The organism is Rhizobium tropici CIAT 899, assembly GCF_000330885.1.
GTDB lineage: Bacteria > Pseudomonadota > Alphaproteobacteria > Rhizobiales > Rhizobiaceae > Rhizobium > Rhizobium tropici.
Genome location: NC_020062.1, coordinates 1,718,183 through 1,775,575 on the forward strand (window position 1 = coordinate 1,718,183; position 57,393 = coordinate 1,775,575).

General features: G+C 59.8%; 51 protein-coding genes and 3 pseudogenes (1 of these 54 running past the window's edge). 26 read left to right on the forward strand and 28 right to left on the reverse strand.

All coding sequences use genetic code 11. The features are described from left to right. The 3 genes in view from RTCIAT899_RS29980 to RTCIAT899_RS29990 are tightly spaced (at most 42 nt apart) and all read right to left on the reverse strand, a layout consistent with a single transcriptional unit that may run on beyond the window. Positions 1–215, reverse strand: partial view of an FGGY-family carbohydrate kinase gene (locus tag RTCIAT899_RS29980; protein ID WP_015343597.1) — the 5' portion only. 1,273 nt of this gene lie to the left of the window's left edge; 215 of the gene's 1,488 nt are visible here — the first part of the coding sequence; its start codon is at positions 213–215; its stop codon lies beyond the left edge, outside the window. Between the two features lie 14 nt (positions 216–229). Continuing rightward, positions 230–1,393 (reverse strand): ABC transporter ATP-binding protein, encoded by a 1,164-nt coding sequence (locus RTCIAT899_RS29985; RefSeq protein ID WP_015343598.1) that lies wholly within the window; start codon positions 1,391–1,393, stop codon positions 230–232. A 42-nt stretch (positions 1,394–1,435) separates the two neighbouring features. Further along, positions 1,436–2,215 (reverse strand): SDR family NAD(P)-dependent oxidoreductase, encoded by a 780-nt coding sequence (locus RTCIAT899_RS29990; protein ID WP_015343599.1) that lies wholly within the window; start codon positions 2,213–2,215, stop codon positions 1,436–1,438. Between the two features lie 185 nt (positions 2,216–2,400). On the opposite strand from RTCIAT899_RS29990, the gene RTCIAT899_RS29995 reads away from it, so the two are divergent. The 3 genes from RTCIAT899_RS29995 to RTCIAT899_RS30005 all read left to right on the forward strand — a co-directional run bounded on the left by RTCIAT899_RS29995 (position 2,401) and on the right by RTCIAT899_RS30005 (position 4,487). Further along, a complete protein-coding gene (locus RTCIAT899_RS29995; protein WP_015343600.1) occupies positions 2,401–3,255 on the forward strand; it encodes a DeoR/GlpR family DNA-binding transcription regulator in 855 nt (284 codons plus the stop codon). 54 nt (positions 3,256–3,309) lie between these two features. After that, entirely contained in the window at positions 3,310–4,110 is an 801-nt protein-coding gene (locus tag RTCIAT899_RS30000; protein ID WP_015343601.1) for a BtpA/SgcQ family protein, read from the forward strand. A 110-nt stretch (positions 4,111–4,220) separates the two neighbouring features. Next, positions 4,221–4,487: a hypothetical protein gene (locus tag RTCIAT899_RS30005; RefSeq protein WP_041678260.1), complete on the forward strand. Its 267-nt coding sequence runs from the start codon at positions 4,221–4,223 to the stop codon at positions 4,485–4,487. A 9-nt stretch (positions 4,488–4,496) separates the two neighbouring features. On the opposite strand, the gene RTCIAT899_RS30010 is transcribed toward RTCIAT899_RS30005, so the two are convergent. Then, positions 4,497–5,345: an oxidoreductase gene (locus tag RTCIAT899_RS30010; RefSeq protein WP_015343602.1), complete on the reverse strand. Its 849-nt coding sequence runs from the start codon at positions 5,343–5,345 to the stop codon at positions 4,497–4,499. Positions 5,346–5,537: 192 nt separating this feature from the next. On the opposite strand from RTCIAT899_RS30010, the gene RTCIAT899_RS30015 reads away from it, so the two are divergent. Both RTCIAT899_RS30015 and RTCIAT899_RS30020 read left to right on the forward strand, forming a co-directional pair. Next, the gene (locus RTCIAT899_RS30015) at positions 5,538–6,476 is read left to right on the forward strand and encodes an AraC family transcriptional regulator (protein WP_015343603.1); all 939 of its coding nucleotides are present in this window, start codon (positions 5,538–5,540) and stop codon (positions 6,474–6,476) included. 215 nt (positions 6,477–6,691) lie between these two features. Next, positions 6,692–7,618 (forward strand): alpha/beta fold hydrolase, encoded by a 927-nt coding sequence (locus RTCIAT899_RS30020; protein WP_015343604.1) that lies wholly within the window; start codon positions 6,692–6,694, stop codon positions 7,616–7,618. A gap of 130 nt (positions 7,619–7,748) precedes the next feature. On the opposite strand, the gene RTCIAT899_RS30025 is transcribed toward RTCIAT899_RS30020, so the two are convergent. Beyond that, positions 7,749–8,903, reverse strand: coding sequence for an epoxide hydrolase family protein (locus RTCIAT899_RS30025; protein WP_015343605.1), 1,155 nt, complete (start codon positions 8,901–8,903; stop codon positions 7,749–7,751). 668 nt (positions 8,904–9,571) lie between these two features. Between RTCIAT899_RS30025 and RTCIAT899_RS30030 the strand changes: the two genes are divergently transcribed. From RTCIAT899_RS30030 to RTCIAT899_RS30050, 5 genes are all read left to right on the forward strand, one after another. Then, the gene (locus tag RTCIAT899_RS30030) at positions 9,572–9,781 is read left to right on the forward strand and encodes a cold-shock protein (RefSeq protein WP_015343606.1); all 210 of its coding nucleotides are present in this window, start codon (positions 9,572–9,574) and stop codon (positions 9,779–9,781) included. 110 nt (positions 9,782–9,891) lie between these two features. Further along, positions 9,892–10,173, forward strand: coding sequence for a hypothetical protein (locus RTCIAT899_RS30035; RefSeq protein WP_015343607.1), 282 nt, complete (start codon positions 9,892–9,894; stop codon positions 10,171–10,173). 28 nt (positions 10,174–10,201) lie between these two features. Next, the gene (gene rpsU, locus RTCIAT899_RS30040; RefSeq protein ID WP_015343608.1) at positions 10,202–10,444 is read left to right on the forward strand and encodes a 30S ribosomal protein S21; all 243 of its coding nucleotides are present in this window, start codon (positions 10,202–10,204) and stop codon (positions 10,442–10,444) included. Between the two features lie 43 nt (positions 10,445–10,487). Further along, positions 10,488–10,691 (forward strand): hypothetical protein, encoded by a 204-nt coding sequence (locus RTCIAT899_RS30045; RefSeq protein ID WP_015343609.1) that lies wholly within the window; start codon positions 10,488–10,490, stop codon positions 10,689–10,691. Between the two features lie 638 nt (positions 10,692–11,329). Beyond that, a complete protein-coding gene (locus tag RTCIAT899_RS30050) occupies positions 11,330–13,504 on the forward strand; it encodes a CHASE2 domain-containing protein (protein ID WP_246714345.1) in 2,175 nt (724 codons plus the stop codon). A 136-nt stretch (positions 13,505–13,640) separates the two neighbouring features. Here the strand turns inward: RTCIAT899_RS30050 and RTCIAT899_RS32755 are convergent, their stop codons facing one another. Beyond that, a complete protein-coding gene (locus RTCIAT899_RS32755) occupies positions 13,641–14,678 on the reverse strand; it encodes a FecR family protein (RefSeq protein ID WP_015343612.1) in 1,038 nt (345 codons plus the stop codon). 390 nt (positions 14,679–15,068) lie between these two features. On the opposite strand from RTCIAT899_RS32755, the gene RTCIAT899_RS30060 reads away from it, so the two are divergent. From RTCIAT899_RS30060 to ehuR, 5 genes are all read left to right on the forward strand, one after another. Continuing rightward, complete coding sequence (locus RTCIAT899_RS30060; RefSeq protein ID WP_041678262.1) at positions 15,069–16,748, forward strand: FAD-dependent oxidoreductase; 1,680 nt, start codon at positions 15,069–15,071, stop codon at positions 16,746–16,748. Between the two features lie 279 nt (positions 16,749–17,027). Continuing rightward, positions 17,028–17,522, forward strand: coding sequence for an Lrp/AsnC family transcriptional regulator (locus RTCIAT899_RS30065; protein ID WP_015343614.1), 495 nt, complete (start codon positions 17,028–17,030; stop codon positions 17,520–17,522). A 119-nt stretch (positions 17,523–17,641) separates the two neighbouring features. Beyond that, positions 17,642–19,138, forward strand: a complete 1,497-nt coding sequence (locus tag RTCIAT899_RS30070) for an NAD-dependent succinate-semialdehyde dehydrogenase (RefSeq protein WP_015343615.1) — start codon at positions 17,642–17,644, stop codon at positions 19,136–19,138. 31 nt (positions 19,139–19,169) lie between these two features. Continuing rightward, the gene (locus RTCIAT899_RS30075) at positions 19,170–20,549 is read left to right on the forward strand and encodes an aspartate aminotransferase family protein (protein WP_015343616.1); all 1,380 of its coding nucleotides are present in this window, start codon (positions 19,170–19,172) and stop codon (positions 20,547–20,549) included. A gap of 147 nt (positions 20,550–20,696) precedes the next feature. Next, positions 20,697–22,127: a MocR-like ectoine utilization transcription factor EhuR gene (gene ehuR / locus RTCIAT899_RS30080; protein ID WP_015343617.1), complete on the forward strand. Its 1,431-nt coding sequence runs from the start codon at positions 20,697–20,699 to the stop codon at positions 22,125–22,127. A 21-nt stretch (positions 22,128–22,148) separates the two neighbouring features. Here the strand turns inward: ehuR and ehuA are convergent, their stop codons facing one another. The 16 genes from ehuA to RTCIAT899_RS30160 form a co-directional block, all read right to left on the reverse strand. After that, positions 22,149–22,913, reverse strand: coding sequence for an ectoine/hydroxyectoine ABC transporter ATP-binding protein EhuA (ehuA, locus tag RTCIAT899_RS30085; protein WP_015343618.1), 765 nt, complete (start codon positions 22,911–22,913; stop codon positions 22,149–22,151). Next, complete coding sequence (ehuD, locus tag RTCIAT899_RS30090; protein WP_041678263.1) at positions 22,910–23,602, reverse strand: ectoine/hydroxyectoine ABC transporter permease subunit EhuD; 693 nt, start codon at positions 23,600–23,602, stop codon at positions 22,910–22,912. The genes ehuA and ehuD overlap by 4 nt, the downstream gene beginning before the upstream one ends. After that, positions 23,599–24,264, reverse strand: coding sequence for an ectoine/hydroxyectoine ABC transporter permease subunit EhuC (gene ehuC, locus RTCIAT899_RS30095; protein ID WP_015343620.1), 666 nt, complete (start codon positions 24,262–24,264; stop codon positions 23,599–23,601). The genes ehuD and ehuC overlap by 4 nt, the downstream gene beginning before the upstream one ends. Before the next feature lie 92 nt (positions 24,265–24,356). Continuing rightward, positions 24,357–25,214, reverse strand: coding sequence for an ectoine/hydroxyectoine ABC transporter substrate-binding protein EhuB (ehuB, locus tag RTCIAT899_RS30100; RefSeq protein ID WP_015343621.1), 858 nt, complete (start codon positions 25,212–25,214; stop codon positions 24,357–24,359). A gap of 104 nt (positions 25,215–25,318) precedes the next feature. Beyond that, a complete protein-coding gene (doeB, locus tag RTCIAT899_RS30105; RefSeq protein ID WP_015343622.1) occupies positions 25,319–26,338 on the reverse strand; it encodes a N(2)-acetyl-L-2,4-diaminobutanoate deacetylase DoeB in 1,020 nt (339 codons plus the stop codon). Between the two features lie 8 nt (positions 26,339–26,346). Continuing rightward, positions 26,347–27,525, reverse strand: a complete 1,179-nt coding sequence (gene doeA, locus RTCIAT899_RS30110; RefSeq protein WP_015343623.1) for an ectoine hydrolase DoeA — start codon at positions 27,523–27,525, stop codon at positions 26,347–26,349. Continuing rightward, entirely contained in the window at positions 27,522–28,538 is a 1,017-nt protein-coding gene (eutC, locus tag RTCIAT899_RS30115) for an ectoine utilization protein EutC (RefSeq protein WP_015343624.1), read from the reverse strand. Before eutC ends, doeA begins: the two co-directional genes overlap by 4 nt. Continuing rightward, the gene (gene eutB, locus RTCIAT899_RS30120) at positions 28,535–29,521 is read right to left on the reverse strand and encodes a hydroxyectoine utilization dehydratase EutB (protein WP_015343625.1); all 987 of its coding nucleotides are present in this window, start codon (positions 29,519–29,521) and stop codon (positions 28,535–28,537) included. Before eutB ends, eutC begins: the two co-directional genes overlap by 4 nt. 352 nt (positions 29,522–29,873) lie before the next feature. Further along, on the reverse strand, positions 29,874–30,515 hold the full coding sequence (locus RTCIAT899_RS30125) for a flavin reductase family protein (RefSeq protein ID WP_015343626.1): 642 nt from the start codon (positions 30,513–30,515) through the stop codon (positions 29,874–29,876). 19 nt (positions 30,516–30,534) lie between these two features. Beyond that, a complete protein-coding gene (locus RTCIAT899_RS30130) occupies positions 30,535–31,503 on the reverse strand; it encodes an ABC transporter ATP-binding protein (RefSeq protein ID WP_015343627.1) in 969 nt (322 codons plus the stop codon). Beyond that, positions 31,500–32,513 carry an ABC transporter ATP-binding protein gene (locus RTCIAT899_RS30135; RefSeq protein WP_015343628.1) on the reverse strand — a complete coding sequence of 338 codons (1,014 nt, stop codon included), beginning with the start codon at positions 32,511–32,513 and terminating at the stop codon, positions 31,500–31,502. The genes RTCIAT899_RS30130 and RTCIAT899_RS30135 overlap by 4 nt, the downstream gene beginning before the upstream one ends. Then, positions 32,510–34,015 (reverse strand): amidohydrolase family protein, encoded by a 1,506-nt coding sequence (locus RTCIAT899_RS30140; protein ID WP_015343629.1) that lies wholly within the window; start codon positions 34,013–34,015, stop codon positions 32,510–32,512. Before RTCIAT899_RS30140 ends, RTCIAT899_RS30135 begins: the two co-directional genes overlap by 4 nt. Next, positions 34,012–35,205: an amidohydrolase family protein gene (locus tag RTCIAT899_RS30145; RefSeq protein WP_015343630.1), complete on the reverse strand. Its 1,194-nt coding sequence runs from the start codon at positions 35,203–35,205 to the stop codon at positions 34,012–34,014. Before RTCIAT899_RS30145 ends, RTCIAT899_RS30140 begins: the two co-directional genes overlap by 4 nt. A 9-nt stretch (positions 35,206–35,214) precedes the next feature. Continuing rightward, entirely contained in the window at positions 35,215–36,171 is a 957-nt protein-coding gene (locus RTCIAT899_RS30150) for an ABC transporter permease (protein WP_015343631.1), read from the reverse strand. A gap of 12 nt (positions 36,172–36,183) precedes the next feature. After that, positions 36,184–37,149: an ABC transporter permease gene (locus RTCIAT899_RS30155; RefSeq protein ID WP_015343632.1), complete on the reverse strand. Its 966-nt coding sequence runs from the start codon at positions 37,147–37,149 to the stop codon at positions 36,184–36,186. Between the two features lie 142 nt (positions 37,150–37,291). Next, the gene (locus RTCIAT899_RS30160) at positions 37,292–38,845 is read right to left on the reverse strand and encodes an ABC transporter substrate-binding protein (protein ID WP_015343633.1); all 1,554 of its coding nucleotides are present in this window, start codon (positions 38,843–38,845) and stop codon (positions 37,292–37,294) included. 242 nt (positions 38,846–39,087) lie between these two features. Here RTCIAT899_RS30160 and RTCIAT899_RS30165 point away from each other — a divergent pair, with 242 nt between their 5' ends. Together RTCIAT899_RS30165 and RTCIAT899_RS30170 are read left to right on the forward strand one after the other, a co-directional pair. Beyond that, positions 39,088–39,777 carry a GntR family transcriptional regulator gene (locus RTCIAT899_RS30165; RefSeq protein ID WP_041678483.1) on the forward strand — a complete coding sequence of 230 codons (690 nt, stop codon included), beginning with the start codon at positions 39,088–39,090 and terminating at the stop codon, positions 39,775–39,777. A gap of 294 nt (positions 39,778–40,071) precedes the next feature. After that, positions 40,072–41,253 carry a helix-turn-helix transcriptional regulator gene (locus RTCIAT899_RS30170; protein WP_015343635.1) on the forward strand — a complete coding sequence of 394 codons (1,182 nt, stop codon included), beginning with the start codon at positions 40,072–40,074 and terminating at the stop codon, positions 41,251–41,253. Between the two features lie 376 nt (positions 41,254–41,629). On the opposite strand, the gene RTCIAT899_RS30175 is transcribed toward RTCIAT899_RS30170, so the two are convergent. Beyond that, positions 41,630–41,926 (reverse strand): PRC-barrel domain-containing protein, encoded by a 297-nt coding sequence (locus RTCIAT899_RS30175; protein WP_015343637.1) that lies wholly within the window; start codon positions 41,924–41,926, stop codon positions 41,630–41,632. 654 nt (positions 41,927–42,580) lie between these two features. On the opposite strand from RTCIAT899_RS30175, the gene RTCIAT899_RS30180 reads away from it, so the two are divergent. The 6 genes from RTCIAT899_RS30180 to RTCIAT899_RS30205 all read left to right on the forward strand — a co-directional run bounded on the left by RTCIAT899_RS30180 (position 42,581) and on the right by RTCIAT899_RS30205 (position 49,047). After that, positions 42,581–43,591 (forward strand): substrate-binding domain-containing protein, encoded by a 1,011-nt coding sequence (locus RTCIAT899_RS30180; protein WP_015343639.1) that lies wholly within the window; start codon positions 42,581–42,583, stop codon positions 43,589–43,591. A 46-nt stretch (positions 43,592–43,637) separates the two neighbouring features. Then, on the forward strand, positions 43,638–44,912 hold the full coding sequence (locus RTCIAT899_RS30185; RefSeq protein ID WP_015343640.1) for an ABC transporter substrate-binding protein: 1,275 nt from the start codon (positions 43,638–43,640) through the stop codon (positions 44,910–44,912). Between the two features lie 72 nt (positions 44,913–44,984). Further along, entirely contained in the window at positions 44,985–45,836 is an 852-nt protein-coding gene (locus RTCIAT899_RS30190) for a carbohydrate ABC transporter permease (RefSeq protein WP_015343641.1), read from the forward strand. Further along, on the forward strand, positions 45,833–46,693 hold the full coding sequence (locus RTCIAT899_RS30195) for a carbohydrate ABC transporter permease (RefSeq protein WP_015343642.1): 861 nt from the start codon (positions 45,833–45,835) through the stop codon (positions 46,691–46,693). Before RTCIAT899_RS30190 ends, RTCIAT899_RS30195 begins: the two co-directional genes overlap by 4 nt. A 13-nt stretch (positions 46,694–46,706) precedes the next feature. After that, entirely contained in the window at positions 46,707–47,765 is a 1,059-nt protein-coding gene (locus RTCIAT899_RS30200) for an ABC transporter ATP-binding protein (RefSeq protein WP_015343643.1), read from the forward strand. A gap of 31 nt (positions 47,766–47,796) precedes the next feature. Then, on the forward strand, positions 47,797–49,047 hold the full coding sequence (locus RTCIAT899_RS30205) for an MGH1-like glycoside hydrolase domain-containing protein (RefSeq protein ID WP_015343644.1): 1,251 nt from the start codon (positions 47,797–47,799) through the stop codon (positions 49,045–49,047). Between the two features lie 90 nt (positions 49,048–49,137). Here the strand turns inward: RTCIAT899_RS30205 and RTCIAT899_RS30210 are convergent, their stop codons facing one another. Continuing rightward, positions 49,138–50,037: an AraC family transcriptional regulator gene (locus RTCIAT899_RS30210; protein ID WP_041678484.1), complete on the reverse strand. Its 900-nt coding sequence runs from the start codon at positions 50,035–50,037 to the stop codon at positions 49,138–49,140. A gap of 174 nt (positions 50,038–50,211) precedes the next feature. On the opposite strand from RTCIAT899_RS30210, the pseudogene RTCIAT899_RS30215 reads away from it, so the two are divergent. Next, positions 50,212–51,164: pseudogene (locus RTCIAT899_RS30215) on the forward strand (aldo/keto reductase). Between the two features lie 119 nt (positions 51,165–51,283). On the opposite strand, the gene RTCIAT899_RS30220 reads toward RTCIAT899_RS30215, so the two are convergent. Continuing rightward, on the reverse strand, positions 51,284–52,507 hold the full coding sequence (locus RTCIAT899_RS30220) for a multidrug effflux MFS transporter (RefSeq protein ID WP_015343647.1): 1,224 nt from the start codon (positions 52,505–52,507) through the stop codon (positions 51,284–51,286). Positions 52,508–52,700: 193 nt separating this feature from the next. Here RTCIAT899_RS30220 and RTCIAT899_RS30225 point away from each other — a divergent pair, with 193 nt between their 5' ends. Then, positions 52,701–53,351, forward strand: a complete 651-nt coding sequence (locus tag RTCIAT899_RS30225) for a TetR/AcrR family transcriptional regulator (RefSeq protein WP_015343648.1) — start codon at positions 52,701–52,703, stop codon at positions 53,349–53,351. 10 nt (positions 53,352–53,361) lie between these two features. Here the strand turns inward: RTCIAT899_RS30225 and RTCIAT899_RS34335 are convergent. Beyond that, a pseudogene (locus tag RTCIAT899_RS34335) lies at positions 53,362–53,563 on the reverse strand (SbtR family transcriptional regulator); the annotation flags it as partial. Between RTCIAT899_RS34335 and RTCIAT899_RS34340 the strand changes: the two are divergent. Further along, positions 53,563–53,808, forward strand: a pseudogene (locus RTCIAT899_RS34340) (NADP oxidoreductase coenzyme); the annotation flags it as partial. The pseudogenes RTCIAT899_RS34335 and RTCIAT899_RS34340 overlap by 1 nt on opposite strands. 116 nt (positions 53,809–53,924) lie before the next feature. Here the strand turns inward: RTCIAT899_RS34340 and RTCIAT899_RS30235 are convergent. Then, on the reverse strand, positions 53,925–56,264 hold the full coding sequence (locus RTCIAT899_RS30235) for a methyl-accepting chemotaxis protein (RefSeq protein ID WP_015343650.1): 2,340 nt from the start codon (positions 56,262–56,264) through the stop codon (positions 53,925–53,927). Positions 56,265–57,135: 871 nt separating this feature from the next. After that, complete coding sequence (locus tag RTCIAT899_RS30240) at positions 57,136–57,357, reverse strand: hypothetical protein (protein ID WP_015343652.1); 222 nt, start codon at positions 57,355–57,357, stop codon at positions 57,136–57,138. Positions 57,358–57,393: the final 36 nt, after the last annotated feature.

Consider the following 57,393-nt stretch of genomic DNA (forward strand, 5'->3'; position numbering starts at 1 on the left):
GCGAGTTCGCATTCCTCAGGCAAGCGCGTGATCATCTCCCGCACCACGACCTGCGTGTTCGCCCACCATTGCCCGGGATCGGCCTCGGCAAAGCCGGGATGCGGCGAGGACAAGCGCGAGGGGCGCGAGGCCGAGGCCAGCGGTTCGCCGGCCTCCGACATCGCTACCGCGATCGTCGAGGTTGTACCGATATCGATGCCGATGAACACTGGCATGGCGGAAGAACCTTTCAGTCGCGGATCGCGTTTTCGGTCTCGGCGTCGAAGAAATGCAGTTCTGCGGGATTGACCGACAGGGATAGCGTCTCGCCGAGGCGAAGCGCATACGTCGCCGGAACAGAGGCACGCAATCGAGGTCCGGAAAGCGAAACCTCGTCGGCTTCCGCCGTCACCTCCTCCAGCTTGCCAGCCCCGCCGATATCGAGATGGACAAGTTTCGTAGCACCGAAATCCTCAATGAAGGCGATCGTTCCTTCAATGCGCCCGAAACAGGGGGCAACGGCGTCTGTGGCGCTCAACGCTTCGGCACGCACGCCGACAATGATCTCCTTGCCGACATGACGCAAAAGCGCCGGACGCGCGGCAACGACAGGCTCGGGCACCGGCAGGCTGAACCCGCCGGCGGCAGCAGCCAGACCGCCCTCGCTGCGCACCAGGGTGGCTTTCAGGAAGTTCATCGACGGCGTACCGATGAAACCGGCAACGAAGAGATTGGCGGGCGTGTCGTAAAGCGCACGCGGCGTGCCGAGCTGCTGCAAAGCACCGGCGCGCATCACGGCGACGCGATCACCCATGGTCATGGCCTCGATCTGATCATGCGTGACGTAGACGGTGGTAATGCCGCTCAACTTCTGCAGCCGGGCGATTTCGGCCCGCATCTGGCCTCGCAGCCGCGCGTCGAGATTGCTTAAAGGTTCATCCATCAAAAACGCCTTCGGCGCGCGCACCAATGCACGGCCCATCGCCACGCGCTGTCGCTGACCGCCGGAAAGCTGCCCCGGCTTGCGGCCGAGATAGGCATCGAGTTCGAGAAGCTTGGCCGTTTCCCTGACCTTGCGGTCGATCTCGGTCTTGTCGACGCCGCGCACGGACAGGCCGAAGCCGATATTCTCGGCGACCGTCATATGCGGATAAAGCGCGTAAGACTGGAAGACCATTGCAATGTCGCGGTCGCGGGGCGCAAGGCCGTTGGCGACGGTATCGCCAACCAACAGGCGGCCGCCAGTGATATCCTCAAGACCCGCAATCATTCGGAGAGCGGTCGACTTACCGCAGCCGCTCGGGCCAACTAGAACCAGAAACTCACCATCCTCGATGGTGAGATCGAGGTGCTGGATTGCCGCATATCCGTCCGGATAACGTTTTTCCACTCCCTCAAAGACGATGGATGCCATGATCTCTCCGATATGATGCGGCTTGGGCGGCCGGCTAGCCCGTCAGGTCATATAGACGCCGCCAGTGACGTTGACGCCCTGACCGGTCATGAAACGGGCGGAATCCGAGCAGAGGAAAACAACGACATCGGCGACGTCCTCGGGCGTCTCCAGCCGACCGAGCGGCGTCTGGGCGATGTAGTCTTCAACGACACGTTCAGGACTGACGCCGCGCAGTTTGGCTTCCCAATCGATCTCGCGCTCCTGCATGCCGGTCTTGACGAAACCCGGGCAGACGGCATTGACGCGGATGCCTTTCGAGGCCAATTCGCGGGCAAGCGCCTGTGTCCAGCCGAGAACGGCGAACTTGCTGGCGGAGTAATGGGCCAGAAGCGGCGCGCCGACCTTTGCGGCAAGCGAGGCCGTGTTGACAATCACCCCCTGGCCCTGCGCCACGAAGCGGCGCGCAGCGATCTGGTTCGTCAGAAAGATGCCGCGTGTATTGATGTCGAAGTTGAAGTCCCACTCCTCGTCGGTGATCTCCAGCGCATGCTGCATGGTGGAGACACCGGCATTGGCAATCAGTATATCGTAGCCGCCCATGATATCGGCTGCTTGCGCGAATGTCTTTTCTACGGAGGAACGTGAACGGACATCGATCTCCAGAGCGTGGCCCGAAATCGATTGTGCGGCTGTGTTCGCCGCGTCCAGATTGATGTCGCAAATGGTGATCTTGACGCCTTGTTTCGCCAGCGCCTGCGCGATTGCGCGGCCTATTCCACTGCCTCCGCCGGTGACGATCGCCTTTAATCCCTCGAGCTCCGCGAATTTAGGATGTCCCACGAACCATATCTCCGACCTAAACAACATCGCGATCATATAGCAACAAAAACTTACAAATCAATCGAAATTTATGTTTGAATTTGTTCACTTTCTGAGTTAATCACTAATTATGTAATGGGAGGCCGGGCTTCGGAGGTATGCGCATGCAAACACCAACCGACCTTATCTAAATGAAAGACAGACCAATGATCACAGGCCATGACGCTGAAACGCTGACAATCGAAAAGACGAAAGTTCTTGCGCGCACGCGCCGGGCCTTCATCTTGGATGCGCTGGCCGAAACGGGCGCTGTATCCGTCTCGGAAATCGCTGCGCAGCTCGGCGTGTCCGAAATGACTGTGCGGCGCGACCTGACCGAACTGGAAAAGGAAGGCCGGCTTGCCCGCACCCATGGCGGAGCGGTGAGCACCGATCTTACCGCAATTGCCGAACCCGGCCTGTCCGCAACCATCTCGCGTCTCAACGAGCCGACCTTTCAGGCTCGTCTTGCCAAGAACGCATTGCCGAAGCGGTTGATTGCGGAAGCGGCGGCACAAGTCGCTGCTGGGCTTCGCACCATTGCGCTCGATGTCGGCACAACAACATTCCTGCTTGCCCGGTTGCTCGCCGGCCAGCAGCATGTGAAATTCTTCACCAACAGCGTGCGCAACGCCACCCAGCTTGGGGAAGGCCTGGCGGAAGTCTACCTGCCGGGTGGACGCATGAGAAACGATGAGTTGTCGATCTCCAATGCGACGGCGATTTCCCAGTTCGAAGCACTTTGGTTTGACATCGTCTTTGTCGGTGTTTCCGGGCTGACGTCGGATGGTATTTACGACTATTCCTTCGATGATACGGAGATGAAGCGCGTCTATCTCCGCCGCTCGACAAAAAAGGTCGTTCTCTGCGACGCATCGAAATTCGATTGCATGTCGCTCGTCCACATCGCGCCGCTTTCACAATTCGACATGCTGATCACCAATGCATCGCCGCCGCCCGAACTGGCCGAAGCGCTTGAGGCTGCCAAGGTCGAAGTGATGGTCGCCGGCTCGCCCTCCTGAAACGTCCGGTTTGTGAAAACCCGCTTTCTCTAACGCCCAATTTCGGAGCTTTCGATGGTTTTTGATTTTTTTGGTGACAAGAAGAAGGTCATCATTGCCATGGCGCATATCGGCGCCCTGCCGGGTTCGCCGAATTATGATCCGAAAGGCGGCCTCTCGAAGCTCATCGACGACGTGATGGAAGATATTCGCGCGCTGCAGGAAGGCGGCGTCGATGCCATCATGTTTGGCAACGAGAATGACCGGCCTTACGAGTTGAAAGCACCTCCGGAAGGTATTGCTGCGATGACGGCGATCGTCCAGGCTGCAAAGGCAGAACTCAGGATTCCCTTCGGCGTCAACTATCTCTGGGATCCGACAGCCAGCGTCGCCATCGGTGCCGCCACCGGCGCAAGCTTCGTGCGTGAGATCTTCACCGGCGTCTTCGCCTCCGACATGGGTATCTGGGCGCCGGATTGCGCGACGCCGGCGCGGCTACGCGCCAAGCTCGGCCGCACCGACATGAAGATGCTGTTCAACATCAATGCGGAATTCGCCCATTCGCTCGACCAGCGTCCGATCGAACTCCGCGCAAAGAGCGCCGTCTTTTCCTCGCTGGCCGATGCCATCCTTGTATCCGGCCCGCTGACCGGTCAGCCGGTCGACCAGTCCGGCCTGCGCAAGGTCTGTGAAGCCGTGACGGATGTTCCCGTTTTCGCCAATACGGGCGTCAACAAGGATAATGTCACCGGCATCCTCTCCTGCGCCAGCGGCGTCGTCATCGGCACGCATTTCAAATACGAGGGCAATACCTGGAACAAGGTCGAGCCCGCCCGCGTCAAGCGCTTCATGGACGTCGTCGGCACTATTCGCTGACGACGCCCTGGCTCAAAAGCCTCCATCTTATAAAGTCATGAGTGGAGTGACGATGTGGACGCCTCCACACCAGCGACGGAGTCCACATAGGGAGTACCCGAGGAGGAAGCTTGGAAAATCATCATAGTTCCAATCTCTTCGTGGGCTCGGCGGTTTCTGAGAGGGGGCGTCCGCGCGGATACACGGCCGACCCTATTTATCATCATGACGCAATCCCGATTTCCACCAGAGCCTGCCTCTTATTCGCCATGACCTGCTCGATCGCCGCCTCCAGCGAACAGGCCGACAATCTCTCCCACCAGCCTGCAGCCGTGCGGTCGCTGGCCGCGGCGGGTATCGAACGTCATTTCCTCCTGCCGAAATACAAGCTCGCATGATCAAGGGTATCATCTTTGAAACTCAGGAAAATCGGCGCTGCGAGTCACATCGCTCCACTCGTCGAAATTCTTCCGAAGTGTTTCAAGGCGCTTGTAGGCCAGATCCAGAGCAGAGCCTCCCAAGAGGAGCCGCAGGGGAGGCGCTTTCGATTCAACCGCCATCTGGATAGCCGCCGCGGCGCGGGCGGGATCGCCCGGCTGATTGCCGGAAACCGCCTTCGTCGATATCCGACGCTTTCCTGCCGTCTCGGCATAATCATCAATGACGATGGGAGATTCCGCCATCGAGCTTCCAGCCCAGTTGGTGCGAAATGCGCCGGGTTCGACAATGGTTACCTTGATGCCGAGCGGCGCGACCTCTTGGGCGAGAGCCTCTGAAACGGCCTCGACTGCAAATTTTGTGGCGTGGTAGTAACCGGTCGCCGCGAATGCCATGAGCCCGCCAAGCGAAGAAACGTTTACAATATGACCGCTTCTGCGCGCCCGCATGGCAGGCAAGGCTTCTTTCGTAACATCGATGAGCCCGAAGAGGTTGGTGTTGAACTGGCTGCGAACACCTTCCTCGTCTCCCTCTTCGATCGCTGCGAGATAGCCGTAGCCGGCATTGTTGACGAGAACATCGATCTGACCGAACGTCGAGAGCGTTTCGGCAACAGCGCTCCTGATCGTCGAGCGATCGGTGACATCGACTTTCAGCGCGAGCGCTTGCCCCTTGAACTGGTTGGCGAGCCCGGCCAGTTGCGCGGGGTTCCTTGCCGTCAGGACCACCCGGTAACCGAGACCGAGCACGTGTTTTGCGATCTCGAAGCCGAGGCCATTCGAGGCGCCGGTAATGAACCATACGGGTTTATTCGTCATTTTCGATCATCCTTCTGATTTGCTAACGACCATGGCTGCAGAGCCGGTGTCAGGACCGGTTGCCATTGACGAAAGATACAAACCGAAGAACGGGCGCGTTATGGCGAAACACCCAATCTTTCGTACGATCCTACCAAATCTCCTGACACCGCCTATATTGGAGGCTCTGCCGGTAGATCGTGGAGAAACGGGTTGAGTATCAAGGAAGAGCTTGCCGCCATCATTGATCGACACGCTGCCGCGCCGAAACAAAAAACCCCAATCGCTGGTCTTTCGATCTTTAAGGTCGAAGCGCCGACCCTTCCTGTTGAGAGCATTTACACTCCCCGCCTCTGCGTTGTGATCCAGGGCCGAAAGGAAATTTTGCTGGGCGGTCGTGCGTTCGAAGTTGATGACACGCAATACTTCATCGCTTCAGTGAATTTGCCGGTTTCGGCCCGGATAACCGCTGCTTCCAGCGACCACCCGCATTATGCGCTCTCATTTGAACTTAACCGGCAGGACCTGGCCGAACTGCTTCCGAATGTCGCGGTCCGCCCTGCTGCAGCGCACAGAGAGGGTCTGTCGCTAGGGCGGCAGACAGAAGACATCTTGGGCGCACTTCATCGCCTCATACTGCTTCTCAACCGCCCGGAGGATCTGCCCGCGCTTCTCAAGCCAGCAACGACTGAACTCTATTACCGGCTTCTCCGGAGTGAGCATGGTGCAACATTAAGAGACTACGCCACAATGGACACGAAGATCGCCCAGATTGGGAGGGTCACCTCGTGGATAAAGGAGCATTACAATAAGCCTATGACGATCGGCCTGCTTGCCGACCTTGCAGGCATGAGTGCGACATCACTTCATCGCCATTTCAAGGCGACAACACTGATGACTCCGCTTGAATATCGCACGCATGTCAGGCTTCAGGAGGCGCGCAAACGCTTGCTGACTGGCGGATCGAGTGCCCGAACAGTCGGCTTCGAGGTCGGCTATGACAGCCAGACGCAGTTCACGCGCGAGTACAGACGCTTGTTCGGCCGGCCACCCGTCCGGGACGCCGCCTATCTGAAGGGCATCGGGCCGTCTAATCCTGCCCGACAAGTTGGCGTGGCGGAAGCGTCAGCGGAGCGCCCGTTAAAGATCTGAGCGAGTGGAGTCTTTCAACGATGAGATCTGAGCTTCAATTGACCCGTTCTGCAGCTGGACTGACGCTTGACCGATGCTCCTCCGTTGGAATGGGCGGCGCGGCGCTGGCAAGCCGTGCATGGGCGTTGCCCCGCTCGCCTCTGAATCCGCGCACTCTGATCACGCCTCGTCAGACAACCCGCTTCGTCGAATGCGGACCTACGGAGGGTCCGCTGATGATCTTCCTCCACGGCTGGCCGAGCATCGGTTTGATGTGGCGCGCCCAGATGGAGGCCTTCGCCGCCGAGGGATGGCACTGTGTTGCCCCTGACCTGCGCGGCTACGGCGGTTCTTTCGCACCCGCAGCCAACGACGCTTACACAATCAAGCAAGTCGCTTTGGACATGGCGGAACTCCATGACCATCTGGGCGGCAGGCCGGCGATCTGGGTTGGCCACGACTGGGGCAGCGTCGTGGCCGGCGCGTTGGTCGCCCATGAGCCCAATCGCAGTCGTGGCGTCGTGCTGACCTCACTTGCCTATCAACCGGGCGGCCACGCCCTGCACACGATCGTTCCATTGGTCGACAGGACAATTTACCCCGCCGACCAATATCCGGATGGCCAATGGGATTACCACCGCTACTACACGACTCATTTCGACGTCGCGATCGCCGACCTCGATGCCGACAAACGGGCATCGCTGGCATCGATCTTTCGCTCAGGCAGCCCAGAAGGCATCGGCAAGGTTTCGCCGAACGCGATGGTCACCCGAAACGGTGGCCGTTTCGGTGCTGCTCGCAGGGCTCCGCCGGCCCAACCCGATCCCGCTTTGTGGCCCGCCGCGGATTTCGAGGTCTTGGTGAGTGCGTTCAAGACTCACGGCTTCCGCCCCGCCTGCGCCCGGTACATGAACGATGACGCCAACATAGCTTACGCTCGCGAGGCCCCCGATGGCGGCCGCCTGTCGCAGCCGGTCCTGTTCATCAACGGTGACTTCGATCAGATCTGCACCATCAACGGAAATCACCAGGGCGATCCGATGCGCCGCGCTTGCCCAGACCTCACCGTGACGAGCGTGGCCGGCGGCCATTGGCTGCCACTGGAGCGCAAGACTGAACTCGTCGAGATCATCAGTACATGGCTTCATAACGAAAACCTTTGATGGCGAGGGGACGAGCATGAGAACGGATTTGAAAGGCATGAGCAGCAAAGTGCATAACACGCTCGTCGATGCGCCAAAGCAGTCCGTTACCAAAGGCCCCGCCTTTCAAACCGGCAGGGCGCAAGAGCATTTACCGAGGCAAGGCGCGAAAATGTGACCTGATATCCGCGACCAGCTCGCCGGGCTTTTCCATCGCCGCGAAATGGCCGCCCGCTGCATGCTCGCTCCAGCGGACAACGTTGTAGACCCGTTCAACCCAAGAGCGAGGCGGCTGCGGCAGTTCCTTGGCAAAGTGCGAGATGGCGACAGGGGGAAGAATCCGCTGTCCTTTTTCGAATGACAGCGGATGCGCACGGCTCTCCTTGTAGAGCCTGAATGAGGCGTCGAGCGAGCCGCTGAACCAATAGAGGCTGATTTCGGTCAGCAGAGTATCCATGCTGAAGACGTCGAGGACATTGCCATCGCAATCGCTCCACGACCGGAATTTCTCAACGATCCAGGCAGCCAATCCGACGGGTGAATCGGACAATCCATAGGCCAGCGTCTGCGGCTTGGTGCCTTGGACATGTGCATAGGCGCCCTCTTTGTCCGCCCATTCCGCTGCAACTTTCTTAAACTCCGCTTCCTGAGGGGTAAGAGGCGGCAGACCATCGCCGATGGGTGGGCGGAAGCTGCCAGGAATGTAGTTCAGGTGAATGCCGACCACGTCCTTTGGAAACCGGAAGGCAAGCCAGCTGGAAACCGCCGCGCCGATATCGCCGCCCTGCGCACCGAAATTTGTGTACCCTAATCCAAGCATGAGCTTACGCCAGAGACCTGCGATCTCAAATGGGCCGATGCCCGCTTTGGCTGGCGCCGACGAAAAGGCGTAGCCGGGAAGTGCAGGAACAATGAGGTCGAATGTATCCTCGGGATCGCCGCCATGTGCGCCAGGATCCGTCAATAACGGGATGACGCGCTCCATCTCCAGGAAAGACCCCGGCCAGCCATGTGTCATGATCAGTGGGGTTGGTGACGGTCCCCGGCCTTTGACATGGATGTAGTGGATTTTGAAACCATCGATCTCGGCAACGAAGTGCGGTAACAGGTTCAGGCGAGTTTCTTGAGCCCGCCAATCGAATTCGCACTGCCAATAGTCGATAAGCTCACGCATGAACCGCAGGCTGCTTCCGTCATCCCAACCCTCTGGGTCGATGGCGGCAGGCCATTTGGTTTGAGTGACACGACGCCGCAAATCGTCAAGGGCATCATCGCCAATATCGATTTGAAACTCTATGGTTTGCATTCGGGCCTCCAAAATGCCGTCAGGCAATTAGGTTTGCAGTGGAAAGGATATGGGCCCCGGAATAGTCACAGACAACTTTTTAAGGTCTTGGAGCAATCTCCTTTTTGACCTGACACTCGAAGCTGATGAAGAAGGCGCGACCTGCAAGGATCCGTTGCGCATACGCTGGGGCGGCTGATCGGTCGTCCGACCACACCGATGCAGAGACTCGTCACGACGGCTTTACGCGGCCAACGACATCGGGACGTTGCTCGGTCACCTTGATTGGCCTCGGACCGATTGATCCACAAGTTGCCAAGGTGATCGAATCGGCCGCCGAGTCACCACGAGTTTCAGGCCTCTGATCCAGTTGGTCCGCATCCCCAGCTGGAGAGACCCTTTGAAAGCGACGATAAAGCAGCCTTCGCGGAGAAGGCAAGCCAATCCCGGGTCAGTTTTCAGCGCAAATCGACAGCGGCGGCTCGACAAGCATCGCGGCCTGCCGAAAACCTTCTCTTCCGCAGCCTCTGTTGCCAATATTTCAATTCAACCTATATAAGGTCCATCGACCATTGCTTGCGACGTCGTCGAGGAGCCTCTGCGCCCTCGCCGGATTTCCTCTCAAATAATCGATCTAATCCCGCAAGGTATCGCGGGGCAAACAACGATTGCTATGAAAGGAAATCGTTATGAACACTGGTACAGTTAAGTGGTTTAACTCCACCAAGGGCTTCGGCTTCATTCAGCCTGATGATGGCAGCACGGACGTTTTCGTCCATATCTCCGCGGTAGAGCGCGCCGGCATGCGTTCGCTCAACGATGGTCAGAAGATCACTTACGACATCGTGCAGGATCGCAGATCCGGCAAGAGCTCGGCTGACAATCTTCGGGCCGTATAATTTGTCACGGCTTCGCGCGACCACGGATGTACTGGCGCGCTGAAACCATGACCGAGGAAGGTCGGGATACGTCCCGGCCTTTTGTTTTTCATTTCGAAACGGAGAACGACATGGCAAATGGTCGTTACCGGCCGGGCGACAGCATCGTCCTGAAGCCTGGAATTTTCGGAAACGCCCAGCCGGCTGGGCGCATCGTGTCTGTGCTGCCTGTGTCACAGGGCGTTGTCCATTATCGCGTCCGCTTCCAAAATGAGAGTTTCGAGCGGAGCGTCCGTCAGGACGATATCGATGCCGCGGCGTCACCATCGTCGCTTTCACCGGTGCAAGCCGAGATATCGCAAACATCGAAATCGAGCTGGATCAACTCGAATTCAATCCGCACCAAGAAATAAACCCAGCGCGAGCTGAGAAGGAGAAGTTTTGCAGGTTCTGGTAAGAGACAACAACGTCGATCAGGCGCTCCGCGTTCTGAAAAAGAAATTGCAGCGCGAAGGCGTATTTCGGGAAATGAAGGCACGCAGCGCCTATGAAAAGCCGTCCGAAAAGCGCGCTCGCGAAAAGGGCGAGGCGGTCCGCCGCGCGCGGAAGCTTGCCCGTAAGCAGGCACAGCGCGAAGGCTTGCTGCCGGCGCCGAAGAAGAAAGTCATGGCGCGAGCTCGCTGACGTCCAGCGTCCTTTGGAACGCACCTGCTGAAATGGAGGAAGCATGACAAAGACGAAAGACACCCTGTTCAAGGCTGAAAAGCTGTCAGCGCAAACCAAGTCCGAACAGACGACGTCGATTGCCAAGGATATCCTGGCCGATGAGGCCTCTGCTCGACAGAAGAAGACGGACAGGCTTCGCGCGCTTCGTTTGGCGCAGGAGCCTGCGCCTGCGCCGAAAGCAAAAAAGAAAGACAGGAAGGGATAGCGGATTGTCTGGCGGTTCTTCGCCAGACAATCGCTCGCTTTCCCGCGGCGGAGCACTCTCTGAGGATTGGGAGGCAATGTCGTCGTCCGGCGACACGAGACCCAACAGTTGGGCCGGCCTCATCAGGTCCAGTCAATCGTCGCGCTCGTACGAACCGCGCGACAACACTTAAGCAATGCCTCCATTTCCTCCAGGCATCATCACCTTTTAGACGGCGCACTTCGCTCGCACTGAGGCTGCGGTCACGAGCGCCCTGCCGGCCTGCTTCGATGTCGACTCCAGGTCCATCGTGCTTTTGTCATCAAAGGCAAGATGCACAGTCATACCTTTCGACATTAGGATTTGGACCCGGTCTTACAAACGCCTCGACAGCCCGAACAGCCATGTTCGATTCCCGGGGATGGACCCATTCCCGGGCTGATGCGCCGGATTTCGCGAAGTCTTCGCTAACCTGCGGCATTGCCTCAACTGTCGCGGTGCAAAATTCTTCTCTCCATCTCTTCAATATTTTCATCATTGCATCGTGCACGGGAACAAAGCAGCGTATTATTCCCTGGTGCAGCAGACCAATAGATTTTTGTATTTCTTCGAACCGTTACTTATTGCCGGAGATGCAGGGCAAAGGGGCTGACACCATAATGGTGACGCGTGCGCAGCAAATTGGCGTCGTTATCGGCCTGGCTTTCGTCACGGTATTGACGACCCTGCGGGCAAGCGATCCTCCGTTGCTAAGGCTCGCCCGCGATTTGACATTCGACCAATATCAGCGCCTGGTGCCCCGGACGTTCGAGAACCAGCCTGTCCGGGTCATCGACATAGACGAGGCGTCGCTGCGGGAGTTCGGTCAATGGCCCTGGCCAAGAAACCGGATTGCCGCGCTTGTCGACAGGCTTTCCGATCTGGGCGCGGCCGCCATCGCTTTCGATATCCTCTTCGCCGAGCCGGACCGTCTGTCGCCGCGCAGCGTCGTTCGCGATGTCATTGGCATCGATCCGTCACTGCTTGGCAAACTGCCGGATAATGATGAGATTTTTTCGCAATCGCTGTCGGGAAGGCCGGTGGTTCTGGGCTTCGGCCTCTCCAACGAGGGAAACTATCTGCCGCCGGTCAAGGCAGGGTTTGCCTATACCGGCGAAACTCCCTTCGGTGCGCCGCCGGCGATCAAGGCCGCGACGCCGTTGCAGCCGCAATTGGAAACCAATGCCGCAGGCCTTGGGCATATCAGCCTCAATCCGGGCGCCTCATCGGCGGTGGTGCGCGCGGTTCCGCTTTTCCTCAGCGACGGCAAGCAGCTTTATCCCAATCTCGCGCTTGAGGCGCTTCGCGTCGCACAGGGAGCCTCCACCTACGTGCTTGACGCTGCGCCGCACACGCCCAATACACTCACCCGGGTCAAGATCGGCAATTTCGTCGTGCCGGTAACGGCAGCGGGCGAACTTTGGCTCTATGTCAGCCGCGATACCGCGGAGCGATATATTTCGGCAAGCAAGATACTCGCGACCGAAGGCGCCTCCGCTGATGAGAGAGCCGCCATCGAAGGCAGTATCGTTTTCGTCGGAACCTCCGCTTCTGGCCTCCAGGATGTCCGCACGACGGCCCTTGACGAGAATGTGCCGGGTGTCTCCATCCACGCGCAGATCGTCGAGCAGATCCTGTCAGGCCGCTTCCTTTCCCGACCGGATTGGGCAGACGGACTGGAAATCCTGTCCATCGCCGTCCTGGGCAGCCTCTTGGTGATCGTCACCACCTTCGTCAATCCGGCCGCGGCCCTCGCCTGCGGCCTGCTGATTACCTTTTTTGCCCTTGTGGCCTCCTGGGTTGCCTTTCTTTATGGGGGGCTTCTCTTCGACCCGCTGGCACCGATCGTCTCGGGATCGATCACGCACTTCGCTGCAACGGCATTCCGCTTTCTCGTGACGGATCGGGAGCGGCGCGACGTGCGGCGGGCTTTCGGCCATTACCTCTCGCCATCGCTGCTCCATCGCATCGAGCATACACCCAATGCACTACGTCTCGGGGGAGATGAACGCGAGCTGACGGTCATGTTCGTCGACGTGCGAAACTTTACCCAGATTAGCGAGGAGATGAGCCCGAGCGCCGTCGTCGCGTTTTTGAACACGCTGCTCGATGCGCTCAGCCACCATGTCATCGCCAATGAAGGCACGCTCGACAAGTTCATCGGAGACTCGATCATGGCCTTCTGGAACGCTCCCGTCGATGTCTCCGATCATGCCGGCAAGGCCGTGCTGGCAGCTCTCGGCATGCGCGAAACACTCGCCCGCCTCAATGGCGACGATGCCTTCGGTTTCGGGGACGCGCGACGGGTCGGAATAGGAATCGGCATCCATAGGGGGCTCGCATGCGTCGGCAATATGGGGGCCGAGACCCGCTTCAATTACACGGCAGTTGGCGATGCCGTCAACATTGCCGCGCGTATCGAATCCGCCTGCAAGGATGTCAATTTCGACATTCTGGTATCCGAGCCGACGGCGGACTTGCTGCCCGATTGCGCTCTTCTCGAAGCGGGAGCGCTGACGCTGAAGGGTAAGAGTATGCGAACCAAGCTCTTTGCGGTGGTCGGCGACGAACGCGTGGCGAGATCCGCCGGATTTGTCGAATTGCAGGCTACGCACAGGCAGCTTGTTAATGCCCTGCGAACTCGGTCAGCGAGCAGCCGCAAACTCATCAGCGCCGCCAAACTTAAGGCGCAAGCCGCGGCAACAGGACTATTGCAGGACTTTTACAGCCACATTTCGCGACGAGGCGGACACTTCGTCGACGAGGCTGCGGAGGACAAGGCAGCCGACATCTAAAGCAGTTCCAGCAAAAGTGTCGAGCGGTTTTGCGTCCGGAACTGCGTAAAAACAAGAAGATAGAGCGTTTTCGCGATTCGAAGAAAAGCGGAAATGCTCAAGCTGATTTGGAAGCCATCCTGCGCAACTCACGGCGCTATCGCTGGTGATGCCCACCACCGTGATCGCTATGGTTGCCTTGATCGCCCTGGCTATCCCGGTCCTCTCCTTGATGATCACCCGATCCGTGATCGCCTCTGCCATGATGGTCGTGATGTTCATGGTGATCGTGATGCTCGCCTTCGTCGCCATCATGCTCGTGCGGTTTGCCTGATTTGTCGGGCGGACTTGGCGGATTCGAGACATCCGGCGTACTGGGAGTTTCGTGTGGTGCGGCAGGCGCCTCGGCGTGCGGCGACCCCTGGGGGCTGGGTGCGCTCGGCGTATCGTGCGGTGCCGGTGCAGGACTATTCGCCGGAGCGCTGCGCGGAGAGATCCCGTTAGGCTGGCCCCTCATCGCCGTCGACAGACCGCATCCACCGCCAGCAAAACCCATTCGTCCTGAAAGTTGCTGATCCCCGGACAGAAAAGGCAGAGCCCGCTGATTGCCCAGCGTTTTGAGAACGTCGCGATTGACCCGGCGAGGTTCGCTGACCTGACCGTTGCGCTTCGCAACGACGCAATCACATTGCTGTTTCAGCTGCCTGCAGCCGCCAGCGCCGCAGAATTGCGCGGCGCCGTTCAACAGCACGACCGCCGTCGTGCCGTTCGCCCCGACATAAAAATCAAACGCGGTTCCGCGCACGCCGATCGTTCCGGCGGGCGTCACGATCTGATAGGCTGAGTGGTTCGAATTTCCGCTCATCCAGCGAAAGCTGCCCTTTGCCGCATTTATGGTCAGCTTTTTCACTGCGCCCGAGTCATCGAACACGAACTTGTCGATGGTAACGGACGATCCGGCCCCGACAGCGAGTCTCGTGCCGTCCCGAAATGTGAACTGTCCGAGACCCGAAATCGAGGTGCGAATTTGCTCGTCCCGATGAACGGGATCATCGACCGCGAGCGGACCACCAGCACCCGTAACTTCGGTTTTAATCAGCACCGCCTGGCCGACCTTCTCGGCGGCTTTCGAAGACAATGGTACGAGCAGCATGGCGCTCAACACAACGGTCACGGCGTGACGCAAACAAAACACCGCACCCTCCCAATATTATTTATATATTATCATAATATTTTTATAAATACAAATTGTAATTTATGATTGCAAATGCGTATACTTTTATACTTGCGAATTAAAATTGGCCAAAAATGTGTATATTCAACTTAATATGTTTTCACATATATTCTGAAAGATACAGTAATTACAATAATATGCCCCGCACCAACTCTTGCGGAAATCTCGAAAAATTAGTGACTATTCAAGATTGTCGAGCTCAAAAATTTGAGGCAGGTTCCTTGAACAACGCGTATGAATATCGGCTGGCAAGAACCCCTCGAAAGGGTTGGCTTTGGTCGCGCGCAATGTAGACTGGCGAACTGTTCCGGATGTTGTCACACAAGTATAGGCCGATACGGAGTTCACATCATGGCGATCAGCGATGCTCGGTGGGAGCAAACATACCCAACACTTTCAGCTCTTCAAATCGGTGCGGCGCGACGCTTCGCGAGCGGTGAGCCGCGCCGTTTCGGCCCAGGCGATGTGCTCTACGAGATTGGCACACGCAACGTCCCTGCCTGGCTAGTTCTGGAAGGCTCGGCCGATGCAATTCAGCGCGGCGCGACTGGGAGATCATCCGTGATCGGCACCTACGGTCCCGGCCAGTTCACCGGCGAGACCAATCAATTGTCTGGTCACGCAACCCTCGCATCGGTCGTCGCGGGCGATAAGGGCGTATTGGCTATACCTTTCGATGCGCCGCATCTGCGTGCACTGGTGATCGGGTCGGCGGATATGGGTGAAGCAATCATGCGCGCCTTCATACTCCGTCGCGTTGCACTGATCGAAGAAGGGCGGATCGGAGGTGCTGGTTCGGTTCTGGTCGGACGCCGGGACGCTCCCGACATCGTGAGATTATCTGGATTTCTCACCCGGAATGGCTATCCCCACGCCCTTATCGCAGCATGCGAGGTCGAGGGGCGCGAGCTGGTCGAACGGCTCGGCATCGCACCGGAAGATCTGCCATTGATGATCTGTCCAAACGGGACGCTGCTCAGAAATCCGAGCGACGCGGATGCGGCGTCTTGTCTCGGCATTATGCCGGATCTCGATCCGAAGAATGTCTATGACGTGGCAGTTGTCGGTGCAGGACCGGCTGGGCTGGCCACCGCCGTCTATGGGGCATCTGAGGGGCTGTCTGTTCTCGTTGTCGATTCGCGGGCCTTCGGCGGTCAGGCGGGTGCATCCGCCCGGATCGAAAATTATCTTGGCTTTCCGACCGGTATCTCAGGACAGGCTCTTGCAGGTCGGGCTTTTAATCAGGCAGCGAAATTCGGCGCCGAGCTTGCGATCCCGCTGACCGTCGGAAAGCTTTGCTGTCATGGAACCGATTCGGCGGCTCCATTCTCCCTTGAACTTAGCAACGGATATACTGCACGGGCGCGTTCCATCGTGATCGCGTCAGGAGCGCGCTACCGTCGGCCCGATATTGCCAATGTCGAAGAACTGGAGGGCGCCGGCGTCTCCTACTGGGCATCCCCGATTGAGGCTCGCCTTTGCGCCGGCGAGGAAATCACTCTGGTCGGCGGCGGAAACTCAGCCGGCCAGGCCGTTGCTTACCTCGCACCGCAGGTAAGCCGCCTGCACCTCGTGGTCCGGCGGCCGCTCGAGCAAACCATGTCCCAATATCTGATCGACCGGATAGCGGCATTGCCCAATGTCGAACTCCATGTGGGTATCGAGATTACGGACTTGCATGGTGATCGAGAGACAGGTCTGACCGGCGCCACTTTCCGTAATGTTCGAACCGGAGAGACCGAGGAATGTGCCTCGCGCCACCTCTTTCTGTTTATCGGCGCCGATCCCTACACCGGCTGGCTCGATGGCTGTGTCGCGACTGATGGAAAGGGCTTCGTTCTCACAGGAGACCACATCAGTGATGGCGAGCGACTGCCGCTGGAGACGAGTTGCCCTGGCATTTTTGCCGTCGGGGACGTGCGCGCTGGCTCCACCAAGCGGGTCGCCGCCGCCGTCGGTGAGGGTGCGGCTGTCATCGCTCAGATCCATTCCTTTCTGGCGCGAAATGTCGGAGGTCAAAATAGCCACTAGCCGACCACCCGTCATCATCGGTTGGCTATTGTCGGCATCCCTACCTTTTCACGCTTGGCTGCATGCCTGGAGCATTTCCGCTTTTCTTCGAATCGCGAAAATGCTCTATCTCCTTGTTTTTACGCAGCTCCGGACGCAAAACCGCTTCGCACTTTTGCTGGAACTGCTCTAGGATCATTTTCTGAGGAGAACACGTAATGGACTCTATTGCCATCTGCCTTTAGACGCGCATGAGGATGCGGCCTGACGCACAACGGATGACACATAAGCAGCTTTCTTATGAGACTTGATGCAATTGATCTTCGGATACTGGATGCGATTCAACGGGATGGTCGCATTACCAAGCTCGCGCTTGCCGAGAAAGTTGGTCTGTCGCCGACGCCGTGCTGGTTACGCCTTCGCAAGCTTGAAAAGGCCGGGATCATCACGGGCTATCACGCCCGTCTGGCGCTGCGTCGTCTCGCGCCGGTCGCAAGCGTGATGGTGGAACTGACACTGGCAAATCATCGGCAGAGCGACTTCGATCGTTTCGAGCGGGCGGTGGCGGCCATTCCCGAAATCGTGGCCTGCTGGGCTGTCGGCGGCGGCATCGATTATATCCTGAAGATCATGGCGGCCAATATCGATGCCTATCAGCGCCTGATCGACAATCTCCTCAATCGCGATCTCGGCATCGAACGCTATTTCACCTACATCGTCACCAAGACCGTGAAGGAGGAGCCGGTGCTTCCCGTCATCGACCTGCTCTCTCCTGACGCGCCAGGCGGTGAATAGAGAGTCTCTCTAGCGAGGCTAGTCACTTTAGATCCTTTCTCTCTTCCAACTGCCGGCAATGGACAATCTCTCGCGGCGTTCCGTGAGAGCATCGGCTATCTGGAAAGAGAGGCCCGACCATGACCGCGCTCCACGCCCGCGCCACCTATCATGAAGCCCTTTCACGGCTGACCGACCGCCATCTGCTGCGAAACCTCTCCTATGTCGCCGGCCGTTGGGTCGCCGGCAAAGCCAATCAAAGCTTCGAGGTCACCGATCCCGCATCGTCTGCGACGCTTGCCTGGGTTACCAGCCTCGACCAGCGAGAAGCCTTCGAGGCTATCGACGCTGCATCTGGCGCCTTTACCGCCTGGCGTTCGCTGCTGCCGCAGCAGCGGTCATCGATCCTGCGCAGGTGGCATGATTTGATGATCGAGGCGCGCGAGGATCTGGCGCTGATCATGACGCTGGAACAAGGTAAGCCCTTGGCCGAATCCCGTGGCGAGATCGATTATGCCGCAGGCTTCATCGAGTGGTATGCTGAGGAATCAAAGCGCATCAATGCGGAGAGCGTGACCAGCCATCTGCCGGATGCCGAAATGATCGTGCGCAGGGAAGCGCTTGGCGTTGTCGGCATCGTCACGCCCTGGAACTTTCCTTCCGCCATGATTACGCGCAAGGCCGCTGCCGCACTTGCCGCCGGCTGCACCGTCGTTGCCCACCCCTCGTCCGAAACACCGCTATCGGCACTGGCGCTTGCCGAACTCGGCGAACGCGCCGGGCTCCCCGCCGGTGTCTTCAACGTCCTGACCGGCGATGCCGCAACCATCGTCGGCGCCTTCTGCGACGATCCGCGGATCAGAGCATTGAGCTTCACCGGCTCGACGGAGATCGGCAAGCTGATCGCCGGCCAGTGTGCGGGAACAATGAAGCGTCTTGTGATGGAACTTGGCGGCCACGCGCCCTTGATCGTCTTCGACGATGCCGACCTCCATCGCGCCGTCGATATCGCCATCAATGCCAAATTCGCGACCTCCGGCCAGGATTGCCTCGCCGCCAACCGCATCTTCGTCCAGCGCCCGATCATGGACGCTTTCGTTGCGGCGTTCGCCAAGCGCATAGAAGCCCTCAAGGTCGGAAATGGACTGGACGGTGCCGTCGATATCGGACCTCTCATGCACGAACGCGCCATTGCGAAGGTCGAGGAACAGGTCGCCGACGCGTTGAAGCATGGCGCACGGCTTGTCACCGGTGGCAAGCGCCATGCGGCCGGCTCTCTCTTCTACCAGCCGACCCTACTCGTCGAGCTCTCGCCGGACGCATTGATCATGCACGAGGAAACCTTCGGTCCGGTCGCAGCCGTCAGCGTCTTCGACAGCGAGGACGAAGTCGTAGCCCGGGCCAACGACACGGAATATGGCCTTGTCGCCTACGTTGTCACGGCCAACGGCGCGCGCCAGATGCGGCTCGGCCGGGCGCTCGAATACGGCATGGTCGCCATCAATCGCGCGAAGATAACCGGCGGCCCGATCCCGTTTGGCGGCTGGAAGCAATCCGGTCTCGGCCGCGAAGGCTCCCGCCACGGCATCGAGGCTTTCACCGAGCTCAAATATCTCTGCGTCGACACGACAGCCTGACGCGCCCGACACGAAAGGAAGGAAGCATAACATGTTGGACAAGCGCAACGAACTGAACGCCTGGGATAGGGATCACCTTTTCCATCCTTCGACGCATATGGGCATGCACGCCCGCGGCGAGACGCCGACCCGCGTGATTGCCGGTGCCGAAGGCGTCTACATCACGGATACCAATGGCAAGAAGAGCCTCGATGCCTTTGCCGGCCTTTACTGCGTCAATGTCGGCTATGGCAGGCAGAAGATCGCCGATGCGATCGCCGAGCAGGCAAAGAACCTCGCCTATTATCACGCCTATGTCGGCCACGGCACGGAAGCCTCGATCACGCTTTCGAAGATGATCATCGATCGCGCGCCGGAAGGCATGAGCCGCGTCTATTTCGGCCTTTCCGGCTCTGATGCCAATGAGACCAACATCAAGCTCATCTGGTATTTCAACAATATTCTCGGCCGGCCGGAAAAGAAGAAGATCATCTCTCGCTGGCGCGGCTATCATGGCTCCGGCGTCATGACAGGTAGCGTCACCGGCCTCGAACTGTTCCACAAGGCCTTCGACCTGCCGCGCGCGCCGATCCTTCATACCGAGGCGCCCTATTTCTTCCGCCGAGCCGACCGTTCGATGAACGAGGAACAGTTCGCGCAGCATTGCGCCGACAAGCTGGAGGAAATGATCCTGGCGGAAGGTCCGGAAACGGTTGCAGCCTTTATCGGCGAACCCATCCTCGGCACTGGCGGCATCGTGCCGCCGCCGAAGACCTATTGGCAGAAGATTCAGGCCGTTCTCGACAAATATGACGTCCTGCTCGTGGCCGACGAGGTCGTCACCGGCTTCGGCCGTCTCGGCACGATGTTCGGTTCCGATCATTACGGCATGAAGCCGGATCTGATCACCATCGCCAAGGGCCTGACGTCTGCCTATGCGCCGCTTTCGGGCAGCATCGTCTCCGACAAAATGTGGCAGGTGCTCGTGCAAGGGTCCGACCAGCTCGGCGCCATCGGCCATGGCTGGACCTATTCCGCCCATCCGATCTGCGCGGCCGCCGGCATCGCCAATCTCGAGCTGGTCGATGAACTCGGCATCGTTGAAAATGCGGGCTCGACCGGCGCCTATTTCCGCTCCGAACTTGCGAAAGCCGTCGGCGGCCACAGGCATGTCGGCGAGGTTCGTGGCGATGGGCTGATGGCTGCCATCGAATTCGTCGAGGACAAGGACGACCGCAAATTCTTCGATCCCGCGCAGAAGATCGGTCCGCAGGTGGCGGCTGCACTGCTCGAGCGCGGCGTCATCGGCCGCGCCATGCCGCAGGGAGATATCCTCGGCTTCGCACCGCCGCTGTGCCTGACGCGCGAGGAAGCCGATATCGTCGTCAAGGCGGCTGCCAGCGCCATCGAAAGCGTGCTTTCGAACCGCTGATCTGGCACCTGACGGGAAAAAATTCACTCCACTTTGCGGATAATCACCCGGCCCGTCGTGAACAATGGGCCGGTCAACCTCATTCGCTCATCGCCATCGAGCATTGGATGGTGTACATGGATCTCAATAATTGTACCGGATCAATCCATGTATCGTCATGATTCCAAAGACCAGGACAATGGCGCCTGGAAGCCCGTCCTCCAGCATCGCAAGGGTGCGACCAAGCACAAGCTGCTCACCGACAAGATTATATCCGACATCGATGACGGTATCCTGCCGGTGCACGCGCAGATGCCAACCCATCGCGATCTCGCCCATGCGCTGGGCATTTCGGTCCAGACCGTGAGCCTGAGCTACAAGGAGGCGGAGCGCCGCGGCTATCTGCGGGGCGAGGTCGGGCGGGGCACCTTCGTGCGCAGCCGCGTCACCGAACGCGCGGACAGCTTCATGCTCGATCGCGATCCGAGCGGCAGCGCCGATCTTTCCATCATCCGTGCTGTTTATACCGAGGCGCATGAGCGATCGGCCCGTGAACTCATGCAGGCGCTTGCCGAAAGCGACAATAGCAGCTTCATGCGGCCCTGCCGTCCGATCGCCGGCCTCGACGCCCATCGCGCGGCAGCACGGGTCTGGCTCGCCGGCTTGTCGGTCACAACCGATCCGGATCGGATCCTCATCACAAATGGCGCCGCTCACGGCCTCTTTCTTGCCGTCGCTTCGGTCGTTCGTCCGGGCGAAGTGGTCCTGACCGAGAACCTGACCGATCACGGCATCATCGGCCTTGCCAACGTCCTAGGCTTCACACTGCGCGGCCTTGCGACCGATCGCGAGGGTATCCTGCCCGACGCCTTCGAGGCGGCCTGCGCCATCGGCGATGTGTCGGCGCTTGTGATCGTTTCCTCGCTCGGCAATCCCACCAGTCACGTAATGGGGGCCGAGCGCCGGCGCGCAATCGCCGACATAGCCCGTCGGCACAATATCTTCGTCATCGAGGATGAGGTCTACAAGCCCATGCTGCGGGATCCCCTTCCCTCAATGGCGGATCTCATACCCGAACTCGGCTTCTTCGTGACCAGCTTCACCAAATCCGTGATGACGGGATTGCGTATCGGCTATCTTGTCGTACCGGCGCATTATTCGATCCGTGCCGCCTCTATCCTGCGCGTGACCGGATGGAGCGCCACCAACGTCGTTGCCGAAATGGCCTCGCGCTGGGTTTTCGATGGGACGGCGCAAGCCCTGCTTGCCGTCCAGCGAAGCGAGGCCGAGGCGCGGCAGGCAATCGTCTCCGATGTGCTGGCGCCATTCGTCGGCGGCAGCCATCCCCTGTCACTTTGCGCGTGGCTTTCTGTTCCCGAGCGCTGGACGGAGGAAGGCCTCGTGCGGGCGCTTGCCCGCAAGGGTGTCGCGGTCACGCCGTCCGATCCGTTTGTCGCGGGTGGAGAGCGACCGGTCGGTGGCATCCGCATCTGCCTCGGCGGCCGTCTGTCTCATTCCGCCCTTCGCTCGGCGTTGGAAACCGTGCGCGGCACCTTCGAGCAATTGCCGCCCGTCTTCGACGTCGGTTCCATCGTCTAGCCTTGCCGCAACCCGATCCCGTCAAAGGATCGAGCCCAGAAACTCCTTGGTGCGGTCTTCCTTCGGCGCGCTGAAGATATCTTCCGGCTTGCCTTGCTCGCAGATACGGCCCTTGTCGAAGAAGCAGACACGGTCGGAGACTTCGCGGGCAAAGCGCATTTCGTGGGTGACAAGCAGCATGGTCAGATCGTGCTCATGAGCAAGGTCACGGATGACGCCGAGCACCTCGCCGACTAGCTGCGGATCGAGCGCCGATGTCGGCTCGTCGAACAGCAGCACGCGCGGACGCATGGCAAGCGCACGGGCGATCGCCACGCGCTGCTGCTGGCCGCCGGAAAGCTGGCTCGGATAATAATCCTTCTTCTCCGAAAGTCCGACCATGCGCAAGAGGTCGACCCCGCGGCACTCGGCCTCCGCCCGGCCAAGCCCGAGCACGCGTGTCGGCGCCTCGACGACGTTGCGCAGCACGGTCATGTGCGGAAACAGGTTGAAGCTCTGGAAGACCATGCCGACATGCGTACGGATCTGGCGCAGATGCGCCTCACTCGCTAGGAATCGGCCACGGCCATTGTCCTGATGATAGGACATGCCGGCCAGATGCAAAGTTCCCTCCTGGAAAGGCTCGAGCGTCATCAGGATGCGCAGGACTGTCGACTTTCCGGAGCCGGAAGGGCCGATCAGCGTCACCTTCTCGCCGGGCGTGACGTCGAAGCAGAAATTGTCGAGGACGGTCAGGTGGCCGTAGCGCTTGGTCACATCTTGAAAGCGGATCAATGGTTGCGTCATTTGAGAGCGATTCCGTTTTTCGGCAACGCCTTTTCGAGCCAATGAATGGCCGCCGAGCAGACGAGCGTGAGGATGAGAAAGATCAGGCCGACAAGGGAAAGCGGCACCAGATACTCGAACGTCCGATCCCCGATGAGATTGGCGAGGTTGAGCATATCAACCACCGTGACGACCGAAAGCACCGGCGTCTCCTTCAGCATGGAGACGAGATAATTGCCCATGGCCGGAACGATGCGAGGAATGGCCTGCGGGATGATGATATCCCAATAGGTACGCCCATGGCCAAGATTGAGCGCCGTCGCCGCCTCCCATTGCCCACGAGGCACCGCATCGAGGCCGCCGCGATAAACCTCCGACGTATAGGCCGAATATTGCAGCCCGAGCGCCAAAGCGCCAGTCAGGAAGGCTGGCAATGTGATGCCATAGATCGGCAGAACGTAATAGAGGAAGAAGAGCTGGACGAGCAACGGCGTGTCGCGCAGGAATTCGATGACAAAGGCCGTCGGCCAGGAGATCGCGACGAAGCGGCTGCGCCTGAGCAAGGCAAAGACGAGGCCGAGGACAAGCGCGATCGCGAAACCGGCGGCCGCCGCCTCCAGCGTGACGATCAGGCCGATGCCGAGGATCGGCAGGATCGACAGTGCAAAGGACAGCGTCGTCGTCGTATCCCAGGTGAAGCCATACATCATGCCGGCGCCCTCCCGGGAAAAGCGACGCCACGGCGAAGAACCGCCTCCAGCCAGCGCATGAAGGCAACCAGAATGAGCGCCATGATGAAATATCCGACAAGCGTCAGTGAATAGATCGTCACGCTGTCGAGCGTGATGTTGCGCAATTGCTGCGCCTGGAAGGTCAGATCGCTGATGGAGATCAGCGAGACCAATGCCGTATCCTTCAGGTTCTGCACGGCAAGGTTGCCGAAGGCCGGCATCATTTCGACCACGGCCTGCGGCAGGACGATATGGAAGAGCGCCTGGCCCTGCCCGAAATTCAGGGCGCGAGCCGCCTCATGCTGGGTGTCGGGAACCGCCTGCAGCGCGCCGCGCACCACCTCTGCGCCATAGGCGCCGATATTGAGCGCCAGACCGGCGATGCCTGTCGTGATGGGATCGAAGGAAATCCCTATCAGCGGCAGCGCGTAATAGAGCCAGAAGAGCTGCACCAGAAGCGATGTGCCGCGAAAGATCTCAATATAGACGATCGCGATTCCGGAGAGCAACCGCCCTCCGGCAAAGCGTGCAAGGCCGGCCGCAAAGGCGAAGATCGCACCAAGAAACATGGAGGCGATTGCGATGAGCGCCGTCACCTCGGCGCCCTTCAGCAATGCGGGCAGATAATGTGTCCAACTCATTCTTAGGTCACCTCCGTTTCAGGATGGGAGGGGCCGAACAACCTGGCGATCGTCCACAGACGCCGCCAGATCGTTCCCGATTATCAATAGGCTCACTTGCCCGCGCACAGGTCTTCGGTGCTCTTCGCGCGTGCGGCCTCGACGCTTTCGGCACTCAGACCATAGGACATCAGGATCTTCTTGTAGTCGTCGGTCTTCTTGAAAGCCTCGAGAGCGGTATTGAAGGCCTTGTAGAGTTCCTTGTCCTCAAGCCGGAAATCGAAGCCGCCATAGCTTCTGACCGACTTTCCGTTGATGACCGGGTCGGTAAACGGCTCGGCGTGCTCGACATTCGTGCTGCCCTGAACGAGTTTGGCGACTGTCAGCTCGGTTGCCGCATAAGCGTCGGCGCGGCCGGTCTGGATCGTGGACAGCGCATCCGCATTCGCCTGGATCATGACGATCTGGGATTCCGGAATGCCGAGACCATGGAAGAAATCGAGCTGATCGGCACCGGACACGATCGCAACTTTCAGCGACGGATCCTTCTTGATGTCTTCATAGGAATGCAGCTTCTTCGGATTGCCCTTCGGCACCAATAGTCCCTCGCCATAGCTGGAGTTCGGCGTGGTGAACTGAACCTGCTTGCAGCGTTCGGGCAGGATGTTCTGCTCGGCGGCAACGAAGTCGAAGCGCTTGGCCTTCAGGCCGGGGATCAGCGAGCCGAAAGGCGTCACGGTCCAGTCGACTTCCTTGACACCCATCGACTTCAGGACGGCAGCGGCGACATCGGGACCAATGCCCTTGGCGGCCCCGCTCTCGTCCATGTAGCTGTAAGGAACCTCGTTCGCGCTGGCGCCGCGGATGTAGCCATCCTTCTTGATCTGCTCGAGGCTGGCGGCATGGGCTGAAACGGCGAGACCAATGGTCAGGCCCATGGCGGCGATGCTGCGGTAAAAATTCGATCTCATGGTTCACTCCTCTGTGGTTGAAATTCGTCATCGGCTGTCCGGTTTTCCGGATCTTTGCCCATAACGGGGTGGTGACCCGCGCCGCGCTGTCACGGCACGGGAATTCAAGGCGCCTCCGTCAAAGTTGCGACGACGGCCAGGCAATCCCCAGTCTTGATGAGCCCGGGGAAATGACGTGCGGCGAGAACACCGTCCAGCGCCGCCCGATAGTCAAAGGGCTCGGATCCGGTGCGGCCGATCGGATGGATGCGGGCGATGATCTCTCCTCGCGCGACCGTGTCGCCAAGATCCTTCAGCGGCTCGAAAAGACCCTCAGCCTCGGCGAAGACGAAGCAATCGGAGGACGGCATATCGAGCCATTGCGTCGCTTCGACCTCCGGCGCACCTGGGACAATTCCGGCGTGCTTCAGGACATTCAGAACGCCGCGCTTGGCAATGGAAGCCGTACGCGCCGATATGGTTCCACCGCCGGAAAGCTCGGTGGTCACAAAGACCTTGCCCATCTCCTCCGCCGCGGTGTCGTACATGCCGACGGCATCGATCTCGATCATCCGCATGGAATAGGGTGCGGAAAACGCGGCAACGCCATCGAAGCAGGCCTTTTCCTGCCCCTTGTCCGGCAGAGCATGCGCTGCGGCATAGGGCAGGAAATCAAGCGTCCGGCCGCCCGAATGAAAATCGAGCACGATATCGGCAAGCGGCAGCAGGTAACGGGTAAAATAGTCGGCGATCTTCTCGGTTACGCTGCCGTCGGGCCGGCCGGGAAAACTCCGATTGAGATTACCCTTGTCGATCGGCGAGGTACGGGTGGCCGCCCGGAAAGCAGGGTAATTCATCGCAGGGACGATGATGATCCGCCCCTTGATCTCCTCCCGCTTCAGCGTGCGGGCGAGATCGAAGAGCGCGACGGGCCCTTCATATTCATCGCCGTGATTGGCCCCGGTTAAAAGCGCGGTCGGCCCTTCGCCGTTCCTGATGACGCAGATCGGGATCATGATCGAACCCCAGGCGGAATCGTCGCGCGACCACGGAAGGCGTAGATGCCCGTGCTGGATGCCGTCGCAATCGAAATCGACTGTCGGCGTGATCGGCGATGGTCGTTTGGAAATGCTCATGCTGTTCATCTCAGATATCACTTCACGACCAGTCGCCGGGGGACGTTGGAGAGGCACTCGACGCCGCTCTCGGTGATGACGATGCTTTCGGTGATTTCCATACCCATGTCCTCCAGCCAGAGACCGGTCATGAAATGAAAGGTCATGCCCGGTAGCAATTCGGTGCGATCGCCGGGGCGCAGGCTCATGGTCCGCTCGCCCCAATCCGGCGGATAGGAAAGGCCGATCGGATAGCCCGTGCGGTTGTCCTTGACGATCCCGTATTTCTTCAAGACCGCGAAGAAGGCGTTGGCAATGTCTTCGCAGACGTTACCTGGCTTGGCGGCGGCCAGGCCGGCCTCCATGCCCTCGAGCGTCGCCTTCTCCGCGTCGAGAAAGGCCTGCGTCGGCGTGCCGAGAAAGACGGTGCGCGACAGCGGGCAATGATAGCGGCGATAGCAGCCGGCGATCTCGAAGAAGGTACCCTCGCCGCTCTTCATCGGCTTGTCGTCCCAGGTCAGATGCGGGGCGGAGGCATCCGCACCCGATGGCAGCAGCGGAACGATTGCGGCATAGTCCCCGCCGAAGCCGTCGACGCCGCGAATGCCGGCATCGTAGATTTCGGCGACAAGATCGGACTTGCGGATACCCGGCTCGACCTTTTCGACGATCCGCTGGTGCATGGCTTCGACGATGCGACCCGCCTTGCGCATATAATCAAGCTCGGTCGGGCTTTTGACGGCGCGCTGCCAGTTCACGAGCCCTCTCGCATCCTTGAAACGGGCATTCGGCAGGTGTTTGACGAGTGAGGCATAGGCCGCGGCGGTGAACCAGTAATTGTCCATCTCGACGGCGATCGAGGCATTGGCCCAGCCGCGCTCCTCGATGATCTTCGAGAGCAGATCCATCGGATGGCGCTCGTTCGACTGCACATAGTGATCGGGATAGCCGATGATATTGTCGTCGGAGAGATAGGCCGTGCGCTTGGCGCCATTGGCATCCTGGCCGCGGCCGTACCAGATCGGCTCGCCGGAGCCTGGCACTAGGACGCATTGATGCACGTAAAAGGACCAGCCGTCATAACCGGTAAGCCAGTGCATGTTGGACGGATCCGTCACGATGACGAGATCGACACCGGCTTTTTCCATGGCGCGGCGGGTCTTTTCGAGCCGCGCGGCATATTCGGCGCGGGTGAAATTGAGGGTCGGTTCGCTCACGCTTGGTCTCCTGATGCTTTGGTCGTTTCGATCGCTTGGCCCACGCCCGCCGAGACGGCACGGCGATGGGCAAGCGTGGCAATGGCGGTATCCTGGACGCCGGTCCCGGTGAGATCGCAAAGCGTGATCGCCGCGCGCGACCGGCGGCCGGCAATCTGACCCGAGACGATGGCCCCGAGTTCGGGAAAATCGTCGGTCTCGCTCACAAGCCCTGTGGCGATCGCATGATGAAGCTCGCCCAGCCGCCGCGTCTGCTTCAGGCTGTCGGCGACGTAAGGCGCGGCCTTCGGAATAGTGGCCGGATCGATCTCGTTCTTGTGCTCGGCGTCGGAACCCATTGCGGTGATATGCTGGCCCGGCTGCAGCCAGCCGGCATCGAGGATCGGCCTGTCCGAAGGCGTCGTCGTCACGATGATATCGGCGCCCCGGCAGGCCTGTTCGGCATCGGCTTCAGCCGTTACCGGAAGGCCGAATTCGGCCGTCAATTCCGAAGCGAGCCTTTCGGCCTTTGCCAGATCCCGCGCCCAGATCCGGGCCGCCTCGATCGGCCGGACAAGCGTGAGCGCGCGCAATTGCAGGCGGGCTTGCATGCCAGCTCCCAAAATTGCAGCGATCCGGGCATCCGTCCGGGAAAGATGCCGCGCGGCGACGGCACCTGCCGCGGCGGTGCGCACATCCGTCAGATAGCCATTGTCGAGCAGGAGCGCCTCGACCAGACCGGTGCTGGCAGACAGGAGCACCATCAATCCGTTTGTGCTGGGCAGTCCAAGCGAGGGATTGTTGAAAAAGCCGGGGCTCACCTTGATCGCGAAACTGTCGAGATCGGGAACATAGGCCGTCTTCACGTCGACCTCGCCACGATGGGCGGGAATATCGAGCCGCATGATCGGCGGCATTTCCACGGCCTTTGTCGCCAGTGCCGCAAAAGCCTGCTCAACGCAATTGACGGCATCGCTATCGAGCTGAACGATCATGCGAAGATCTGTTTCCGTCAGGATCAGCACACGGGTCATGGCGCCACTCCCCTATCGCCACCACTGACGATTGCCCGATGAGTCGCCGGATCGATATTGCCTCCGGACACGATAACAACCGTCGGACCATCGGGCTTGATCTTGCCGGCGAGCAGTGCCGCCATCCCGACAGCGCCGGCCCCTTCTACGGTCAATCCCTCAATCAAGGCCGCATGGCGAATGCCGGCGGCGATCTCCTCTTCACTGAGGAGGATCACATCATCGAGAAGCGAACGGCACATCGGAAAAGTCAGCCGATTGTCGAGCCCGATGCCGCCGCCCAGCGAATCCGCCAGGGTCTCGACCTCCTGCACATCGATCGGCCGTCCCGCCGCAAGGCTCGCCGCCATAGCAGCCCCCTGTTCCATCGACACGCCGACGACCTTGGCGCTCGCCAGGCGACCCTTGATCGCGGCTGCGACACCCGAGGCCAGCCCGCCTCCCGACAATGGTATGAGAACAAGCCTCGTCTCAGGCAGATCGTCGGCGACCTCGAGTCCCACCGTACCTTGGCCAGCAATGACGGCGGCATCGTCGAAGGGCGGCACGAAACACATTCCCTCTTCGCGGTTCAGACGCTCGACCTCTTGCATGGCATCATCCTGTGAATACCCGACAATGCGCACATCCGCTCCAAGGCTTCGGATAGCCTCGACTTTATTGGCAGGAACAAGTGCGGAAAGGCATACGGTCGCGCGCGCACCCATAGATTTAGCGGCATGGGCTACGGCCCGCCCGTGATTGCCGGTGGATGCCGTCACCAGACCGCGGGCACGAGCCTCCTCGGTCAGGCCAAGAAGCGCGTTGGTCGCACCGCGTAGCTTGAAACTGCCCGTTTGCTGATGATTTTCGAGCTTCAGATGGACCGGAACGTTCAGTCGTTGAGAGAGAGCTTGCGAGAGCCTCAACGGCGTGCGCAACACATATGGCGCAATGCGCCGCCGCGCCGCCTCTACGTCCGGCACGGCCACCATCATCACCATGACGCGCACCAGTGCCTTGCCGATGCCCCAGCCGGCGCCATCATGATTTCCATCCCCTTCTTGCGCTTGATGTTCATGACATCAGCGTGAAAGAGACAATTGATCATGTCAATCTGTATATTGTTTCATTACAATTATAGATATCCCTACCGCTATCAAGCACGCGCCGAACCCGGAAACTGTCAGGAAGGCGCTTGATTATGGAATGTCGGCTCCTGGCTCGCGAATTTCATTCGTGAGAGAGACCTCGCAACATCAGGCTTCCTCTTCAGTCCTTATCGCCTGGCCACTGACACCAGAGAGCCCGAAGCCGCGAAGATATTAGGATCTCCGTCCGGTTCGAGCGGCAGGATCACAACTTCGGCGTCAACATCTCGAACCGGTCCCGGATCGTGCAGCAGGTATCGCCACCGAGCCGGGCGATCGCGTCGATGCCGGCCGGATCCACATGAAGGTTATCATCGACAACGCCATCCTGATAATGCGCAAACAGGATTTCGCCCATGATGATCTGACGCGACTTTCCGAGTTCAAGCGTGATGTGGCGGCGGCATTCGAAAGCCGCCGGGGCTTCCTTGATGTAGGGAGCGGCGATCTTCGTTCCCGGCATGGCCGTCAGCCCCGCTTCCTTCAGTTCGTCGACCCCGCGCGGATATTTCGCAGCACATTGATGCATCGCCTCGGCGATGGCGAAGGACACGATATTGACCGTGAAGACTTCGGTCATGCGGATATTGTGGCTGGTGTCCTTAAACGACATGTCGGGATTGGTCTCGACGCCAAGAGCAAGAATTGGCGGATCGGCAGACAGGCAGTTGAAGAAGCTGAACGGTGCGGCATTGATGCGGTCATCCTCATCGACCGTCGTGACAAGGGCGACCGGCCGCGGGATGATCGTCCCGATCATCAGCTTGTAGCGCTCGCGCGCCGTCAGCGCGGTGAAATCGAAGCCGGTTCGTTCGTTTCCGATGGCTTCATCAACTGTCATCGTCATTGGAAAATTCCTTTAATACTCAGTCCCTTGACGCCAGATGACAGGCAATCGTGCCCCCGCCCTGACGCGGGCGTACATCAGGGGCAATCGATTGACATATCTCGGTCGCTATCGGACAGCGGGGATGAAAGGCACATCCTGTCGGGGGCTCAAGGGGGCTTGGTGGCTCACCGCCCATCATCTGACGGTTGCGGTTGGGCGACACCACGTCCGGGATCGTCTGGAGCAGCAATTGCGTATAGGGATGTTGCGGATTGGCAAAGAGCGCCTCCGTGTCCGCCGCCTCGACGATGCGGCCGAGATACATGACGGCGATCCGGTCAGCCATGTGACGGACGACGGCAAGGTTGTGGCTTATGAAGAGATAGGTGAGACCGAGCTCGTCCTGCAGTTTGCGCATGAGATTGAGGATCTGCGCCTGAACAGAGACGTCGAGCGCCGATGTCGGTTCGTCGCAAACGAGAAATTCCGGCTCGCTTGCCAACGCTCGGGCGATCGATATGCGCTGCCGCTGGCCGCCGGAAAACTCGTGCGGAAAGCGCTTGGCATCATCCGGCGAAAGACCGACGGTGTGCAGCAGTTCCGCAACACGCCCATCGATGGCGTCACTTCCTTCACGCAGGCCAAATTCGCGGATCGGCTCGGCAATGATGTCGCCGACACGCCAGCGTGGATTGAGGCTGGCATGCGGATCCTGAAAGATCATCTGCGCCTCCATCGGGCGGCCATCTGATGACGGTCCGAACACGATGGCGCCTTCGCTGGGGCGATAGAGCCCGGTCACAAGTCGCGCCACAGTGGACTTGCCGCAGCCGGATTCGCCTACAAGCGCCAGGCATTTGCCCCTCTCGACGACGAAAGTGACATCCTGCACAGCGCGTAGATAGCGCTTTGGCTTGCGATCGATCATCCGGTTGAGCCATGGAGCCGAAACGTCGAAGACACGGCTCAGCTGATCGACTTCCAGTGCATTTCTAGCGCTTCTCACTGCACACCTCCATCGTGGACCAGACAGGCAACACTGCCCTCGTCCGCGGCATACCCTTTGGCCACCATCGCCGGGCGCACCTGCCGGCAGCGCGGCCCGGCATCGGGACAGCGGGGATTGAAGGCACAGCCTGACGGGATCGCATTGAGACGCGGCATGGCGCCATCGATCTGGGCAAGCCTTTCCACCCGTGCACCAAGCGCCGGGATGGAGCCCATCAGGCCGCGCGTGTAGGGATGTTTCGGCCGGCTCAGCACCTCATCCACCGGCCCGATCTCAATGACGCGACCGGCATACATGACCGCGACACGATCGGCCGTTTCGGCGATCACCCCCATATCGTGGGTGACGAGCATGACGCCGGTACCGTGCTCGCGGCAAAGTTTTCGCAATAGTGCAGTGATCTGCGCCTGGATCGATACATCGAGCGCCGTGGTCGGTTCATCGGCGATGATCAGTTGCGGGTTGCCCGCCAGCGCCAGCGCGATGACAACCCGCTGGCGCATGCCGCCGGAAAACTGGTGTGGGTAATGATCGATCCGCTCGTCGGCGCCGGGAATGCCGACCTGTTTCAGAAGGTCGATCGCATAAGCTCTCGCCTCCGCGCGGCTGCGATCCGAATGCAGGCGGATCGTCTCGATCAATTGCTGGCCGATGGAGAAGAGTGGGTTGAGCGAGGTCAAAGGGTCCTGAAAGATGGCACCGACCATACGGCCACGGATCCGCGCCATTTCGGCTTCGCCAAGATTGTCGGTGCGCTTGCCGCCGATGCGGATCTCACCGGTTGAAATCCGGCCCGGCGGTTCGAGAAGTCCCAGAACGGACATGCCGGTCATCGACTTGCCGGCACCGCTTTCGCCGACGACACCGAGAATTTCGCCGCGCCGGATGGTGAGGGACACGTCGGACAGCGCGGTCAGAACGCCCTTACGCTTCGGAAACTCCACCGAGAGGCCCCTGACGTCGAGCGCCGGTACACCCGATATGGAGGGATGGATTACGGCGGTCATGACAGGACCTCGCTGACGACTGGGTACAAGGGATAGCTTGACGGGAAAATCTCGCTCACCGGCGGGTGGCCGAATGTGCGCTCGGGGTAGCGGGCGACAAGGCCGTCGAACTGCGCCTGAGCCCTGCCACGGTCGGCAACGAGATCGATACCGGCTACCGCCCCATCGCGCATCGACAGGCGCCCGTCGACGATCGTGGCGCGGGTGACGCGACCGGTCGCACCATAGACGAGCGTCTGGATGGGATCGATACGGGGCGCGATCATATGGTCCGCCATGTCGAATATGGCGATATCCGCCTTGGAGCCGGGGAAGAGACGACCAAGATCCGGTCGTTTCAGCGCATCGGCGCCGGCGATGGTCGCCGCATCGTAGAAATCGGCGGCTGAGCCAGCATCAGCGCGGCCTTCTGCGATCCGGTTGACGATCAGGCCGGTCGCCATGTTCAAGACCATATCCGGCGGCGCCGTGTCGGTTCCCATGCCTATGCGAATGCCCATGGCCTTGAGCCGCGAGAAGGACTTGAGCATCGACCCATGCCGGCCGGAAACCAGTGGGCAATGGGCGATGGTGACGTTGTTTGCGGCATAGCGGTCAAGATCCGCGTCGGTCGCGACCGTGGCATGCGGCGCAATCAGCCGCGAAGACAAGAGCCCGAGACCATCCAGCCATTCCGGCGCCGTCATACCATGCAATCGGCGGACGGTCTGCAATTCCATATCGCCCTGGGCCATGTGCAGGCGCACCGGCAGGTCCATGTCCTGTGCATGCGCGAACGTTTTGCGCAACAGTGCCTCTGTGCAGGTCTCGACACGATCAGGCGCGAGTAGGCCGGAAATCAGGCCGCCGGCCGTTCCGTGAACGCGGCGGGCGAAAGATGCGGCTTCGACGAGCTCCGCAAGCCCCCGCTCTTCGTCGAAGATAGGTTGCATCACGCCCGCCTCATCGAGAATAACGCCGCCGCTGCGAAAGGCCGGCCCGAGCCACACGCGCAGGCCAAGATCTTCGGCCGCTTCGGCTCCCGCTTCAAACTCCGCGACCGTTTCGCCCCAGGCCCGATAGAAGAGCGAGGCGATCGGCAGCGCCGAGGTAATGCCATTCAGAAGCAGTTGCGCGAAGGCGTATCGCTTCTGGAAAGCCAACTCTTCGGGTGCGTACATTTCGTAGGCCCGCGCCGCATAGTCTGTCGGCCAGACACGACCTTTCTGCCACCCAGGTTGGTTATCCATGCCGAGCACGGTCGTATCGAGATCGGACAAGGCGTCGAGATCGACAAAGCCCGGCCCGATCAGGGCCTCGCCCATGTCGTAACGGGCAGAAACTTCGCCTTCGAAGTTCTGCCCGACCCAGACGACGCGATCGCACTCTATGACGACCTCGCCGTTCTCGATCAGCCGCCGCCCTTGCGGCATGTCGGCGATGACGAAGCGCGCACGAAGTGCCCAGCGGCCGTCAGGCCGCTTGCCAAGGGGAAGATCAGACCAACGGGGTGCATATGTCATGGCCGTTCCCGCAGGCTCTTGCCGTCTCGGGCAACGATATTTCCGGCAGTGACCACAAGCTTGCGGGGCGCATGGGTGACGATCGCTTCGCCGAGGGTTTCGCCCTCGACGAGAACGATGTCACCCCGCCCGCCAACCTCCAGAGCATGCCGGGTACGGTCCATCGCAACCGCACCGCCGGTCGTGCAGACATCAAGAGCAAGTGCCAGTTCGTCATCGCGTCGCAGGTTGTTCTTCATGCCAAGCAGCATGGCACGTTCCAGCATGTCGCCGTTACCATACGGCCCCCAGGTGTCACGGAAGCCATCGACGCCGGCGCCGAAGCGTACGCCTGCGGCGCGCAGGCGCTTGAGGGACGGTACTTCGCGCGAAGGCGGCGCGGTCGTCAGGATCGGCACATCGAGCTCGGTGCAGGTATCGATCAGGCCCTGCGTCATGTTCCAGTCCGGCGCGCCGAGGCAAAACGCATGGCTGACGGCGACCTTGCCCTGCATGCCGTGAGCGCGAATGCGCTCGAACGTCATATCCATCGAAAAGGCGCCGAGCTCACCGCCTTCGTGAAGGTGAATATCGATACCTTTACCGTGCTTTTCCGCGATGGCGAAAATCGTGTCGAGATGCCCCTTCGGATCGCGATCCATGCCGCAGGGATCAAGCCCTCCGACGAGATCGGCGCCCATGGCCATGCTCCTGTCGATAAGTTCGGCGGTTCCCGGCCGGCGTATCAGGCCGGATTGCGGGAAGGCGACGATCTCGATCTCCACCACGCGGGTGAGCTGCCTGCGGGTTTCCATCACGCCCTCGAGCGCGATCAGGCCCTGATCGGTATCGATATCCACATGGGTGCGGATCAGCGTCGTGCCATAACCGACCGATTGCAGCGACTGGCGCATCGACTGAACATGGGCATCGAGCCCGTAGTCGCGCTTGACCTTGCGCTCGTTATCGATCTTGTCGATCAGCCGCGGGCCGACCTCGTTCTTGTACCAGGGGTAGCCGAGCAGCGACTTGTCGAGGTGGGTATGGGCATCGACCAAACCGGGGATGGCAATGCGGCCGCCGGCATCTTCCACCGGCACGCCTTCCGCTGCCAGTGACGATCCAATGGCGGCGATCCGGCCGTTCTCGATACGGATATCGGCAAGCTCGCCGCCGATCGGCCTGGCGTTTTTGATCAGAAGATCGCTCATGGAAATACCTCAGCGCAGTTTGGGATTGAGGGCGTCACGAAGCCAATCGCCGAGCACGTTGATCGACACGACGAGAAGACAGAGTTGCAGACCCGGAAAGAGCACGATCCACCACTGACCGGAAAATAGATACTGGTTGCCGATCCGGATCAGCGTACCGAGCGACGGTTGCTCGGGCGGCATGCCGACGCCGAGGAACGACAGCGTCGCCTCGATCAGGATGCCGAGGCCGAAATTGAGCGTCGCGGTAACGAGCAGCGGCGTGGTGGTGTTGGGAAGGATATGTTTAACGAGAACGCGCCAGGTCGGCACACGGATCAGCCGCGCAGCCTGCACATACTCCTTGTTGCGCTCGACCATCGTGAGCGCCCGCACGGTCCGGGCATATTGCACCCAGGCGGAAAGCGAGATGGCAAAGACGATGACGCCGGATGAACCGATCTCGCGTAACGAGGACGGCAAGGCCTGTCGCGCCAGCGCCGAAACGAGAATGGCGATCAGCATGGTCGGCATCGATAGGAGCACGTCACCAGCCCGCATCAAAAGGCTATCCGCCCACTTGCCGTAATAGCCGGCAATCAGACCGACGATTGCGCCGACCAGGAGCGAAACAGCCACTGAGGCCGCACCGATGATGATCGAGGCACGCGAGCCGTAAAGCACCGCCGACAGCAGGTCGCGCCCTTGCGTATCCGTTCCGAGCAGGAAGGGCCACTGGCCGCCGTCCATCCAGATCGGCGGGATTTCCGCGTTCAGAAGATCGAGCGAGGCAAGATCATAAGGATTCTGAACCGTGATCCATGGTGCAAGGAAGGCCGAGGCGACAAGCAGAAGAAGCAATGCCGCAGCGATCACCGCCGATGGATGATGCCAGAAGCTCCACCACAGATCGCTGTCGCGAAGGCGCGCGATCCATGACGGCGTAGCGCGGGCGGGCTTTTTCGCGGTCTGTTCGACAATGGTCATGATGAGCTCCCGTCAGGCGGCACGCAGCCGCGTATCGATCACCGCATAGGCAATATCGACGAGCGTGTTCAGCGTCACGAAAATGAAGGATACAATGCAGAGATAGGCCGCCATGACGGGGATATCGACAAAGGTAACGGCCTGCATGAAGAGCATGCCCATGCCTGGCCACTGGAAGACGGTTTCCGTCACCAGCGCGAAGGCGATCAGGTTGCCGACCTGCATGGCCGTCAGCGTGACGACCGGCATCAGGCAATTCTTCAACGCATGGCGGAACCACAGGGCACGGTGCTTGACGCCGCGGGCGCGGGCAAACTTGATGAAATCCGCCCGCAAGATCTCCAGCATCTCGGCGCGGACGAGGCGCATGACGAGCGTGATCTGAAAGAGTGACAGTGACAGAGCGGGCAGCACGAGCGCCGCCCTTCCGGATGCGGTCAAAAGTCCTGTCGACCACAAGCCGAGCTGGACCACCTCGCCGCGACCATAGCCCGGCAGCCACCCGAGGCTGACAGAGAAGACGAGGATAAGAATGATGCCCACGAAAAAGCTCGGCAGCGACACGCCGACGATGGAGGAGAACTGCAGGCTTTCGGCCCACCACCGCCCTCGCCCGATCGCCGTGAACACACCGAGCGGGATGCCGACCAGGAGCGATAGGAGCGTGGCAATGATCACCAGTTCGAATGTCGCCGGAAAGCGTTCGGCAATCAGCGTGGTGACGGATTGCTGGTTGCGCCAGGACAGGCCGAACTCACCATGTGCCGCATTGCCGACGAAGCGCACATATTGCGCGAAGAAGCCATCGTTGAGGCCCAGCCGGGCGCGAAGCTCATCGCGTTCCACCTGCGTGGCACTCTCGTTGACCATCAACTCCACCGGATCACCGAGGAACCGAAAGATCAGGAAGGCGAAGAACGCGACCGTCAGCATGACGAGAATGGCATTGCCGACGCGCTTGACGAGGAAGGCGAGCATGAGACGTTCCTGAATGTGACCTTGGCCGGGTGGTTTTCAGGCTTTGCAGCCTGCCCGTTGAATTTGCCGGGGCCGGCCGAACAGCCGGCATCGCCCCGAAGTATCCCCTCACCGCGCTTCAACCACAGCGAGGGGAGCGGGATTACATCTTCACCAGCCACAGGCGGGGCAGGTTGTCTGAGAAGAGCGGAAAATCCTTGATCTTGGAATTCGTGGCCCAGGCCAACGGCTGCTGGTGGAGCGGGATCATCAGCACATGTTCCTTGGCAATCTTCAGCGACTGCCCTTCCATGGCCAGACGCTTCGTCTGATCGAGCTCGACGGCGGAGGCTTCCGTCACCTTGTCGAATTCCTTGTCCGACCAGCCGCCCCAGTTGAAGATGCCGAACGAGCCTTCCTTGGTGTGCAGCACCTGCGAGGTGAGGCTATAGGTGTCGAGCATCGGCAGCGTCGCCCAGCCGAGCGTATAGACGTCGACCTTGCCCGAGGAGCGTTTCGGCGTCTGGACGGCGCGGGTGCCCTGATCGAGCTGCGGCTTTAGGCCAACGCGCGACCACATGGAGGCGACGGCCTGGCAGACCTGTTCCTCGTTGACGAGACTGTCGGCACAGTTGAAGTTGAAGGCGAAGCCTTCAGCGCCGGCGGCTTTCAGCAGCTCCTTGGCTTTTTCCGGATCGGCCTTCATCGGCGTGTCGATCGCTGCATCGTAACCGGGGATCTGCGGCGCAACGAGGGCACCGGCATTGCGCGACTTGCCGCGCATGACCTTCTTGTTGATGAGGTCGAGATCAATCGCGAGCTGCATGGCCTGACGGACGCGGATATCCTTCATCAGGTTCGGCTTGCCGTCGATCAGCTGATCGCGCTGACTGAAGCCGATCATCACCGTGCGAAGATCGGTGCCTTCCAGCACCCTCACCTGCTGCGATGCTTGAAGGCGTGGAATATCCTGTACCGGAGCCTGATCGGTAAAGTCGATATCACCGGCCAGAAGTGCCGCCACACGCGTCGAATTGGATGCGATCGGGGTGAATTCGATCCGGTCGATATTGTGCTGCGGCTTATCCCACCAGCCGTCGAACTTGGTGAACACCGTCTTTGCGTCAGGCTGGCGGCTTTCGATCTTGAACGGACCGGTGCCGTTCTCGTGGTAGGTCGCATAGCCCTCGGTACCCGAGCCCACATCGGTCGGTGCTTCAGCACTGTTGTCCTTCAGCCAGACGGCATCGAAGATGTAGATGGTGGTCAGGTCGTTGAGGAGAAGTGGATAGTTAGCCGATACATCGATCTCGATCGTATGGGCATCGATGACGCGTGAGCCCTTATACGCGGGAATATTGCCGCGCAGCGGCGATTTCGGATCGCTTGCGCGCTTCAGCGACGCCTGCACATCCTCCGCGGTGAAATCGGCGCCGTTATGGAATTTCACGTCGTCGCGCAGGTGAAACCGCCACGTGGTCGGCGAAACGATCTCCCAGGACGTGGCCAGAGCCGGTTCGATCTTCAGGTTGCGATCGTAGCGAACCAGTCCTTCATAGACATGGTTGAGCACGCCAAGCGCAAAACTGTCACCATAGGAATAAGGATCGAGCGAGCTGATATCGCGCGAGGCGCCCCATTTCAGCGTCCCGGCCATCGCCGGCATCGAGAGCGCCAAAAGCGCAACACCGGTTGCCATAATTCGTGTAAATCGCATTGCAAATTCCCCTCGGATTGCATGCAATGCCCGCTCGTTCTTGAGCGATAAATCAATGCATGTCGTTGAAATCCCATTCCGCCAGGCTGCTTTTCGCTTTATTCTCTGTGGATTGAATTGGAGGCTAGATCAATACGAATACAAACTCAAGATAAAATTGCATGCAATTTTGATATCTGGATTTAATGCAATATCTGTGCGATACGAAGCCGAACTGCATTCAGGCGAAAGAACCGCGCGCAATGTCTACGAATCTCAGCAGAAGTGATGCGATTTATGGCTCGCTGCGCCGGGCAATTCTCGAGCAGGCACTGAAGCCGGGCACCAAACTGCCGGAGGATTCGATAGGCGACACGTTCGGCGTCAGCCGTACGAGTGCACGCAATGCGCTGCTGCGCCTGGCCTCCGACGGGTTGGTGGAAATCAAGCCGAACCGCGGCGCCGCAGTTGCAATGCCGACGCTGGAAGAGGCAGTAGAAGTGTTCGCGCTGCGGCGCTGCCTAGAGCGCGAGGTGATAGAACGGCTTTGCAAGCGCATTCCGCGCGATGGCGTCGACGCCCTGATCAGCCACGTGCGCGAGGAGGAACGGGCGCTTAAAGCATCGTCTCCGCGCTCTATTCGTCTTGCCGGGGAGTTTCATATCCTCCTGGCCGAATTGACGGGATCCAAGTTGTTGATCGACTTCATCAGCCAGATCGTGTCCCGCTCGTCATTGATCCTTGCCCGTTTCGGCCGGCCGCATTCGGCAGAATGCGGCATCGACGAGCATATCCAGTTGATCGAAGCATTGAAACGGCAGGATCTCGCCAAGGCCGCCGAAATCATGGATCACCACCTGCACGCGGTGGAGGATCGCGCCAAGGCGGATGATAGCCACGAAGGACCGGATATCGGCGAAATTCTCAGCCGGTATATGGCGACGTCCGACTAACTGTGTCGGGAAATGCAGCATCTATATCTAGAGCGCGTCGAAATCGGATAGTCAGCCGCCGAAGCCACATTGAAGGATGTGACTTCGGCGCATGCTTCCGTCCGCGTCGCAGCGACTTGCGCAGGACGATCTGCCCATCCGCGCAATAGCGCATTGAAAACCGCGACAGGCGCGGGTGCATGATCTCAGCGAGTCATGGAGGTACTTCCATCATCGCTCAATAACGTGACAACTCCTGAGAACCGGACTACCTTCAAATGAGCGTTCGCGAAAGAGAAAGTCTACGATATACTTTTGAAACTTGGTTCATCAATTTCGTCCGGGCAACAAATGACGTTTTCTGAAGCTGAAATTAGAGAACTTTCGGATATTATCGGATTTATCTACGAGACGGTCCTTGATGAAGATATCTGGCCGAAGGTTCTGGAGCTGGTATGTCGATTTGTGCGAGGAAAAGCGTCACGAATTTACTGGAGGGACGGAAGCAGACCCGATAGCGAAACGTTTTATTCTTGGGGATTTGATCCAAATTTTCTGCAGATCTACACGAAAAAATACCTGTCCCTCAATCCCATTTATCCAGCGTCAATTTTCATTAATCCGGGAGAGATCTTTTCGGCAAGCGACCTCGTTCCGGTTCACGAATTCCAAGCCAGCCGATTCTTTAGAGAGTGGGTCGCGCCTCAGGGTTTTTTTGACGCGGCGATCTTCAACATCCAGCGTCACAAGACAGGTGCGGCCGCCTTCACTATCATTACCGATAAGGATTACGGCCTGGTAGACCACGAACTGCGCGCAAGGTTAAAACTCCTGGTCCCGCATCTTCAGCGCGCCGCCCTTATCGGTCGAGAGGTGGGCAGGCACCGGCTACGTTCAGGGTCACTCGAGGCGGCGCTCAACCAAATTGAGGCGGGCGTGTTCATTCTGGACGCCACCGGACGCCCGGTCTGGACCAATCAGGTAGCCAACACCTTGCTTGCGCACGGCGATCTCGTTCGCAACAGCGTTCTCGGGCTCGGCCTCGCCGGCCCAAGCGCCGACCGATTACTCCGGGAAAGTTTGGCGGCTCCCCTCGAACGCCCAGAAAACTTGCTCACACCAACACCGGCCCTCATCAAGATGAAGGACAGCGAGGGTATTGAATGGCTAGGCTACCTGATGCGGCTTCTGCCACAGTCACAAACGCAGGTGGCTTTTGATCAGGTCGGACGATCCGCTCACGCTGCCCTGTTCGTTCGGCGGGTAGAACCAGCAACGGCATCGGGGGTCGAGGCCGCAGCTAAGCTGTACGCGCTCACGTCGGCAGAAGCGAGGGTCCTGCAGGCAACGCTGGAATTCGACACGGTAGCAAAGATGGCGGACGCTTTGGGCGTCGCACCCAGCACGGTTAAGACGCATCTGTCCTCGATATTCGGTAAAACAGGTGCCTCGCGACGAGCCACCCTTGTCAAATCGGTCATGTCTCTCCAGCGATGAATCCTAGAGCAGCTGAGTTTTTCACGGAATCTCCGAGCCGCTCTATCTCTTTGTTGTCTCGCAATTCCGGACGGAGAACCGCTTCCGCACTCTTCCTGGAATTGCTCTAAGTATCTTCCGACAGGTCTGGAATCTTTCTGGTCTCGCCAGCCCAGGGACGCGCAATTTTCTGCAAACTCCGCGGATGGATCCACCAAACGATGGATACAGCTTGGGCGTTGCCCCTGATATGGCCGGCACCGGTGTCGTCGACGGTAATGAAGGGCGCCGAGACCAGCCCGGCGTGCACGACAGTGGGCTTCGATACCTCTCACATATGGACACCTCGGTTAGAAGCGGGGAGCCCGCCGCACATGCGAAAGCTCCTTTCTAGTGCTTAATCGCGATGCTCCGGCATTGCCTTCAGCTGGTCCTTTGTCCAGGAAGTCACGCCATGGATCTCGCCGCTTTCGTCGCGCATGAAATCGAGATCGGTCACTCGAACGGACACCGGCTTTGCGCCGATACCAAGGAAGCCGCCAACGTCGATCACGACGCTGCTGCTGATGCCGGCTCCATGCACGTGGTCAACCGTGCCAACCTTGTGATCATCAGTACCATAGATCGATGCGCCTTCCAGATTAGCCTGTGTGAATTCTTCTTCGGTCAGTCGTATGTGGTTGCTATGATCCATGAGTTATTCCTCCTTTAGCTTCGGGTGTAGCGTCGATTAGCGATGTGATTGGCCTTGCGTTCCTGTGTGTCCGTGTACCTGGATTGATTGCCACTGGGGCTTGGCCTTTCCTTTTCCGTTCATCAAAAGAACGAACGGCCATGCGAAAGCTTTGTTCCGGAGGGCGCAGTTCGGAAGTCAATCCCTATGATCGACCTCTACCAGCGAGTCGACCAAACTCCCCTGGAAACGCTTGGCGTTTGGCATTTAATCGGGTCCTGCTCACTTTGCGTGGTTAAGAGATCGCTCGTAGTTGCGCCGCTATGGGCTGGCATGCGACCAAAATCGAAATGGTCGCCTGGTCCGGGCATCAAGGTTAAGAGCATGGTAATCGGCGAGGAAGGCTGTTGGGCTGTGTCCGCTTGCGGACCATCCTAGGGCATATGCCCGGATTGCCGATATTGCGCCCGGCGAAGCCGACTGCGCCAAGGCGTTTCAGGCGCCTGCTCATGCGGCACCAGGTGCCCACGCCGTTCCTTTTCCCAACGGCGGATGTATCGGGGACCCTCAGCTCTCGAATGATCGTGGCGACTATGCATGAGGGATATCCAAAACGTTTTGACTTGACTCCCAAAACGTTTTGGAGAATCCTTTGCGCCATTCGGGAGGACGATCTTGGCAAATCTCAAGCAGCTCGCACAGTCGCTCGGACTGTCGATCACCACGGTTTCCCGCGCACTCGACGGTTACGACGATGTCTCTGCAGCAACCCGGAAGCGTGTGAGAGAGGCTGCAGACATGGTCGGCTATCGCCCCAACGCGTCGGCGCGCAGGCTGAGAAAGCAACGCGCCGAACTGGTTGCCATCACGCTGCCGAGCGACCCCGGCCATATCGGTCCACCGCATTTCCTCGATATGCTCTCCAGCTGTGCTGAGCATCTTGCGAGTGCCGGCCTCAATCTGGTCATCGCGCCTGTGCCACGCGGTGAAAGCGAACTCGATATATGCCGTCGTTTCGTTGATGGCCGCCGCGTCGATGCCATGCTTCTCGTGCGCACCAGGCGGCAGGACGAACGCGTCGAATTTCTCCAGTCGCGCGGCATTCCCTTCGTCACCAATGGACGCACCGAAAGCCTCGTGCCGCATCCCTATATCGACGGCGACGGTTTTGCCGGGTTCCACGCGGCAACGGTCCGTTTTCAGGCCGCCGGCCACCGCCGCATCGGCCATATTGCCGGGCCGCAGGACTATTACTTCGCGCATGTGCGCCGCACGGGCTGGAAGGCCGCGATGGACGAGGCAGGTCTGGATGCCGATCTCTGCGCCGAAGGCGTGCCTACGGAACAGGGCGGCTATCTCGCCGCACTGGAACTGCTCCGGCAGCCTTCGCGTCCCACCGCCCTCGTCTGCTCCACGGACGAAATGGCGATCGGAGCGCTCAGAGCGCTACGCGAAATCGATGGCGGCGACGCGATCAGCATTGTCGGTCACGACGACCTGCCGACGGGCGCCTTCACCAACCCTTCCCTCTCGACCATGCGCATGACCGGCGAAAACCTCGGCGCGAGCTTCGCCTCGCTGCTGTTGCGGGCGATCGCCGGCGAGCCTGCGGAGGAACTGCAGGAGCTTCACGCGATCGAATTCATCGATCGCGACAGCCATCGCCGTCCGATGAAGGCGGCATGATCCGACACAGTGCATCACAGATAAAAACAATGAAGGAGGAGAGAATATGAAACGCATCACGTCATTCGGAATTCTGGCTTCCACTGTGCTGGGCTTTGCTTCGCCGGTGCTTGCCCAGACGGTTTTCGTATCCACCCAGCTTCGCCCGATCGAAGAGGCGACCGTCGTGCGGCAGGACCTGCTGAAGGATGCCGGCAAGGTGGATTATGTGGTCGAGGAACCGCCGCAGTTCGCCGTACGCATGGAAGCGGAGGCCAAGGCCGGCAAGCACACCGTCAGCCTGATCGGCGCGCTGCACGGCGAGCTTTCACCACTCGCCGACAAGGATCAGCTCGAACCGCTTGATAATCTCGCTAAGAAGCTCGCTGCCGACGGCATGCCGCAATCGCTCCTCGATCTCGGCAAGCTCGGCAAATCCATCCAGCAATACATTCCGTGGATGCAAGCAACCTATGTCATGGCCGCCAAGAAGGAAGCCCTGCAATACCTGCCAAAGGGCGCCGATATCAACGCCATCACCTACGATCAGCTGATCGAGTGGGGCAAGAACATGCAGCAGGCGACGGGCCAGCCGCAAATCGGCTTCCCGGCCGGTCCCAAGGGCCTGATGGCACGTTACTTCCAAGGCTATTTCTACCCATCCTTCACCGGCGGCGTAGTGCGCACCTTCAAGAACGCCGATGCCGCGGCAGGCTGGGAGAAACTCAAGGCGCTCTGGACCTATGTAAACCCCAACTCGACCAATTACGACTTCATGCAGGAGCCGCTGGCCGCGGGTGAAGTCATGGTCGCCTGGGACCATGTCGCCCGACTGAAGAATGCCATTTCCGCCTCGCCGGACGACTATGTCGTATTCCCGTCTCCGGCCGGCCCCAAGGGCCGCGGATACATGCCCGTTCTCGCAGGCCTTTCGATCCCGAAGGGTGCCCCGGATGCGGCTGGCGCGACGAAGATCATCGAAACACTGACGACCCAGAAGATCCAGCTGCTCACCGCGTCCAAGGTCGGCTTCTTCCCGACGCTGAACGTCCAGTTGCCACCGGATCTCGACAAGGGCGTAGCACTTCTCGCCGGCGCCGTTACCAAGACCCAGGCGGCCAAGGATGCCGTGATCTCGCTTCTTCCAGTCGGCCTCGGCGACAAGGGCGGCGAGTTCAACAAGGTCTATATGGACAGCTTCCAGCTGATCGTGCTGCAAAACCAGCCCGTCGGCGACGTGCTGGCCAAGCAGGGCGCCGTCATGGCCAAGCTGATGACCGATACCAAGGCTCCCTGCTGGGCACCGGATGCCAAGAGTGACGGCGCCTGCCCGGTTCAATAATCCTCCCTGGAGTGCCTGGGCGCGAATGCCCGGACATTCTTTCTGCAACCCTGCTTTTCGAGGCGGGAGTCCATGACCCAAAACCGACCCTGGATCCCCTATCTGCTGATCCTGCCATCCGTCGTTTTCCTCGGCCTGCTTTTCATCGTGCCGCTGGTGCAGACGATCTGGCTGGCGGTCTCGGATGACGGCGCGCCGTCGCCTGCAAACATGCAGCGCATGGTGACGGACATCAATTTCATGCAATCGGTGCGCAACACGTTCCTGCTGACGATCGTGGTCGTACCGGTCCAGATCGCCATCGCGCTCGCCATGGGCACAATGGTCGCCAAGATCGGCCGCGGGCGGGAGACGATTCTGTGGATTTGGACGATCCCGCTCGGCATTTCGGATCTCGCCGCCGGCCTCGTCTGGCTGTCGATCCTTCAGAATACCGGTTATTTCAACTCGCTGCTCTTCAGCCTCGGCGTGATCAGCCGCCAGGCGAGTTGGCTCTCCTACCAGACGCCGGTTGCGCTTTTCATCGCCATCGCGGTGGCGGAGATCTGGCGCGGCACGGCGATCGTCATGGTCATCATCGTCGCCGGCCTCAACCAGGTGCCGAAGGAGTTCAAGGAAGCCGCCGAAATCTTCGGGGCCGGTCCCTGGACGCGCTTCTGGAAAATAACGCTGCCGTTGATCCGCCCGGCGCTGCAATCGGCCCTCATCCTGCGCACCGTGCTCGCCTTCGAGGTGTTCGCAGTCGTATATGCGCTGGGCGGCCGTAATTTTCCGGTTCTCGTGGGCGAAGCCTATAACTGGCAGAACCAGAACCAGAATTACAGCGTCGCGGCCGCCTATGCGGTTCTGATCATGGTCATCTCGCTCGCCGCAACCCTCGTCTATCTCAAGGCCTTCAAGGTCGACCCGGAGCGCCTGCCATGAGCACACAAGCCATCAGTTCCGAAGCAGCCGCCACCGCCAATCCCGCAAGCTTCGTTTCATCGCGCCGCTGGTTGCTCTGGAGCGGTATCGCCGCGCTTTGCGCCTGGGTTCTGGTGCCGATCTATCTCGTGGCGCTAGGCGCATTCGGCGGGCGACAGGGCGTCTACATCTGGCCGAAGACCGGCCTGCCGACCGGCATCTCGCTCGAACCCTTCATCCTCTTCCTGCAGACGGAAGGGGTCGTCCGCTCCTTCCTCAATTCGCTGGGCGCCGCAGGCATCACGGTCGCCCTCTCCATCCTGCTCGGGGCGCCCGCGGGCTATGCGCTCGCCCGCTACAATTTTCCGGGCAAGGACAGCTACCGGCTGCTGGTCCTGCTGACGCGTGCCTTCCCGCTGGCGATCCTGGCGCTGCCGCTCACCGTCTCCTTCATCCGGCTCGGCCTTTACGATACGATCGTCGGCGTCGGCCTGATCCATACGGTCCTGGCGCTCCCCTTCGCTGCTCTGGTGACCCAGGGCATTTTCCTCGGCGTCCCGAAAGAGCTGGAAGAAGCCGCATGGGTTTTCGGCTGCACCCGCATCCAGGCCTTTTTCAAGGTCGTGGCGCCGCTCGCCTTGCCGGGCATCGTCGCAACGGCCGTCTTTGCGTTCGTCATCTCGTGGAACGAAGTCTTCGCCGCCTCGGTGCTGACGGTGCGCAACCGCACACTGACGGCCTATCTGCTGACAGTGCTTTCTGAAAGCCCGATGCATTACCGCTTCGCCGGCGGCCTGATGCTCATCCTTCCCTCGGTTGTCTTCATCTTCGCGGTCAGGCGCTACCTTTTCGCGATCTGGGGCATTTCCTCCAAATAACGGGACCAATTCCATGGCCAATATTGTCATCGACCGTGTCCGCAAGAGTTTCGGGGCATTCCAGGCCCTGAAAGAGGTCTCGCTGACGATCAACGACGGTGAATTCGTCTCGCTTCTCGGCCCGTCCGGCTGCGGCAAGACCACGCTCCTGCGCATCATCGCCGGTCTCGAAACCGCATCCGGCGGCGATGTCCGCATCGGCGACAAGTCGGTCCTCGGGCTCGCTCCCAGGGATCGCGGGCTCGCGATGGTCTTCCAAAACTACGCGGTCTTCCCGCATATGACGGTGTACGAAAACGTCGCCTTCGGGCTACGCATGCAGAAGGCAGACGAGGCGCGCATCAAGGCGCAGGTCGAAAAGGCCGCCGGCCTGCTGCATATCGAACAGTATCTCGACCGTTATCCGAACAAGCTTTCGGGCGGCCAGCGCCAGCGCGTCGCCGTTGCCCGCGCGCTTGCCGTCGAGCCCAAGGTACTCCTCATGGACGAACCGCTCTCCAACCTCGATGCGCTGCTTCGCCTCGAAATGCGCACCGAACTCAAGACGGTGCTGCAATCGGCCGGCACGACGACGATCTACGTCACGCATGACCAGACGGAGGCGATGGGCCTTTCCGACCGCATCGCCGTCATGCACGGAGGGATCGTCGAGCAGGTCGGTTCTCCGGTCGATGTCTACAATCATCCCGCAACGCGCTTCGTCGGTGGGTTCATCGGCAATCCGCCGATGAACTTCATCAAGGTACCCGTCCTGAACGGCCAGGTCTCTGCCGGTATCGAGCAACTGAATGCACCGCAGGAAGCCGGCAGGGAGATCATCCTCGGCCTGCGCGGCGAGGCGGTCGAGCTTGCGGGCCTGCCGGAGGGCCTCGAAATGAAAGTGCGGGTCGCCGAACCGATGGGCTCGCACCTGCTCCTGACCGGCTCGATCCACGATCAGCCCGTGCGCGTCATTCTGCCTGCCTCCGAAACCGTTGGGAGCGGCGATACGATCGGCCTGAAGCTCGATCGCAAGCGCATCACCTGGCTTTCGCCCGAAAGCGGCCAATCCTTTCCGGCCGTGATGGCCTAGGGGCGTCCCACCCCAATACCGGAGTACCGACATGAACCTGCATATCGATCAAGCCAAGCGTATTCTCGTCGCCAACGACCGCGGCGGCTATACGGTGCCGACGGACCGGCTCTATCCCTTCCAGTGGAACTGGGATTCCGCCTTCGTCGCCATGGGCTTCGCGCTCTACGATACGGACCGCGCCTATCGCGAACTGGAGCGGTTGATCGAGGGCCAGTGGGCGGACGGAATGATCCCGCATATCGTCTTCCACCAGCCGAGCGATACCTATTTTCCAGGCCCGAGCGTCTGGCGTACCCGCCATACGATCCCGACCTCCGGCATCACCCAGCCGCCCGTTTTCGCCATCGCGCTCCGCAAGCTGCACGAAGCCTCCGGGGACAAGACCCGCACCCTGCCGCTCTATGAGGCGGCCCTGAAATGGCATCGCTGGTGGTATGCGGCTCGCGACCGTGAAGGGACCGGCCTCGTTGCCCTGCTTCATCCCTGGGAAAGCGGCAGCGACAATTCTCCCGCATGGGACGTCGCGCTCGCACGCGTTCCCACCACCACCGACACGCCGGTCGTACGCAAGGATACCGGCCACGTGAACGCTTTGATGCGTCCCCGCAACGAGGACTATCAGCGCTTCATCCACCTGGTTGATACCTATGCCGCCTGCGGCTGGGAGCCCGCCAGACAGTGGGCGAAGGCCCCCTTCAAGGTCGCCGAGATCCAGACCACCGCGATCCTGCTCAAGGCCGGCGAAGACCTCGAAGCGCTCGCCCGCGAATTCGGCCGCCTGGAAGACGCGTCCGAGATCGCCGCGCTCAATGAAAAAACTCGTAACGCGATCCTCGCCCAGTGGCGACCCGATCTATCGCGTTTCGTATCACGCGATCTCGTTTCGGGCTGGGATATCGAGGCACCGACACAGGCGGGCTTCATCCCGCTTCTGTCGCTCGATCTCGACCAGGCGGTCGTCGGCGCTCTCGTCGATGAAATGAAGGCATGGTCCAAGGGGATGAAAGTCGCCTTCCCGACAGTAAAGCCCGGCATCGCCAGCTGGGAGCCGAAACGCTACTGGCGCGGCCCGGCCTGGGCGATCATCAACTGGCTGCTGATCGACGGCCTGAAGCGCAATGGCCGCGTCGACGATGCCGAGAAGCTGCGCAAGTCGACCATCATGGCGATCGAGGCGGAGGGTTTTGCCGAATATTTCGACCCGGTCACCGGGGAAGGCTGCGGCGGCCTTGGCTTCTCCTGGACGGCTGCAGCTTATATGTGGCTCGCCGCGTCGTAAATTTAGGTGCCGGTCGCGCCACGCATAAATCTTAGATTGTGCGAGCAAATCAAGGCAGTAGATGCAGAGACACTCGCCGGTAAACTGAGCTCAAGCCACCACCGGCAAACTTGGCGAAGCCCGCAAGCGGGCTATGTCGCGCGCCGGCGGTTCTCCAAAGTGGCGGCGATACTCGCGAGTGAACTGCGACGGGCTTTCGTAACCCACGCGGAAGGCGGCGGTCGTGGCGTCGATGTCCTGGACCAGCATCAGGCTGCGCGCGTCCTGGAGCCGCAGTTGCTTCTGGAATTGCAGCGGCGTCATCGCCGTCACGGCGCGAAAATGCTCGTGCAGGCTCGACGGGCTCATGCCAACTTCCGTGGCAAGCCGCTCGATGCTGAACGGTTCCCGGAAGTTCTGCCCGATCCACGCAATGGCGCGGCCGATTTGGGCCACCCGTCCCTGGCTGGAGGTGATCTGGCGCATCCTCGCACCGTCCGGGCCGGCGAGCAGGCGATAGAGAATTTCCTGCTCAGTAAGCGGTCCGAGTATCGGCAACGCTGCCGGATCGTCGAGCAGAAGCAGCAGGCGCAGCACCGCATCGAGCAGACTGGCGCTGGCGTCGGACACCGTCTTGCCTATGGGCCGAGCGGGCGCTCCCGGTGGCGGCGACACCTGCAACGCCAATTGTCCCAACATGACCGGATCGAAATCGAGGTACAGGCATAGATTGGGCTTGTCAGGCGTCGCCTCGACCACCTGGCCCGTGACCGGTAGGTCGTAAGTCACGACCCCGTAACGGCCCGGTGCATATCTGAACACGCGGTCGCCCAGCGTAACCTCCTTTTGCCCTTGGGCGACAAGGCATAGTTGCGGCCGGTATACGTTCGGCATCGGCATCGTCACCGTGGAGGATCGAGCAAGCGTCACACGTTCGAGTGAGGTGGCGTGGAAGCCATCCTTCGAGGCGTGCCGAGCAATTATCGCAGAGATTTCGGTCAGTATTTCCATGAAGCGGACCATCGCACGCGTGCGGGAGAGCAGCAAGGCGGATCGGCGCGGCTTCTGGAGGATTGGGCAGTAAATGCGGCGCATCGGGCTAACGGTTCAGCATCGCCACCCATCATAGTGTCTGCAGCGCCTGAGTCACAGCGAACCTGGCTGCGGAACAAGTATGGAGCAAACATGACAATCGATAATCGGAAGACCCCACGGTCGCACTGGGCACCTGGGCCTGGGGCGACAACGGCGAGGCTGGCGACGGCTACTTCGGCAGCCGTCTCACGCAGGTTGGCCTGGAAGAGGTCGCGGAAAAGGCGCATGCGGCCGGCTTTACCCTGTGGGATACTGCCATGGTATACGGCATGGGCCGTTCAGAGACCATGCTCGGGAAGATACTGGAGCGCTACGCTCGCAGCGACTACCAGCTCTCCACGAAGTTCACCCCGCAAGCGGCAGGGACCAGTGATGATCCGGTGGCGGACATGCTGGAACAGAGCCTGTCGCGCCTCGGCACCGACTACATCGACCTCTACTGGATTCACAATCCGGCCGATGTGGCGCGGTGGACTCCGCGCCTGATACCGTTGCTGAAGAGTGGAAAGGTCAAACATGTCGGCGTTTCGAATCACAACCTGAGCGAAATCGAACTCGCCAACCGGATCCTCGGGGAAGCCGGATTCCAGGTCGATGCCATTCAGAACCACTACAGTCTCCTCTACCGCAGCTCCGAGCAAGCTGGCATTCTGAATTACTGCCGCAACCGAGGTATCCCGTTCTTCGCCTATATGGTGCTCGAACAGGGCGCCCTGACCGGCAAGTACAGTTCGGACAATCCGCTGCCGGAAGGCACCAATCGGGCGCAGGCTTACAATGGCATGCTGCCTCGGCTGAAGCCTCTGACGGACAAGCTCGCCTCGATCGGAGAGAAGCAAAGTGCGGCAGCGCCCGATGTCGCGACGGCATGGGCCATCGCCAAGGGCACGACACCCATCATCGGCGTCACCAAACCCCATCATGTCGATGGTCTGGTCCGAGCCGGCAGCATCACCCTTACCGGCGCCGACATCGCAGAGCTGGAGGCCCTCGCGGACGCCACTGACGTGAGCACCCGCGGCTGGTGGGAAAAAGAGATGTAGAGCTGAAGCGGCCGCTGTCCGAAGATTTCGGAGCCGCTCCGAAGGCGCTCCTCGCTCGCACGGAAGAGGCCGTGGTGCGAGCGGCCCAGATAGGCCGCTGCAATCGGTGGCTGCAGGATCTATTCGGCTGCCACCACATGCCTGCTTTTCAGCACTGCGATCGAAAGGAGAAGCACGATGGCCGAGCAGATAGCGATGACGACCACCATCGGTCTCGCCGTACCGTCCATAAACATACCGCCGATGCCAACCACCAGCGCCGATGTCATGAACTGGACCGTCCCCATCATCGCCGAGGCCGTGCCAGCGATGCGGCCATGGTGTTCAAGCGCCAGTACCGCCGCATTCGGCACGATCATTCCAAGGAAGGCGTAGCCCGCAAACAGGAAGGCCGCCATAATGTCGAGGCGATCGACGCCACCGACCATCACGACAGCCAGCGCCAACATCGTCAGCGCATAACCCGAAACCGCACCGCGAATGACCTTGCGCAAACCGATCCGGCGGGCAAGCCAGCCGTTCATCTGCGACATGCCGATGAAGCCAACGGCATTCACCGAAAACACGACGCTGTAAAAGCTCGGAGAAAGCCCGTAATGGCCGATGAGTACGAAGGAGGAGTTGGCGACATAGATCATGTAGCTCGACATGCCGAAGGAGGCCATCAGCACCAGACCGAGATAGTACGGGTCCTTAAGGAGTGTTCCATAGGCCTTCAATGCCCCGCCGAGGCTGCTTTCACTGCGCGCCGCAACCGGCCGGGTTTCCTCAAGGAAAAAGCGGCCCGCGACGAAGCCGACAACGCCGGCGAAGACCATGACCCAAAAGATCAGTCGCCAGTTTCCGAACATTGTCACGATGCTGCCCGCGAGCGGCGCCAGAATGGGTGAGATGCTGAAGACCAGCATAAGCCGCGACATCAGTTGCGCGGCGGCGGCCCCCGTATGCAGGTCGCGCACGATGGCGCGGGCAATCACGACGCCGGCACAGGCGCCTGTGCCCTGAATGAAACGGAAGGCGACCAGCCAGCTAATATCGTTGGAGAGCGCGCAACCGATTGCGCCGATGATATAGAGCACCAGACCGACATACAGAGGCCGCTTGCGGCCAAACATATCCGACAATGGACCATAGACAATCTGCGACACGGCCATGGCGGCGAAGAAGGAGATCAGGCTTGCCTGAACTGCATGGGTGTCAGCGTGAAGATCCAGACTGATCGTCGGCAACGCGGGTAGATACATGTCGAGGGCAAAGAGACCCACGGCTGAGAGAATGCCAAGGACGATGGCATGGTGGGAGCCGCCGGCCCCGAGGGATGAAACGGAATCCTTGCTCTGCACGGAAGAAACCTTTCCCGCACACCATTCCCCGGACGAAACAAAGTCTCATACAAAAAGCATGTGACGGGGATTGAGTGGGCGATTATAGATGGGACAGCGGAAAGACGGAGATGGTTCCAACGCATGGCCCGTCATTCCTGTAAAATATTTTGGACAGTATTGTCCAATTGGTCAAGTCCTATATGATGGTGTCATGAAAACTTCGCCCGCAGCGGTTTCTTCCGAGACAGAGAGTCCACCCGCCACCAGTAAACGTCAGGCAATCCTCGACGCGGCCGCAGACGTTTTTGCCGAGGAGGGGTTTGCGGCGGCGAGCATCGATGCCATCGCGGCGAGAGCCGGCGTGTCCCGTCAAACGGTGTACAATCAACTCGGCGATAAGGATAATCTGTTCAAGGTTGTGGTTGCGGAGATCACCGAGAAGTCGAGCGCCGACTTCTTTCGGGTGCTGGACACATTTCCCGTGGCACCTATCGATCTGGAAACGGAGCTGACAGAATTCTCAGCGCTGCTCCTGCGCAAGGCGGTCTGCGATCCGAATGGCCGCTGGCTACGCAAGCTCGTCGAGACCGAGGGTGGCAGATTTCCCGAATTGTTCGAGACCTGGAAGGAATACGGACCGGGCAAGAAATACCCCGCCATCGCGGCTCGCCTGGCGCAGCTCGCGCTCGCTGGTCATCTCGACATAGAGGATCCGGCACTTGCCGCGCGCCAGTATGTGGCGCTGCTCGCAACAGATCTGCGGATCAACCAACAGATCGGCCGCCAAACTCCGGAGGAAGAAGTCGACCGTATGGCAAGAGAGGCAACGAAGACCTTTTTGCGCGCGTTCGCCAAGCGCTAAGCACCGGGTCGCCAGGCCGACTTGTCAGGATGGCGCTTGTAATAAGGTTGACAAGATGGTCCGCCCGTTGCGCGAATGAGGTGGTCGGCCACCCAGCCGAGAGCCGTTATCAGAGCGAACAGGTCGTCCCCATTCATATCGACGCGCGCTGTTCCCTCGCCCTGAGCACGGAGCAATAGTCGCGCCCCTGCCGAGTGCACCGCTGCGCACGAAGGCGGACGTCATTTTCTTGGCAATCCGTTTCGAACAGCATCCAGATATCGCGAAGGCGCTCCCCACCTGGCAGGGGAAGACGAGCGACGATGATGTCGCCGCAGCGGAGGTTGGTGCGCTTGCGGAAAGGCTCGGTTTCGCGCCCATCCAACTTGGCAGACTTTCGGAGGGTGGATTGCTTGTACATGCGCACGGAAAGAGCTGGGGGCACTTGATCTTTAAGGACTTAGTCAAGTTCGAGTGATGCGGCCGCGAGACGCCGAATTGGCTTAACGAAAATGGCCCGCACAAAGTGTCCGGGCCAATCTTCGCTTGATGAGCCGCGGTAGAATTGCGGCATCCGTCTTCACATCAGACCAATCAGAACTCCGACCACTCTTGCTGGAGATGTTTAAGTGCAGCATTGCCCTGCGTAGCGGGAGCGGCGCGCGCGGCAAGCCGGCCTGTTGTCGGGGCGGAGGCAGGCCGGGCCACGGGCCTCGCCTGCGGCTCCATGCGCTCGGCTTCGCCTGTGCGGAATGCGCTCAGAAGCTCGCCAAGACGCTTGCTCTCTTCGGCCAAACCTGCGCCGGCCGCATTCATCTCTTCGACCATGGCGGCATTCTGCTGTGTCGCCTGGTCCATATGATTGACGGCACTGTTGATCTCGGAAAGACCCATGGACTGCTCCTGAGCGGCGGTTGCAATCGCATCCATGTGCTGATTGATCTGCAGGACCAGGTCGGCGATAGCTGAGAGGCCCTCGCCGGTGTCGTTGACGAGCTTCACGCCTTCGCTGACTGCGACTTCAGAGTTGCCGATCAGGGCCTTGATCTCTTTGGCGGCATTGGCCGAACGCTGGGCCAATTCCCGGACTTCCTGGGCAACAACGGCAAAGCCTTTGCCGGCTTCGCCCGCACGCGCCGCCTCGACGCCGGCGTTAAGTGCAAGCAGGTTGGTCTGGAAGGCGATCTCGTCGATCACGCTGATGATCTGGCTGATCTGCTTGGACGAATGCTCAATTCTTCCCATGGCGCTGACGGCATTGCCGACGACCTGGCTGGAGTTTTCTGCCCGCGATCGGGCACCACGCACCAGGTCACGTGCATCGCCAGCTCGTTTGGAGGTCGACTGAACATTGGCCGTTACCTCTTCGAGCGCTGCTGCGGTCTCTTCCAGCGAGGCGGCCTGCTGCTCCGTTCGCTTGGAAAGATTATCGGAAGCCTGCGAAATCTCGTAACTGCCGCTGTTTACCAGCGACGCGGCCTGGCCGACCTGGGACATGGCAGCGCGCAGCTGGCTAACCGATGAATTGAAATCGTGACGCAGAGCTTCGAACTGCGCAGCCAGCGGCGTTTCGATCTCACAGCGCAGGTTGCCGGATGCCAAATGACGAAGTCCCGTCGCAAGCGAACCCGTTGCCTGCAGCAGCCTCTCTTCTGCCTCTGCCTCGGCACGGCGCTGGACTTCGACGCGTTCATTCTCCGATGTAATGCGTGCCTCGGCCGCTTCAGCTTCCAGCGCCTTGTTGCGCAAGGCTGCCTGTTGGAAAATCTGTACGGAACGCGCCATGGCGCCGATCTCATCGCGCCGTTCGACGCCACCGATTGAGACCGAGAGGTTGCCTTGGGCGAGTTCGGTCATGGAATGAGTTAGCGCCCCGACGGGCTTGGTGACGCGATAGATGATGACGCAGATGCCCGTAATGCTCAGGGCGACGGCAACAAGGAAAGTCAGCCCGTAGGCGATGAAACTGACGAATGCATCATTCTGGCTGGCGGCTGCATTGGCGACCATGCCATCTGCTGCTGCCGCGGCGGTGTTCGTGATCGTCAGAAGGGCGGCATTGCCGACCGGGCGCCAGTCGTCGAGAGACATGGCTTTCTTCTCACCGGCTGCGAACTTCGCAAGCAATGCATTGTGTTTTGCTGCAAAGTCACCGCTGAAAAAGGTCGTGCTGCTGATTTTATAGGCGTCTTTGACGACCTGTGGTGTCGACGGATGATTGACCAGAGTGCCGATCTGCCCCCAGGTGAAGTTCGCGGCGTAATCGAATTGTTGGATCTTGCTGACGTCCTCAGGCTTCATCGCCTCTCCAGAGGCGAGTGTGTTGACGTACAACAAGTTTGCAGCACCAGCCGTTGCGCGCGTGTACCATGTCAGCGCACGGATCTGAATGAGGGCCGTCATTGAAGGATCGCTCGCGCGAATCCGGTTTTCAATGGCGGTCGAACCTGTCTCCAACGCGGTCAGGAACTGCTGACCGAGGTCCAGCGTCGTGGCCTGCAATGTCGGGTCGCGATCAGCAAGCTTCTTAGCCACTTCGTTGTCGAGCTTTGAGCGGAATGCGACCACGCGATCATAGGCGTTCATGACATCGGCAATCGGAGCTTTGAGCGTCGGGTCGTCGATGTTTGCAAAGACCGATTTTGCATCAGTCATATATTTGTCGACGATGCCCCTGTCCGTTTTCAACAAGGTAAGCGTTGCATCTTGCGCGCCAAGCTCAAGTTTGGCGAGCGACGACCCGTCACCTCGCTCGTTGCGAAAGTTCGCAAGTGTTTGGAAGAGCGCGCGGTCTAGCATGGTGAACTTCGAGACGTCGGCATACTTGCCTGCATCGCGATAGGCATCAAGCGTCGAAGATCCCGTTAGCACGCATAGGGCGATGCTGAGAAAAAGGAAAATCCCGAGAAGTATATTGCGAAGAGAAAAAATCATAATTGCTCACCTACGTTCGGGGTGCCGTAACGCTAACCCGCTTCGCCAAAACACGTACTTCTGGAGCTCTTGAGGTGAAATTTTCTAAAAGAAAAGCAGTCCGTGAGCCATCGGGGCGCCGCCCGATCACAGGCGCATCATGCCCTGCCCAATCAAAGGAATAATTAGCCCAGCTTTGTTGAAACAGGATTAATGCCCCTAAAAATATATGGGGCTGTTTTGTACCAACCAATCCGGCGGCGGGAATGAATCGTGAAACGCTTCAAGCCGAAGCGACATTTGCGATGCCTCGGCCCCATGCAGGACCGCGCCCCGACGTCACAAGCCAATATCGCGAACTGCGTACTGCGGCCATGAGCCTGCGGACGCAAATCGCTGAGGCGCGAACCGCCTAGTCCATCGGCAAGAGCTTTGGGTGAACTTACTTAGCGAATAGACATATGTCTGTCGCCCGGATCCGGGACGAAATCATGGTCTGCGCTTCCTCCGGACCGAAGAAATTTCCGCGCCACACACGACCGCGAACGCGCTGTCTTCGCTTAAGACGTTTCCCCCGATCTACAACCGCAGCTACTCTGCGAAACCAGGAGCCGGAAATCAGAGCCAGTTCAACGACAGGCAGATGGTGCAGGCAATCGTAAGCCACGCAACAATAATCGCTGCAAGCAGAACGAATTCGACCCTCATATTTCCATGAGGGTCCTTAAAATCCAGAACAATGTCCCCTGTATCAGCGGAGCTTACTTTTTTCGCGGACCGGCTCACCCTGGCTGGTATTCTTCCAAGCAAACTAGACCTCTTGAAGTTTCCAAGTACCAAGCAGGCATCGGTTAAATGTATTGATCGGTAATTTCTGCAGGACGCGAGCCTGCTAGCAGTGACCATGCGTGTCACTGACAAGCCCACCCAGATGTGCATTTGAGAGCGCCGCTCTTTCGGTCTTCAAGACGGAAACAAGAGCATCTTGTGCCTCCTTTATCAGGAACACGGCCTGCGGCGTATCGAGCCCACTGGCGATCTGACCGGCATACTGCATCATTTTGACAAGCGCCAAGATCTCGCAATGACGCTCATGACCTTCAAAATCAATCACTCTTAAAGCCCCCAACAAAATTTCCTGAGGCGAGAT

Coding starts and splice junctions, on each gene's coding strand:
- RTCIAT899_RS30020 (WP_015343604.1), top strand. CDS start 6,692: ATGATCTTCCTCCACGGCTGGCCGAGCATCGGTTTGATGTGGCGCGCC.
- eutC (WP_015343624.1), bottom strand. CDS start 28,538: ATGACCCGTGTGCTGATCCTGACGGAAACAGATCTTCGCATGATCGTT.
- doeB (WP_015343622.1), bottom strand. CDS start 26,338: ATGAACAGCATGAGCATTTCCAAACGACCATCGCCGATCACGCCGACA.
- RTCIAT899_RS30065 (WP_015343614.1), top strand. CDS start 17,028: ATGAGACTTGATGCAATTGATCTTCGGATACTGGATGCGATTCAACGG.
- RTCIAT899_RS30155 (WP_015343632.1), bottom strand. CDS start 37,149: ATGCTCGCCTTCCTCGTCAAGCGCGTCGGCAATGCCATTCTCGTCATG.
- RTCIAT899_RS30060 (WP_041678262.1), top strand. CDS start 15,069: ATGGCGATCAGCGATGCTCGGTGGGAGCAAACATACCCAACACTTTCA.
- RTCIAT899_RS30010 (WP_015343602.1), bottom strand. CDS start 5,345: ATGACGAATAAACCCGTATGGTTCATTACCGGCGCCTCGAATGGCCTC.
- RTCIAT899_RS29985 (WP_015343598.1), bottom strand. CDS start 1,393: ATGGCATCCATCGTCTTTGAGGGAGTGGAAAAACGTTATCCGGACGGA.
- RTCIAT899_RS30145 (WP_015343630.1), bottom strand. CDS start 35,205: ATGAGCGATCTTCTGATCAAAAACGCCAGGCCGATCGGCGGCGAGCTT.
- ehuA (WP_015343618.1), bottom strand. CDS start 22,913: ATGACGCAACCATTGATCCGCTTTCAAGATGTGACCAAGCGCTACGGC.
- RTCIAT899_RS30035 (WP_015343607.1), top strand. CDS start 9,892: ATGGCAAATGGTCGTTACCGGCCGGGCGACAGCATCGTCCTGAAGCCT.
- ehuC (WP_015343620.1), bottom strand. CDS start 24,264: ATGAGTTGGACACATTATCTGCCCGCATTGCTGAAGGGCGCCGAGGTG.
- RTCIAT899_RS30195 (WP_015343642.1), top strand. CDS start 45,833: ATGAGCACACAAGCCATCAGTTCCGAAGCAGCCGCCACCGCCAATCCC.
- RTCIAT899_RS30050 (WP_246714345.1), top strand. CDS start 11,330: ATGGTGACGCGTGCGCAGCAAATTGGCGTCGTTATCGGCCTGGCTTTC.
- RTCIAT899_RS29995 (WP_015343600.1), top strand. CDS start 2,401: ATGATCACAGGCCATGACGCTGAAACGCTGACAATCGAAAAGACGAAA.
- ehuD (WP_041678263.1), bottom strand. CDS start 23,602: ATGATGTATGGCTTCACCTGGGATACGACGACGACGCTGTCCTTTGCA.
- ehuR (WP_015343617.1), top strand. CDS start 20,697: ATGTATCGTCATGATTCCAAAGACCAGGACAATGGCGCCTGGAAGCCC.
- RTCIAT899_RS30150 (WP_015343631.1), bottom strand. CDS start 36,171: ATGACCATTGTCGAACAGACCGCGAAAAAGCCCGCCCGCGCTACGCCG.
- RTCIAT899_RS30135 (WP_015343628.1), bottom strand. CDS start 32,513: ATGACCGCCGTAATCCATCCCTCCATATCGGGTGTACCGGCGCTCGAC.
- RTCIAT899_RS30125 (WP_015343626.1), bottom strand. CDS start 30,515: ATGACGATGACAGTTGATGAAGCCATCGGAAACGAACGAACCGGCTTC.
- ehuB (WP_015343621.1), bottom strand. CDS start 25,214: ATGAGATCGAATTTTTACCGCAGCATCGCCGCCATGGGCCTGACCATT.
- RTCIAT899_RS30165 (WP_041678483.1), top strand. CDS start 39,088: ATGTCTACGAATCTCAGCAGAAGTGATGCGATTTATGGCTCGCTGCGC.
- RTCIAT899_RS30160 (WP_015343633.1), bottom strand. CDS start 38,845: ATGCGATTTACACGAATTATGGCAACCGGTGTTGCGCTTTTGGCGCTC.
- RTCIAT899_RS30175 (WP_015343637.1), bottom strand. CDS start 41,926: ATGGATCATAGCAACCACATACGACTGACCGAAGAAGAATTCACACAG.
- RTCIAT899_RS30225 (WP_015343648.1), top strand. CDS start 52,701: ATGAAAACTTCGCCCGCAGCGGTTTCTTCCGAGACAGAGAGTCCACCC.
- RTCIAT899_RS30190 (WP_015343641.1), top strand. CDS start 44,985: ATGACCCAAAACCGACCCTGGATCCCCTATCTGCTGATCCTGCCATCC.
- RTCIAT899_RS30185 (WP_015343640.1), top strand. CDS start 43,638: ATGAAACGCATCACGTCATTCGGAATTCTGGCTTCCACTGTGCTGGGC.
- RTCIAT899_RS30000 (WP_015343601.1), top strand. CDS start 3,310: ATGGTTTTTGATTTTTTTGGTGACAAGAAGAAGGTCATCATTGCCATG.
- RTCIAT899_RS30205 (WP_015343644.1), top strand. CDS start 47,797: ATGAACCTGCATATCGATCAAGCCAAGCGTATTCTCGTCGCCAACGAC.
- RTCIAT899_RS30070 (WP_015343615.1), top strand. CDS start 17,642: ATGACCGCGCTCCACGCCCGCGCCACCTATCATGAAGCCCTTTCACGG.
- RTCIAT899_RS30140 (WP_015343629.1), bottom strand. CDS start 34,015: ATGACATATGCACCCCGTTGGTCTGATCTTCCCCTTGGCAAGCGGCCT.
- RTCIAT899_RS30025 (WP_015343605.1), bottom strand. CDS start 8,903: ATGCAAACCATAGAGTTTCAAATCGATATTGGCGATGATGCCCTTGAC.
- RTCIAT899_RS30200 (WP_015343643.1), top strand. CDS start 46,707: ATGGCCAATATTGTCATCGACCGTGTCCGCAAGAGTTTCGGGGCATTC.
- eutB (WP_015343625.1), bottom strand. CDS start 29,521: ATGGTGATGATGGTGGCCGTGCCGGACGTAGAGGCGGCGCGGCGGCGC.
- RTCIAT899_RS30075 (WP_015343616.1), top strand. CDS start 19,170: ATGTTGGACAAGCGCAACGAACTGAACGCCTGGGATAGGGATCACCTT.
- RTCIAT899_RS30045 (WP_015343609.1), top strand. CDS start 10,488: ATGACAAAGACGAAAGACACCCTGTTCAAGGCTGAAAAGCTGTCAGCG.
- RTCIAT899_RS30210 (WP_041678484.1), bottom strand. CDS start 50,037: ATGGAAATACTGACCGAAATCTCTGCGATAATTGCTCGGCACGCCTCG.
- RTCIAT899_RS30030 (WP_015343606.1), top strand. CDS start 9,572: ATGAACACTGGTACAGTTAAGTGGTTTAACTCCACCAAGGGCTTCGGC.
- RTCIAT899_RS30235 (WP_015343650.1), bottom strand. CDS start 56,264: ATGATTTTTTCTCTTCGCAATATACTTCTCGGGATTTTCCTTTTTCTC.